This is a genomic window from Massilia pinisoli (genome assembly GCF_024753285.1).
GTDB lineage: Bacteria > Pseudomonadota > Gammaproteobacteria > Burkholderiales > Burkholderiaceae_D > Telluria > Telluria pinisoli.
On the sequence record NZ_JANUGW010000010.1, the window covers coordinates 1 to 57,671 of the forward strand.

50 protein-coding genes, 1 tRNA gene and 1 pseudogene (1 of these 52 running past the window's edge) are annotated in these 57,671 nt (G+C 63.5%); 26 read left to right on the forward strand and 26 right to left on the reverse strand.

Annotation, left to right across the window (positions count from 1 at the left end; all coding sequences use genetic code 11):
• On the forward strand, positions 1-822 hold an 822-nt coding region (locus NX784_RS14850; protein WP_258817466.1), incomplete at its 5' end, for a hypothetical protein.
• Here NX784_RS14850 and NX784_RS14855 read toward each other — a convergent pair.
• Positions 819-1,283, reverse strand: coding sequence for a hypothetical protein (locus tag NX784_RS14855; protein ID WP_258817467.1), 465 nt, complete (start codon positions 1,281-1,283; stop codon positions 819-821). The two genes, NX784_RS14850 and NX784_RS14855, sit on opposite strands and share 4 nt — an antisense overlap.
• A 619-nt stretch (positions 1,284-1,902) precedes the next feature.
• Positions 1,903-2,670 carry a hypothetical protein gene (locus NX784_RS14860; protein WP_258817468.1) on the reverse strand — a complete coding sequence of 256 codons (768 nt, stop codon included), beginning with the start codon at positions 2,668-2,670 and terminating at the stop codon, positions 1,903-1,905.
• Between the two features lie 270 nt (positions 2,671-2,940).
• On the opposite strand from NX784_RS14860, the gene NX784_RS14865 reads away from it, so the two are divergent.
• Positions 2,941-3,534: a PEP-CTERM sorting domain-containing protein gene (locus NX784_RS14865; protein WP_258817469.1), complete on the forward strand. Its 594-nt coding sequence runs from the start codon at positions 2,941-2,943 to the stop codon at positions 3,532-3,534.
• A 16-nt stretch (positions 3,535-3,550) separates the two neighbouring features.
• On the opposite strand, the gene NX784_RS14870 is transcribed toward NX784_RS14865, so the two are convergent.
• From NX784_RS14870 to NX784_RS14880, 3 genes are all read right to left on the reverse strand, one after another.
• A complete protein-coding gene (locus NX784_RS14870; protein WP_258817470.1) occupies positions 3,551-4,084 on the reverse strand; it encodes a hypothetical protein in 534 nt (177 codons plus the stop codon).
• Positions 4,085-4,316: 232 nt separating this feature from the next.
• A complete protein-coding gene (locus NX784_RS14875) occupies positions 4,317-5,579 on the reverse strand; it encodes a primase-helicase family protein (RefSeq protein ID WP_258817471.1) in 1,263 nt (420 codons plus the stop codon).
• A gap of 1,239 nt (positions 5,580-6,818) precedes the next feature.
• Positions 6,819-6,894 (reverse strand) — tRNA-Arg (locus tag NX784_RS14880).
• Positions 6,895-7,075: 181 nt separating this feature from the next.
• Here NX784_RS14880 and NX784_RS14885 point away from each other — a divergent pair.
• The 3 genes from NX784_RS14885 (at position 7,076) to NX784_RS14895 (ending at position 11,303) form a co-directional block, all read left to right on the forward strand.
• Positions 7,076-7,975, forward strand: a complete 900-nt coding sequence (locus NX784_RS14885) for a c-type cytochrome (RefSeq protein WP_258817472.1) — start codon at positions 7,076-7,078, stop codon at positions 7,973-7,975.
• A gap of 53 nt (positions 7,976-8,028) precedes the next feature.
• Positions 8,029-9,195: a right-handed parallel beta-helix repeat-containing protein gene (locus NX784_RS14890; protein WP_258817473.1), complete on the forward strand. Its 1,167-nt coding sequence runs from the start codon at positions 8,029-8,031 to the stop codon at positions 9,193-9,195.
• Positions 9,196-9,854: 659 nt separating this feature from the next.
• Positions 9,855-11,303, forward strand: a complete 1,449-nt coding sequence (locus NX784_RS14895; RefSeq protein ID WP_258817474.1) for a right-handed parallel beta-helix repeat-containing protein — start codon at positions 9,855-9,857, stop codon at positions 11,301-11,303.
• A 91-nt stretch (positions 11,304-11,394) separates the two neighbouring features.
• Here the strand turns inward: NX784_RS14895 and NX784_RS14900 are convergent, their stop codons facing one another.
• The 9 genes from NX784_RS14900 to NX784_RS14940 all read right to left on the reverse strand — a co-directional run bounded on the left by NX784_RS14900 (position 11,395) and on the right by NX784_RS14940 (position 24,064).
• Complete coding sequence (locus tag NX784_RS14900) at positions 11,395-13,464, reverse strand: M13 family metallopeptidase (RefSeq protein WP_258817475.1); 2,070 nt, start codon at positions 13,462-13,464, stop codon at positions 11,395-11,397.
• Between the two features lie 100 nt (positions 13,465-13,564).
• Entirely contained in the window at positions 13,565-15,610 is a 2,046-nt protein-coding gene (locus tag NX784_RS14905; RefSeq protein WP_370662942.1) for a M13 family metallopeptidase, read from the reverse strand.
• Between the two features lie 102 nt (positions 15,611-15,712).
• On the reverse strand, positions 15,713-17,935 hold the full coding sequence (locus NX784_RS14910) for a TonB-dependent receptor plug domain-containing protein (protein ID WP_258817476.1): 2,223 nt from the start codon (positions 17,933-17,935) through the stop codon (positions 15,713-15,715).
• A gap of 115 nt (positions 17,936-18,050) precedes the next feature.
• A complete protein-coding gene (locus NX784_RS14915; protein ID WP_258817477.1) occupies positions 18,051-18,632 on the reverse strand; it encodes a Spy/CpxP family protein refolding chaperone in 582 nt (193 codons plus the stop codon).
• 162 nt (positions 18,633-18,794) lie between these two features.
• The gene (locus tag NX784_RS14920) at positions 18,795-19,289 is read right to left on the reverse strand and encodes a GNAT family N-acetyltransferase (RefSeq protein WP_258817478.1); all 495 of its coding nucleotides are present in this window, start codon (positions 19,287-19,289) and stop codon (positions 18,795-18,797) included.
• On the reverse strand, positions 19,289-20,467 hold the full coding sequence (locus NX784_RS14925; protein ID WP_258817479.1) for an FAD-dependent monooxygenase: 1,179 nt from the start codon (positions 20,465-20,467) through the stop codon (positions 19,289-19,291). Before NX784_RS14925 ends, NX784_RS14920 begins: the two co-directional genes overlap by 1 nt.
• A 185-nt stretch (positions 20,468-20,652) precedes the next feature.
• Positions 20,653-21,693, reverse strand: a complete 1,041-nt coding sequence (locus tag NX784_RS14930) for a bifunctional UDP-4-keto-pentose/UDP-xylose synthase (RefSeq protein WP_258817480.1) — start codon at positions 21,691-21,693, stop codon at positions 20,653-20,655.
• Positions 21,690-22,700, reverse strand: a complete 1,011-nt coding sequence (locus NX784_RS14935) for an NAD-dependent epimerase/dehydratase family protein (RefSeq protein WP_258817481.1) — start codon at positions 22,698-22,700, stop codon at positions 21,690-21,692. Before NX784_RS14935 ends, NX784_RS14930 begins: the two co-directional genes overlap by 4 nt.
• Positions 22,697-24,064, reverse strand: a complete 1,368-nt coding sequence (locus tag NX784_RS14940) for a UDP-glucose dehydrogenase family protein (protein ID WP_258817482.1) — start codon at positions 24,062-24,064, stop codon at positions 22,697-22,699. The genes NX784_RS14935 and NX784_RS14940 overlap by 4 nt, the downstream gene beginning before the upstream one ends.
• A gap of 253 nt (positions 24,065-24,317) precedes the next feature.
• On the opposite strand from NX784_RS14940, the gene NX784_RS14945 reads away from it, so the two are divergent.
• The 4 genes from NX784_RS14945 (at position 24,318) to NX784_RS14960 (ending at position 29,063) form a co-directional block, all read left to right on the forward strand.
• The gene (locus tag NX784_RS14945; protein ID WP_258817483.1) at positions 24,318-25,523 is read left to right on the forward strand and encodes a glycosyltransferase family 4 protein; all 1,206 of its coding nucleotides are present in this window, start codon (positions 24,318-24,320) and stop codon (positions 25,521-25,523) included.
• Between the two features lie 82 nt (positions 25,524-25,605).
• Entirely contained in the window at positions 25,606-27,033 is a 1,428-nt protein-coding gene (locus NX784_RS14950) for a S41 family peptidase (RefSeq protein WP_258817484.1), read from the forward strand.
• A gap of 132 nt (positions 27,034-27,165) precedes the next feature.
• Positions 27,166-28,287 (forward strand): beta-ketoacyl-ACP synthase III, encoded by a 1,122-nt coding sequence (locus NX784_RS14955; RefSeq protein ID WP_258817485.1) that lies wholly within the window; start codon positions 27,166-27,168, stop codon positions 28,285-28,287.
• 284 nt (positions 28,288-28,571) lie between these two features.
• Complete coding sequence (locus NX784_RS14960) at positions 28,572-29,063, forward strand: hypothetical protein (protein WP_258817486.1); 492 nt, start codon at positions 28,572-28,574, stop codon at positions 29,061-29,063.
• 42 nt (positions 29,064-29,105) lie between these two features.
• Here NX784_RS14960 and NX784_RS14965 read toward each other — a convergent pair whose 3' ends face one another.
• The 9 genes from NX784_RS14965 to NX784_RS15005 form a co-directional block, all read right to left on the reverse strand.
• On the reverse strand, positions 29,106-31,151 hold the full coding sequence (locus tag NX784_RS14965) for an NADPH-dependent 2,4-dienoyl-CoA reductase (protein ID WP_258817487.1): 2,046 nt from the start codon (positions 31,149-31,151) through the stop codon (positions 29,106-29,108).
• Positions 31,152-31,231: 80 nt separating this feature from the next.
• Positions 31,232-31,687, reverse strand: a complete 456-nt coding sequence (locus NX784_RS14970; RefSeq protein ID WP_258817488.1) for a hypothetical protein — start codon at positions 31,685-31,687, stop codon at positions 31,232-31,234.
• Between the two features lie 23 nt (positions 31,688-31,710).
• Positions 31,711-32,157 (reverse strand): DUF2721 domain-containing protein, encoded by a 447-nt coding sequence (locus NX784_RS14975; protein WP_258817489.1) that lies wholly within the window; start codon positions 32,155-32,157, stop codon positions 31,711-31,713.
• A 78-nt stretch (positions 32,158-32,235) separates the two neighbouring features.
• Positions 32,236-33,192 (reverse strand): prolyl aminopeptidase, encoded by a 957-nt coding sequence (gene pip / locus NX784_RS14980; RefSeq protein ID WP_258817490.1) that lies wholly within the window; start codon positions 33,190-33,192, stop codon positions 32,236-32,238.
• A gap of 56 nt (positions 33,193-33,248) precedes the next feature.
• Positions 33,249-34,568, reverse strand: a complete 1,320-nt coding sequence (locus tag NX784_RS14985; RefSeq protein ID WP_258817491.1) for an amino acid deaminase — start codon at positions 34,566-34,568, stop codon at positions 33,249-33,251.
• Between the two features lie 44 nt (positions 34,569-34,612).
• Positions 34,613-35,002, reverse strand: a complete 390-nt coding sequence (locus NX784_RS14990) for a DUF2750 domain-containing protein (RefSeq protein WP_258817492.1) — start codon at positions 35,000-35,002, stop codon at positions 34,613-34,615.
• A gap of 82 nt (positions 35,003-35,084) precedes the next feature.
• Positions 35,085-35,810 carry an AAA family ATPase gene (locus NX784_RS14995; protein WP_258817493.1) on the reverse strand — a complete coding sequence of 242 codons (726 nt, stop codon included), beginning with the start codon at positions 35,808-35,810 and terminating at the stop codon, positions 35,085-35,087.
• 62 nt (positions 35,811-35,872) lie between these two features.
• Positions 35,873-36,613: an acetoacetyl-CoA reductase gene (gene phbB, locus NX784_RS15000; protein ID WP_258817494.1), complete on the reverse strand. Its 741-nt coding sequence runs from the start codon at positions 36,611-36,613 to the stop codon at positions 35,873-35,875.
• Between the two features lie 98 nt (positions 36,614-36,711).
• A complete protein-coding gene (locus NX784_RS15005; protein ID WP_258817495.1) occupies positions 36,712-37,887 on the reverse strand; it encodes an acetyl-CoA C-acetyltransferase in 1,176 nt (391 codons plus the stop codon).
• 472 nt (positions 37,888-38,359) lie between these two features.
• Between NX784_RS15005 and minC the strand changes: the two genes are divergently transcribed.
• Genes minC through minE form a run of 3 tightly spaced genes read left to right on the forward strand, consistent with a single transcriptional unit; the run spans position 38,360 to position 40,262 of the window.
• Positions 38,360-39,139, forward strand: coding sequence for a septum site-determining protein MinC (gene minC, locus NX784_RS15010; RefSeq protein ID WP_258817496.1), 780 nt, complete (start codon positions 38,360-38,362; stop codon positions 39,137-39,139).
• 54 nt (positions 39,140-39,193) lie between these two features.
• Positions 39,194-40,009, forward strand: a complete 816-nt coding sequence (gene minD / locus NX784_RS15015; protein WP_258817497.1) for a septum site-determining protein MinD — start codon at positions 39,194-39,196, stop codon at positions 40,007-40,009.
• Between the two features lies 1 nt (position 40,010).
• Positions 40,011-40,262, forward strand: coding sequence for a cell division topological specificity factor MinE (gene minE / locus NX784_RS15020; RefSeq protein WP_036231293.1), 252 nt, complete (start codon positions 40,011-40,013; stop codon positions 40,260-40,262).
• A gap of 23 nt (positions 40,263-40,285) precedes the next feature.
• Here the strand turns inward: minE and NX784_RS15025 are convergent, their stop codons facing one another.
• Positions 40,286-40,792, reverse strand: a complete 507-nt coding sequence (locus NX784_RS15025; RefSeq protein ID WP_258817498.1) for a YcjF family protein — start codon at positions 40,790-40,792, stop codon at positions 40,286-40,288.
• A 209-nt stretch (positions 40,793-41,001) separates the two neighbouring features.
• Between NX784_RS15025 and NX784_RS15030 the strand changes: the two genes are divergently transcribed.
• From NX784_RS15030 to NX784_RS15095, 14 genes are all read left to right on the forward strand, one after another.
• Positions 41,002-41,691, forward strand: coding sequence for a response regulator transcription factor (locus tag NX784_RS15030; RefSeq protein ID WP_166857499.1), 690 nt, complete (start codon positions 41,002-41,004; stop codon positions 41,689-41,691).
• Positions 41,692-41,744: 53 nt separating this feature from the next.
• Positions 41,745-43,019, forward strand: a complete 1,275-nt coding sequence (gene hemA, locus NX784_RS15035; protein WP_258817499.1) for a glutamyl-tRNA reductase — start codon at positions 41,745-41,747, stop codon at positions 43,017-43,019.
• Between the two features lie 72 nt (positions 43,020-43,091).
• A complete protein-coding gene (gene prfA / locus NX784_RS15040; protein ID WP_258817500.1) occupies positions 43,092-44,168 on the forward strand; it encodes a peptide chain release factor 1 in 1,077 nt (358 codons plus the stop codon).
• A gap of 64 nt (positions 44,169-44,232) precedes the next feature.
• On the forward strand, positions 44,233-44,706 hold the full coding sequence (locus NX784_RS15045; RefSeq protein WP_258817501.1) for a disulfide bond formation protein B: 474 nt from the start codon (positions 44,233-44,235) through the stop codon (positions 44,704-44,706).
• Positions 44,703-45,533 carry a peptide chain release factor N(5)-glutamine methyltransferase gene (prmC, locus tag NX784_RS15050; RefSeq protein ID WP_258817502.1) on the forward strand — a complete coding sequence of 277 codons (831 nt, stop codon included), beginning with the start codon at positions 44,703-44,705 and terminating at the stop codon, positions 45,531-45,533. The genes NX784_RS15045 and prmC overlap by 4 nt, the downstream gene beginning before the upstream one ends.
• A 61-nt stretch (positions 45,534-45,594) precedes the next feature.
• Positions 45,595-47,409, forward strand: a complete 1,815-nt coding sequence (locus NX784_RS15055; protein WP_258817503.1) for a DUF885 domain-containing protein — start codon at positions 45,595-45,597, stop codon at positions 47,407-47,409.
• A 63-nt stretch (positions 47,410-47,472) separates the two neighbouring features.
• Entirely contained in the window at positions 47,473-49,092 is a 1,620-nt protein-coding gene (gene gshA, locus NX784_RS15060) for a glutamate--cysteine ligase (RefSeq protein ID WP_307735996.1), read from the forward strand.
• 81 nt (positions 49,093-49,173) lie between these two features.
• Positions 49,174-50,190 carry a histone deacetylase family protein gene (locus NX784_RS15065; RefSeq protein ID WP_258817505.1) on the forward strand — a complete coding sequence of 339 codons (1,017 nt, stop codon included), beginning with the start codon at positions 49,174-49,176 and terminating at the stop codon, positions 50,188-50,190.
• 32 nt (positions 50,191-50,222) lie between these two features.
• Complete coding sequence (locus NX784_RS15070) at positions 50,223-50,690, forward strand: GNAT family N-acetyltransferase (RefSeq protein WP_258817506.1); 468 nt, start codon at positions 50,223-50,225, stop codon at positions 50,688-50,690.
• Between the two features lie 261 nt (positions 50,691-50,951).
• Positions 50,952-51,344 (forward strand): GntR family transcriptional regulator, encoded by a 393-nt coding sequence (locus NX784_RS15075; protein ID WP_258817507.1) that lies wholly within the window; start codon positions 50,952-50,954, stop codon positions 51,342-51,344.
• Positions 51,341-52,258, forward strand: a complete 918-nt coding sequence (locus NX784_RS15080) for an ABC transporter ATP-binding protein (RefSeq protein ID WP_258817508.1) — start codon at positions 51,341-51,343, stop codon at positions 52,256-52,258. The genes NX784_RS15075 and NX784_RS15080 overlap by 4 nt, the downstream gene beginning before the upstream one ends.
• 10 nt (positions 52,259-52,268) lie before the next feature.
• Positions 52,269-54,101: a hypothetical protein gene (locus NX784_RS15085; RefSeq protein ID WP_258817509.1), complete on the forward strand. Its 1,833-nt coding sequence runs from the start codon at positions 52,269-52,271 to the stop codon at positions 54,099-54,101.
• A gap of 10 nt (positions 54,102-54,111) precedes the next feature.
• The gene (locus NX784_RS15090; protein WP_258817510.1) at positions 54,112-54,702 is read left to right on the forward strand and encodes a hypothetical protein; all 591 of its coding nucleotides are present in this window, start codon (positions 54,112-54,114) and stop codon (positions 54,700-54,702) included.
• A 249-nt stretch (positions 54,703-54,951) separates the two neighbouring features.
• Positions 54,952-55,605 carry a hypothetical protein gene (locus NX784_RS15095; RefSeq protein ID WP_258817511.1) on the forward strand — a complete coding sequence of 218 codons (654 nt, stop codon included), beginning with the start codon at positions 54,952-54,954 and terminating at the stop codon, positions 55,603-55,605.
• Positions 55,606-56,002: 397 nt separating this feature from the next.
• Here the strand turns inward: NX784_RS15095 and NX784_RS15100 are convergent, their stop codons facing one another.
• Positions 56,003-57,307, reverse strand: coding sequence for an MFS family transporter (locus NX784_RS15100; protein ID WP_258817648.1), 1,305 nt, complete (start codon positions 57,305-57,307; stop codon positions 56,003-56,005).
• Positions 57,308-57,628: 321 nt separating this feature from the next.
• Positions 57,629-57,671 (reverse strand): annotated as a pseudogene (locus NX784_RS28830) (hypothetical protein) (its annotated part continues 818 nt past the right edge of the window); the annotation flags it as partial.

Consider the following 57,671-nt stretch of genomic DNA (forward strand, 5'->3'; position numbering starts at 1 on the left):
AAGGTAGACCTGTTTGAGCTAGGTTCGCCGGAGGTTGGTGCTTGTGCCCCGCGCATGTTTTTCCGAACTCAGGTGCAGGTTGCAACTGATGTTTCCGCTAATCTAGTAGTGGCAGAATGGCACATCGAAACTACTGGAGAAATCATGCGGAAAGCCCGAACTATCGCAGCAGAGATTGTGCGTGTAGCGTTCTTCTTAACGATACTGCTGGCCCCTGTTTTGCTGTACAGGCACACGTTCGGCTCGCACATAAGTACGAAGACTGAGGACTGGACTGCCATGGGTACTGCAATGGCGGGCATCTATGGCCCATTGCTTGCTGTGCTTACCTTGGTCGTTCTGGTATTTCAAGTAAGGTTGCAGGCGGAAAGCGGGAAGCACACATTTGATCAATCACATGTGCAGCAAGCGAACTCTGACATCGCGTTTTACCTTGAGCAATTAGAGACTGCATTAGCGATGAACCATCCGCTTAGCGGTCGGTCGATAGGTAAGTACCTTAGAGATACATACGCCCCTCGTACAACGCTTGATCAACTACGTGACTTGCACCGTGTCGCCGCTGTCGTGAATGAAGACTACTCAAAACTGTTTGCCGCATGGTCCGCATATCAGTCGGTTGTCGCCGGGCTGCAAAAAGTAGAGGCGCAGCCTTACATCAAAACGCTGGCCTCTGCGCGACAGCGAGCGACAACGGTGTTGACGCTCGAGATGTGCGTGTCACTTGATAACTTTGTTTGGTCTCTATCCGAAGGGAGTTTGAAAGGGCCGTACCTCTTCTCGCCACTCTTGAGGGAGTGCAGTACCGATGGGGGGCACTAATTGTCGGTGTCGATCAGGCAGAGCCAGGATTGTTTGTAGCAGACTGTCTTGCCTTGTTCGTTCAGTATGCGCTCATCGCCTGTAAGGGTCATACGGCTATCGTTCAGCCATACCAACATCACATCGTACAGTTCACACGTTGAATCGTAGTCGCCTACGAGTCGGGCCACCTTGGACGGCCTATGACGTCCTTGGTGCGTGACATCGGAAATAGTTAAGCGTCCACGGTAGACGCGCGTGTATCTGTCGTGCAGCTTGCGCTTTTCTAGCTCGACACCGCCCTCAAACATTTTTACCATTCTGATCCGCATTGTTGCGCCAATGAAATACTGTATGCAAATACAGTATAGCAAATCATCAAGTGCCAGAGCGTAGGCTTTGCCTCCGGACCACCCGGTACATCGCTGACGACGAGAATTCGCTGGCGACAGCCCCATCCGAACGTACGTCATCTGCAACATCGATGACATCCACGCCATGTGCGGCCCTACCAGATTTCCGTCGAGATTTTCCAAATGGGGAGCGGTATTTTCCCTATGACGATCGGCCATCCCAGAGGAGCGGTAGTCGCTTCAACGTGATGCTTTGCTCGCTCCATCATAGAGGGGAACCAAACAGGCCTGAGGAACAACCTCCGTTTCACGCACCGCAAACACTGCAATAATTCTGCCGACGGGCAGCGTTGTGCTACCCCAGTATGAGAGGCCAGGAATGGGAAAAATTGATTTATCGACTTGTTTGACGGCCCTGGCGGCTTTGCCTGAGGCCTTCGAGAAGTACCCGCACGGTGCGATGTGGGTAGGTAGTTTAGTCGCGTTAGGGATAGTCTGCTATACCGTCGCCAGCATCGGAAGCAAACGAAGCTAAGGGCAATTAGTAACGTTAGGGAGAAGTCTCCCACCTTTGCCGCAGCAATGTGAATTCTGCCCTCTAGCCCGCGAACGCGGGCTTCTTTCACCATAGACCGCTTCTTCGCAGTTTATGGAGTTCAAAAATTGCGTTCGATGAAACGATTGCAGCCCAGATTCACGATTGCAGATAATTGAGATTCAATAAAAATACTACAACCACGCGGAGATTTTAGGTCGTGGGTCGCGGTGGAATGTGGCCTTCTAATGCTTTGTTAATCGCATCGTAGATAGCAATACCTGATTGAATGTCCGCTACGAAATATTTTAGTGGATTGTAGCCTTTTGAATCGACGTTAGTATATCCCTTAGTACCTGTCAAACGAACTGCTACTTTGGAGGTGTTCGTAATCTTTCTCAGTCCTGCAATTTCTTCATCGCTGAGTATAAAGTCGCACTGCTCCTTGACCCCAACCCCTTCAGTGTCTCGATCAGGTTTCGGGCACGTATGTTCCATCACCAATTCGCCATCAACCAAAACTGCAACCTTATCCATGAACAGCCACGAGTCACCCCAGTAGTAAGGTTGGAGGAAAAGCACGGGTTTCCCATTGTCCTTCAACGAGATGTAAGCCTTCACGCCCGTAGCGATCTGCATAGGCATGCCCATCTTGTAGAAGCGGAGTTTCCTGAAGGCATCCCGCTCGCCAAAGGCTAGACCAACAACGTCCTTTTGAGGCAATTTAAACATCGCCATGAACGTGGTCACCCCATCCCCTTTGTCCTCGACCTGACTTTCGTTGTAGCTGCTCATGAGTGCAGATTTCCACTCTTGCGGAGTCGGTGGCGCTTTGGCTTGAGAGGCCGCCGCGATGACATTCGCAGGCCGCTGTGTAGTTGTGGAGTTACTTTTTGAGCACGCAGTTAGCGTAAGGGCTACTGTAAGAGCAGCAAGCATGGTAACAAAATAGTCGAAGCGTCGCTTTGTGAAATTTCTCATTTATTATCTCCCTGTTTTGACACAACCGGACTCAAGTAGTTGCCTAAGAAATAATATCACGAGAATCATAATGTTTGGATAAAGCCAGGACGTGCCCAGAAAGGCTCGCCAAGCGTGGTCGAGAACGCACTTGTCGGGATTCTTTACACTATGCTCCCCAAATTTTTCTAAGTAATTGCTTTTATTAAGTTTTTCCACGAGGCATAAGTATTGCTTTAAACTATCGTACTTAGAAGCGTAGTCTCATTTCAACCACAACCGAAACAGCTAATGAAAACAAAAGCCCTATCAGCGGCACTTGGCGTAGTCCTCTCTCTTGCATCTGCAGTTGCGGCGGCGGGATCAAATCTTGTGACTAACGGCGACTTCGAAAATTGGTCTGCAGGATGGACAACGAACGGTATGGAGTTCTACAGTTCGCCAGGGATCGGTCACGCTGGGGATTTGGTTATTCTCACGGGTTGTCGTGGCGAGAACTGCACCAGCACACTCGGCAGTGGCGCGTACTTCCGTCAAGAAATTGACACGGAGGTTGGTTCGTCGTACGACCTAAGCTTGTGGTTAAGCGAGAACGCAACGGGGACCAGCGAACTTTCTGTATTCTGGAACGGTGCATTGGTTAGGGATATTGTTAACCCGGCAAATGACACGACCAGAACAGGAATGGTTCAGTTCACATTTTCTGGCTTGGTTGCCGCTTCTTCGAGGACAGCGCTCGAAATCCATGGTCGGCAGGACCCCAGATTTATGTTCTTTGATGACATTTCAGTAACCAAGACTGAATCTGTACCTGAGCCCTCGTCAGTCACTATCGTCGGCTTAGGATTCTTTGCCATGCTTATGTTCCGTCGCCGAATTCGCTGAGGGTGGTTTCAATCTATCACAGACTAGCGATGAAGTCCGCAACGCCTGACATAGGCAGACAGAAAAGGCTCTTCTTAGCGTAGCCAGCAAACTCTTTAATGGTCTTTTCGTCTTCTTTGTGGAAAATTTCGTCGATAAATATGAGAACATATTTACCGTCTGGCAAGGCGTTTGCAATTAGTTGATGCTTATAGGCAGAGTGGTTCCATGCGTGATTTAGGCAATCTTTATAATGACCTGCTCGCCACAGTGCGCTGCTTAGCTCCGAATGGCTAAGGTGTGAGCCGTCGCGCTGGAAACGGTATTTGTATTGACTAGCCAAGCTATTTCGAGCGGCTTCTTTAAAAGTCTTTGAGTTAAGTAGAGCAGACTTAAACTCAAACATGACAGGCTCTAAGTCGTCAGCTATGTGAAAGATTGCGTCAGGCTTCGCCACCGACGTTTCTCCTTTTTTATCTGTGAACTCAGCCTGATAATAGGGCAAAAAGCTCTGGCATGAAACAATACCGAGCGGGAGTAAAGCGGCAAGCATTTTCTGTTCATTTGTCATATTAATTTCTTTCGGCAATAGGAATCCTTTGCAACGATTGTGCTCAAGATATAGATAGTTTGAGGAAGGGAAGAACTTCAGTAGCGAAAAGATGCTACTTCGTAATAGAAGATAACCTTACCAAAGGTCAAGGCACCCAAGGCATCTCGATAAATTCTTTAGAATCAACAAGTTACCCATCATTTAGACCGAGGCAAACCCCAAGTCAAGGGCAAGGCAAGGGCGAGGCAAGTTAGAAAGGTTGCCCCATCGGCGGAGCGCGTTTTTCGAGGTGTCGTTTGTAATCGGATTGAGTAGCCGTCTTTTTACACCATACGTAAGATTTTGAGCCGTCCTCGTTCCTAAATTGCTTTTTCAGAACTTCGAGACTACCAAGGGCGCGCGCAATATAGGCGTCGCTGGGAATGCTCATGCCTTCAAGCTCAAAAGCCGACCTTATCTCTTGCTGCGTGAAGAACTCATGATCCTCTACAAAATCCACAAATACATAGTCTGAGGAATTTTCACTCAAGCCGATCATGTCTACCAACGCTTGTGACTGCCTCACATGCTTGTGATTAAATTCTGATATATCGAATTCCATAAAAAAGTGGAAAATCGAATCTAAATATCCGGGAGTTTCGAGGGCAGCAGCAAGGCGCACGATAAACTCTTGGGTTTCTTCCTTACTGGATTTATGGCTAAGGCGTTTAGGAACGTACCAGCGGCGCTCGTCGCCATCTAAACGCAAAGGCCTATTCTCATTTGATGCAAGGATAAAACGCGTGTATGTAGGAACCATGCTTCCGGTCACCCCTTTTTCTTCGATGTAAGCTCGCTCTTCGGATAACAGGCTTTTCAATTGAGTTGCCGTGCTGTCACTCTTCGATTTTGGGTCATCGAGGAGAACTAACATGTTGTTGGATAAGACAGTGCTGAACTTGCCCGTCACATTACCAAAAGTATTTACTACTGAAGATTGATTTGATAGCAGAGGGTTGAGGATCGACTCTACTAAGAATCCTTTGCCGGTCCCGACGTCCGAGGACAACATTAAGTGCCAAGATGGTCGCTCTTCTGGTCTTTGAAACATATGGGAAAGCCAAGAAACGCAAATTGCATAATCGTCAGGGTCAGGGAATAGCCGATCAAGATATTCCTTGAACAAGTCAATCTCGGTCGACTCTGCCGAGGGTTTGTAGCGACGATATGTGTTAATCCATTTTGAACCATGTTTATGCACAATGTCTGGCCCATTTGGCATAAAAACGATTCCGGTCACTAACTCAAGAGATGCTTTAATGTAGGCAGAAATTTTATCTTCACTAGGAATCATTTCGAGTTTACAAAATCTCGCGTACTCCATAGGAATATAGTCATTCGCTGGGTAACTACCTGAATTTTTATTGTAAAGACGAGTAATCGGAAACTTCTCGTTGGACATCCATACAAATCCATCCTTCTTAAGACGATCAGCAAATTCTTTTTTTGAGTTAAGGGCTGGGTGTTCGGTCATTGGCGATTTCCTTGCTGGCGAGAGCGTCGTTGATAAGGGTATCGAGCAGAGTGCTCTTGTTCAAATTAGTTTTTTGCACTAGTTCGTGCAGAGCATCCCAAGTCGAGCGCGGTAGATAGAGGTAGGCTCGCTCAAGAACCACTCCATCTTTGCCAACTACTGTTTGTCGGCCTGAGCCATTTGTGCAGGGGTTCATGGCGTGCTCCTAATGAAGTTTGCAAGCCGCACCTTGTTCCAAACAAGTCCACTTGGAGTTGTCAGTCCTGCTGTGTTTAGGGCGGCGCAGATGGCGCGGAGGGTTAGCGTTTCACGGAGAGGCATAATGAAAGCCAGGATTTGATCGTAGTAATCGGGCGCGCGAACACGGCCGCCGAACGTAGGTCGAACAGACATAGGGAGTCCTTTACGGAAATATAAAGAGGGGGAATTTTTGGAGAAAACTACACTTGGAAGCATTGCACTCCCAACAATTGAATTATAACATCAGGGTACGATTGTGTCAAATATCAACCACATCATCCACTCGGCGTCAAGAGGTAAATTTTAAAATTTTGAGGGGAAATCAGTAAGACAGTTGATTAAGCAGGCCGCATGAAATATGCGCTCATCAATAGTGTGTGCTGTTGCTAGATGAGCAACCCTTAGTGCATGGGGTCTCCGTAACTTTGCGGACACCTAACTCACTCGACTTTGGACGTGCTCTCTAAGCGAAGGTATCGAGCGATTTGAGCCGTTTGTCGCTTGAGGCCATCCGCCAGCTATACGGTCCAAACAAATCGATTCGGAAGCTTATACGCGTGCTGAAAACGAGTTTTGACCCATGTTTGCCAGTGACGCGACCTTTGTTAGACGCAGGGCAATAGCAGAAAGATGGCCATTGTTGCAACATGGAAATATCTGGTGAGTACAGCGCCAGCATTAGCCTTGAGGGTGGCTCGCTGTGTGCCGCGCGGTAGGCCGTTAGAAGCGTTGGCTATCCTCTGGGTCTAGGAAATTTTTGCTACACCTTGCTCGGCGTTGAACATAAGTGCAGGTATCGAGCGATACAGAGGATGAGGAGAATAGCGGCAGGTTCTGGGCGTCTTTAACTTGGAAGACACCTAAAACTGAGGAGGCACAAGCAGGTAGGGACAAAATACAGAGCACGAACTCTGCAATTTGGTTACACCAAAGGTTACACAGCAATGTCGGCAGCTAAACAGCAACGCCCGACATAACCTCTAAGTGTTTGATTTTACATGGCGCGGCTGGCGGGGATCGAACCCACGACCCTTGGCTTCGGAGGCCAATACTCTATCCACTGAGCTACAGCCGCGCTGGTCGAAGTGATGCGAAGGATACAGTCTTTCCCGACCGACGTCTATGGGGAACCCTGCGCTTCGGCCGGAATTGCGTTTCCACCAAGTGTCTTTGGGTCTATAATCGCCCCGCGGCATTGCATTCAGATAAGCATCCGTAGGGCAGAAGCAGGTTTTTTTAATTGTATTAAGGAAATCATGAGCGACGCACAACACGAACACCACTCCTTCATTCGGACTCCCAAGCAACTGGTCATCGCAGTCGCTGGCTTCTTCCTCGTCATCGTCATCGGCATCATCCTCCTCGTGATCTTTGCCACCAATAAACCGCTCGGCGGCGCCGGCTCCGAAAGCCAGAGCGCGCAGGCCATCGCCGCGCGCGTGCGCCCCGTGGCCGAGGAAGGGTTTGCGTTCAAGGATGTGAATGCGCCGAAGGTCCTGCAATCGGGCCAGGCCGTGTATAACGCCGTGTGCGTCGCCTGCCACGGCACGGGCGCCGCCGGCGCACCGAAGGTCGGCGACGCCGGCGCCTGGGCCGCACGCATCGCCCAGGGTTACGACACCCTCGTCCAGCACGCCGTGCAAGGCATCCGTGCGATGCCGCCCAAGGGCGGCAATGCCGATCTCGACAATATCGAAGTCGCCCGCGCCGTCGCCTATATGGCGAACCAGGCGGGCGCCAAGTTCAAGGAGCCGGAAGCACCGGCACCGGCGCAAGCCAATGCAGCTGCTCAGCCCGCAGCCGCGGCATCTCCCGCCGCCGCACCGGCGCCTGCCACGCCGGCCGCCACGCCGGGCGCGCCGCCTACCGCGGGCGCGCTCGCGACCCCGGCCATCGCGGGTAACAGCGAAGCCGGCAAGACATTGTTCAATCAGACTTGCGCGGCCTGCCATGGCGCCGGCATCGCCGGTGCGCCCAAGTTCGGCGACAAGGCGGCCTGGGCACCCCGTATCGCCCAGGGTGCGAGCACACTGTACGAACATGCGCTCAAGGGTTTCCAGGGCAAAGCCGGTATGATGCCTCCGAAAGGTGGTTCCACGGCACCGGATGCCGACGTGAAGGCTGCAGTCGACTACATGGTGGCGGCAGCCAAATAAACGCCGACAAAACCGTCCCGCGGGACGGTTTTTTTTATAGATGAGGAATTGACGTGGCACAGACGTACACCCCCGCAACGCGCAAGCCGACCCCGGCGCTCGCTTCCCTGTCCCTCGCATCGATGCTGCTTGCCGCGGCCGGCAGCGCCGGGGCCGCCACGCTGTCCGTCGGACCGGGCAAGACCTACGTCGCGCCCTGCGCCGCGATCGCCGCGGCCAAGGATGGCGACACCATCGAGATCGTCGGCGACTGGACATACAGCGGCGACGTCTGCGCCATCACCCACAACAACCTGACCATCCGCGGCGTGCACGGCCGCCCCATCATCGACGCGGCCGGGCAGCAGCACGGCGGCAAGGGCATCTGGGTCGTCATCGGCAACAACATCACGGTCGAGAACGTCGAGATGCTGGGCGCCAAGGTTCGGGACGGCAACGGCGCCGCGCTGCGTCTCGAGGGCACGAATTTCACGTTGCGCCGGGCGTTCATCCACGATAACGAGAACGGTATCCTGGCCAACCCCAACAAGAACAGCGACATCCTGATCGAGTACAGCGAGTTCGGCCACAACGGCGGCGGCACGGGCCAGACGCACAACCTGTACATCGGCCAGGCGAAAAGCCTGACGTTCCGCTACAGCTACTCGCACGACGCCGTCATCGGCCATGACCTGAAGTCGCGTGCGACGACGAACATGATCGCGTACAACCGCTTCTCGAGCACGCCGCCCGGCAAGCCCGGCAGCACGGCCAGCGGCAAACCGTCGTACGAGATCGACCTGCCGAACGGCGGCACCTCGTACATCATCGGCAACGTGATCGAGCAGCCGGCGATCAACGACAATTCGAACATCGTCGCGTACGCCGAGGAAGGGCCGTCGAATCCGGGCCAGGATCTCTACGTGATCAATAACGTCTTCCTGAACGATTTTACGAGCGGCATGTTCCTGATGATCAGCAACAAGGTCACGACACCAGCGCTGATCCAAAACAATACGTTCGCGGGCCCCGGCACCGTGACGTCGCAGAGCAGCGCCATCCAGAAAGACAACCATCGCATGGAAAAGGCGAGCTTCGTCGATCGCATGGGCATGTCGCTGCGGCCCCTCGTCAACGACGTGGTCCTGAAAGCGGGACCGGCAGCCGATCCATGGTCGAGCGGCGTCGACATGAAGGCGCCCGATTCCAAGGGCCACGCGGCAGGCTCGCACAGCCGCTGAGCGGGCCGCGTCACCGCCTTATCGCGAACACAGCTTTTTTACCATTCCTGTCGAAGGCCGCGCGTGCGCGGCCTTTCTTATGTGTTGCGCGTACTGATTTCCACGCGTTCGCATGCCCGGTCAGTATCCATTTATGCGAGTTAATTGCCCGTAATTACCCTGAAAACAACGTTTTCTCCGAAAATAGTTTCCAAGCCTGAACTTTTTCGGTAAATTGACCGAACGTGTTGGATGCGAGCAAAACTTTTTTTCAAAAAAAGTGCAGCGTTCGCGCAACACCGGCTTGATTTCGGAAAAAATTTTTTGTGGATAACTCGTTAATTACCGCAAATTCAATATTGTCGGATCAGACACGTCTGTTGTCGTTCTTGCCTTCCCGTCGAATTTACCCATGGAAATTAAGTTCCATAGGGAAAAATCGAAAAAAAGCGCGTCTGTGACATTTCCCCTTGTCACGAAGGCTAGAAAGCCTGCTCATCAAATGTACTTTAGTGCTACTCAATTGCGCTAAAAAGAACATTAATTAGCGTCTAACTACGCTTATTGTTCTATTATTTCCTGTTACACTTCGTTACAAGCGGTCGATCTTAAACCTCGTATTCTGCAACTTTCCAGCAGGCACAACTGCTGACAAGCAACCCGATTACGAGGACATCGACATGCAACAACTGCGTAACATCGCTTCGAGCAACACCCAACTCTCCGCATCGCGTCTGGCTGCTGCCGTTCTGCTGGCATTCGCAGGTGTGGCCTCGGCTTCCGCAGCCACGCTGTCGGTCGGCCCCGGCAAGACCTTCGCCAAGCCGTGCGCGGCGATTGCTGCCGCCGCCGACGGCGACACGATCGAAATCACCGGCAACACCACGTATAGCGGCGACGTCTGCTATATCTACCGCAACAACCTGACCATCCGCGGCGTCAACGGCCGTCCGAAGATCGACGCCGCAGGCAAGAACGCTGCAGGCAAGGGTATCTGGGTCGTCGCCGGTAGCAACCTCGTCGTCGACAACGTCGAAATGTACGGCGCCAAAGTCGCCGATCGTAACGGTGCCGCGTTCCGCCTCGAAGGCACGAACTTCACGCTGCGTAATTCGTTCATCCACGACAACGAAGACGGTATCCTGGCCAACGCCAACACGAACAGCGACATCCTGATCGAGTACACGGAATTCGGCCACAACGGTTACGGCGACGGCCAGTCGCACAACCTGTACATCGGTCACGTGAAGAGCCTGACGTTCCGCTACAGCTTCTCGCACGACGCCAACGTCGGCCACAACCTGAAGTCGCGCGCCGACACCAACATGATCGCGTACAGCCGCTTCTCGAGCCTGCGCCCGGGCGAAGTGGGCAGCACCGCCGCCGGCAAGCCGTCGTACGAGATCGACCTGCCGAACGCCGGTACCTCGTACCTGATCGGTAACGTGATCCAGCAACCGGCTTCGAACTCGAACTCGAACATGGTGGCTTACGGCGAAGAAGGTGCCGTCAACGTCGGTAGTGATCTGTACGTCGTCAACAACACGTTCCTGAATGACATGGGCAGCGGCGGTGCGTTCCTGTACATCAGCGGCAAGGTCACGACCCCGGCCCTGATGCAGAACAATATCTTCGGCGGCCCGGGCACCGTCAGCACGCAATCGACGACGATCGACAAGACCAACTACCGTTCCGCGGCCCCGGCCTTCGTGAACCGCGCCACGTACGACCTGCACCCGACCGGCGCGCTGATGATCGACACCGGTTCGGCACCGGGCACGTCCGCCAAGGGCGTGTCGCTGGCTCCGGTCGCACAGTACAAGGCGGTCGCTTCGGGCGAAGCACGTCCGGTGACCGGCCAGTTCGACATCGGCGCGTACGAATCGAACGGCGCAAGCTCGACGACGACGACCACGACGACCACGACGACGACCGCGGCAACGTTCAAGTACTGCGCCGGCCAGGGCGGCACCTGCTCGTTCGACGGCAAGCGTGAAGTCCGCTTCGGCACCACCACCGTCTACACGACGAAGGTCGTGACCGGTCCGGTCGCCTGCACCACCGCGGTCTTTGGCGACCCGGCCCCCGGCCACGCCAAGTACTGCTACTACTCCAGCGTGACGCAGTAATCGTCCCGCCGACCCGGCGCCACGCGGTGCCGGGTCATGCAACAAAAAAAGGCCGCGAATCCGCGGCCTTTTGCTTTTTATACCGGCACGATCACCAGATGATCACGCGCTCCTGCGGTGCCAGGTACATCTTGTCGCCCTGCTTGACCTTGAACGCGTCGTAGAAGCCCGGCTGGTTGCGCAGCGTGCCGTTGGCGCGGAACTGGCCCGGCGAGTGCGGGTCGGTCTTCACCTGCTGGATCTGCTGCTGCTCGCGCATCTTCATGCGCCACACCTGGGCCCACCCCATATACAGGCGCTGGTCGCCCGTGAGGCCGTCGATCACCGGCGGCTTCTTGCCCTTCAGCGAGATCTTGTAGGCCTTGTAGGCGATGGCGAGACCCGAGTTGTCGGCGATGTTCTCGCCCAAGGTCAGTTCGCCGTTCACGTGGTAGCCCGGGACGGGTTCGAACTGGTTGTACTGATTAACCAGCATCTTGGTCTTGTCCGCGAAGTTCTTGTGGTCGGCCTCGGTCCACCAGTCGCGCAGGTTGCCGTCGCCGTCGTACTGCGAGCCCTGGTCGTCGAAGCCGTGGCTGATCTCGTGGCCGATCACGGCGCCGATGCCGCCGTAGTTGACCGCGTCATCCGCGTTGGCGTCGAAGAACGGCGGCTGCAGGATCGCGGCCGGGAACACGATCTCGTTCATCTCCGGGTTGTAGTACGCGTTGATGGTCTGCGGCGTCATGCCCCATTCGTCGCGGTCGATCGGCTTGCCGAGTTTATTCAGCTCGCGGTTGTACTCGACTTCGCGCGAACGCATCACGTTGCCCACCAGGTCGTCACGCGCGACGACGAGCGCCGAGTAGTCCTTCCACTTGTTCGGATAGCCGATCTTCGGCGTGAACTTGGCCAGCTTGGCCTGCGCTTCCTTCTTGGTGGCCGGCGACATCCAGTCCAGCTTGTCGATGCTCTGCTTGTAGGCGGCCAGCAGGTTCTTCACCAGCGCTTCCATGCGCGCCTTGCGCGCCGGCGGGAAGTACTCGGCCACGTACAGCTTGCCCAGCGACTCGCCCTGCGAGCGCTCGATCGCGCCCACGCCACGCTTCCAGCGCGGCTCGAGCTCCTTCACGCCCGACAGCGTCTTGCCATAGAAGTCGAAGCGCTCGTCGACGAACGCCTTGTTCAGGTAGCTGGCGTAGGCGTCGACCAGGTGCATCGACAGGTAGGCTTTCCACACGTCGATCGGCGTGTTGTTCGCGACCTGCATGAAGCTCTTCAGGTAGGTCGGCTGGCCGACGATCACGTACGTGACCTTGCCCGACAGGTTGGCCGCATCGAGCCAGGGCTTCCATTCGAAGCCCGGCGCCAGCGTGCTCAGGTCGGCCAGGTTGACCTTGTTGTAGGCCTTGATCGGGTCGCGCAGCTCGACCTTCGTCCACTGCACTTTGGCGATCTCGGTCTCGAAGTCGACGATGGCCTTGGCGTTGGCGGCGGCGTTCTTGTCGCCCGCCATCGACAGCGTGTGCTCGACGTATTTCTGGTACTTGGCTTTCGCGTCGGCCAGCTTGGCGTCGTCCGTCTTCAGGTAGTAGTCGCGGTCGGGCATGCCGAGGCCGCCCTGGCCGATGTCGGCGACGTACTTGGTCGAATCCTTGTTGTCCTGGTGGATGCCGAAATCGAACGGCACGTTCACGCCGATCTTGCCCAGGTGCGCCAGCAGCGCGGGCAGCTCGGCCTTGTCCTTGACGGCCGCGATCTTCGCCAGCTCGCCGTCCAGCGGCGCGATGCCCAGCTGCTCCAGCTTAGCCTCGTCCATGAAGCTGGCGTAGTAGTCGCCGATGCGCTGGGCGTCGGTGCCCTTGGCCGCGTTGCTGGCCGCGGCCTTCTCGATGATGCCGCGCAGCTGCGGCAGTGTGTCGTCACGCAGCTTGGCGAACGAGCCCCAGCTCGACTTGTCGGCCGGGATCTCGACCGTTTTGAGCCACTTGCCGTTCAGGTGCTCGTAGAAATCGTCCTGCGGGCGCACGGCCGGATCGATGTATTCGGTGGCGATGCCGGCGGCCAGCGTCTGGCCCTTCTTGATGGCCGAGTTTTTCGCGGCCGCGGCGCCTTCCGCCGCATGGCCGGCATTGACGAGCAACGCCATGGTCAGGGCGCTCAACAAATAGTGCTTCTTCATCTCTTCATCTCCCTCGGGTTGTTATGGGTAGGATGGGGCCGGCGGGGATACCGCCGTCCGGGATTATCGCTGATGGCGATGCTTTTTTGTTACGAAATCGTTACCAGATCGTGACGCGTTGCGCCGGCGGCAAATACATCCTGTCGCCTTCCTTCACGCCGAACGCCTCGTAGAACGCGGCCTGGTTGCGCAGCGTGCCGTTCGCGCGGAACTGGCCCGGCGAATGCGGGTCGGTCTTCACCTGCACGATCTGCTGGGCCTCGCGCATCTTCGAGCGCCAGACCTGGCCGAAGCCCATGAAGAAGCGCTGGTCACCCGTCAGGCCGTCGATGACGGGAGCTGGCTGGCCGTGCAGCGAGATCTTGTAAGCCTTGTACGCGATCGCGAGGCCGGCGTTGTCGCCGATGTTCTCGCCCAGCGTGAGCGCGCCGTTCACGTGGTAGCCGGGGATCGGTTCGAAGGCGTCGTACTGCTTCACGAGCATGTCGGTCTTGGCCTTGAAGCGGGCCTGGTCGTCGGCCGTCCACCAGTTGCGCAGGTTGCCGTCGCCGTCCGACTGGCTGCCCTTGTCGTCGAAACCGTGGCCGATCTCGTGGCCGATCACGGCACCGATCGCGCCGTAGTTCGCGGCGTCGTCGGCGTTCGCGTCGAAGAATGGCGGCTGCAGGATCGCGGCGGGGAACACGATCTCGTTCATCCGGGCGTTGTAGTAGGCGTTCACCGTCTGCGGCGTCATGCTCCACTCGTCGCGGTCGATCGGTTTGCCCAGCTTGTCGATGTTGCGGTTGTATGCGAAGACGGCCGCGCGTTCCACGTTGCCGACCAGGTCGTCCCGCTTGATCGCCAAACGCGCATAGTCGCGCCATTTGACCGGGTAGCCGATCTTCGGCGTGAACTTGGCCAGCTTGGCCTGCGCTTCCTTCTTCGTCTCCGCGCCCATCCAGTCGAGTTGATCGATCGATTCGCGGTAGGCAGCCAGCACGTTCTTGACCAGTTCCTCCATGCGCGCCTTGCGATCAGGCGGGAAGTACTTCGCCACGTATTCGCGGCCCAGCGCCTCGCCCAGCGCGCCTTCGACGACGGACACGCCGATCTTCCAGCGCGGGCGGTTCACGTCCACGCCGGTCAGCGTCCTGCCGTAGAAATCGAAGTTCTCGTCGACGAACGCCTTCGACAGGTACGGCGCGTATTCGCGCAGAAGCTGCCACTGGAAGTAGGCCTTGACGGTGTCCAGGTCGGTGTCGGCGAGGATGCGGTCCAGGCCCTGCAGATAGCTCGGCTGGCCCACGATCACGTAATCGATCTTGTTGGCCACGCCAGCGGCGGCCAGCGCCGCCTTCCAGTCGTAGCCCGGCGTCAGCGCGGCCAGCTGCGCGACGTCCATCTTGTTGTAGTTCCGGACCGGGTCGCGCAGTTCGACCTTCGTCCACTGCACCTTCGCCAGTTCCGTCTCGAACGCGACGATCGCCCGCGCCTTCGCGTCGGCATCCTTGTCGCCCGCGAGCGCCAGGATGCGCGCGACGTGTTGTTCGTACTTCGCCTTCGTGGCGGCCAGCCGCGCGTCGTCCAGCTTCAGGTAGTAGTCGCGGTCGGGCATGCCGAGGCCGCCCTGGCGGATGTAGGTGGCGTACTTCGTCGATTCTTTCGCGTCCTGCGCGACGCCGATGCCGTACGGCGTCGCGACGCCGATCTTCGCCAGGTGCGCGACGAGGTCGGGCACACCCTTTTTATCCTTCAGCGTGCGGATGCGGGCCAACTCGCCCGCCAGCGGCTTGTAGCCCAGCGTCTCGAGCTTCTTCTCGTCCATGAAGCTCGTGTACAGGTCGGCGATCTTCTGCGTGTCGGTGCCGGCCTTCTTGTGCGGGTCCTTCTGGTCCGCTTCGATGATGCCGAGGAGTTGCGGCTGCGTGTCCTCGCGCAGCTGCATGAACGTGCCCCAGCTCGCGCGGTCGGACGGGATCTCCGTCGTCTTGAGCCACTTGCCGTTCAGGTAGGTGAAGAAATCGTCCTGCGCGCGCACGTCCGCGTCGATGTAGTGCGTGTCGATGCCGGAACGGTTGGTGGTGACGGTGATGTCCGCGGCGCCCGCGGATACGCAGGCGGCCAGCAGGGACAAGGTCAAGGTGCTGAGAAGATAACGGTTCACGAAAGTCCTCGGTCGTACGGTCAAGCGGCTTGTGGCCAGCGGCGAATGTAACACAGGGGTCACGCGGTCCCGGCGCCGTCCGGGACGCGTGTGATCTATCTGCTACATCTTCATTTCGTAACGGATGCCGATCGTCGTATAGGTGCGGGTCGCCGTCGCCGCGCTTTGCACGAGCGTGCCCGTGTCGACACTGCGCGCGCTGTCGTAGACACGCGGGTCGACGTTGTTGGCGGACAGGCGCAGCTGCGCGCCCGCATTCAGCTTGTACAGGCCATAGACGTCGAACTGGCGCTTCATGCCCGTGTACGCGGTCTCGTTGACGGTGGTCTGCACGAGCGTCGCGGGGGTCCAGTTCAAGCCGCCGCCCACCGTCAGCGGTACGCCCTTCAGGCGCCAGTCCGCGCCCAGGTTGGCCGTCTGCTTCGGCTGCTGGTCGAGGCGGTTGTTCGGGCCGGGGATGCCGTCGACGCTCGACCAGTAGCGGCTGTAGTTCGAACGCACGTCGACGTTTGGCGCGCCGGGATAGACGTCGGTGAGCGGGAACTTCGCTTCCAGTTCGATGCCCGCCGTTTTGGCCTTCCCGATGTTGATGGGGGTGGATACCCAGCGCGGCCCGGACGCCGTCTGCGCCAGCATCGTCGTGCGGCGCTGCAGGTCGTCGATGTTGCGCGCGAACGCGCTCGCGGACAGGATGCCGCTCTTGCCGACGTAATGCTCGAACGCGACGTCGATACCGGTCGCCAGTTCCGGCTTCAGGTGCGGATTGCCGGTGCGGTCGGGGCGCGTGGCGTCGTTGTACGTGGAGATCGACGGCACCGCGATCAGGTCGTTCAGCGCCGGCGCCTTGTAGCTGCGCGTGACGCTTGCACGCACTTGGTCCTTGTCGTGTTCGGGGATGCGCCACACGCCGTGCAGCACGGGGCTCCAGACCTTCGACAAATTCCGGATCTCGCCGCGGCCCGCGGCCGTCTGGTCGCTCGTGATGCGGATGCCTTCCCAGCGCAGGCCGAGGTACGTGGAAAACTGCGGCGTGACGTCCCACTCGTCCTGCGCGAACGCGGCGATGCGGCGCGAATCGGCCGTGAGCGACGCGCCGCCTTCGTCGAACAGCGCGGCGGAATCGCCGGCGGCCACGTGTTCCTGGCTGCGGTGGCCGCCCTCGATCTCCCAGCCCGCCGCGAACAGATGGCCTTTATCCATGGGGCGCGTGTACTTGCCGCCCGTGTTCAGGCTGCCGTCGCGCGTGCTGTCGGCATCGACGTAGCGCTTCAGTGGCGCGGCCGCGGCGTCGTACGTGTTGCGCACGACGTCGCTGCTGCTCCGGCCGCCGGCGAAACCGAACTTCACTTCCAGCCGCGCGCCGCCATCCATGCGGTGCAGCCAGTTGCCGAAGCCGCGCAGGAACGTGGAGTGCGACGTCGAGTCGGAACGCTGGTGCGCGTACTCCGGCGCGACCGTGCCGATGGGCTGGTCGAGCAGGCTGTCACCGCCGCTGCGGTTGCGGTTCGCGATCAGGAACGGCTGAAACGTCAGCGTGTCGCCGTTCGCGAATTTGTAGGCGAAGCGCGGCGTGAGGAACAGCGAGTCGTTGACGCCGCCGCCCTCGTCGTGGATGTGCTGCTCGCGCTGGATCGATCCGTCGCGCAGCGTGTTCAAGTTGATCGTATCGCTGTCGTTGTGCTGACGCGCCTGGTTGACGGCGCCCGTCAGGTTCCACGTCAGGGCGCCCTTCTGCCCCGGCACGACGACGCCCACGTTCACGCCGTGGCGGCCCTCTTCGATGCTGTCCGCGACGCGCAGCTGCACGTCCTTCTGGCGATAGCCCTCGCGCAGCACGATGTTGATGGTACCGGCGATCGCCTGCGTGCTGTGCTCCGCCACGGGTCCGCGCATCACCTCGATGCGCTCGACCTGGTCGGGCGCCAGCGCCTCCAGCGAAAAGCCCGGCGGCGGACGCTCGCCGTTGACGAGCATCTGCGTATAGCCATTGCCCAGGCCACGCATGCGCACCCCGCCGCCGCCCCGTCCCGGCGGCCCGCCGAGCGTCACGCCCGGCAGGCGTTTGAGGACTTCGCTGATGCTCGTGTCGCCGTTGCGGTCGAGCTCCTCGCGCCCGAACACCATCTTGGCCGCGGTCGACAGGCGGCGCGTCTCGGTGTCGTCGGCGCGCGTGCCGTTCACGTTCACTTGCTGGATCTTGTCCACTGCGCCCGTGTGCGGCGCGGCGGATTCGGTGGCTGGTGGGAGATTTTGGCCGGACTCGGCCGATGCGTGTCCCGCCGTGCCCAGCAGAGCCAGGCAGGCGATCGGGATCAATTTGCTCATGACTATCGTTGGCGTTGCTGCTTAGATAAAACCAATTCTAGCGGGGAAGGATAGCCAAAATACAGTTCGATGACGGTTTTTACTTTACGATACATCGTATGTATGCCGGCGGTGCTCAACCGCCGATGTTGAGCGAGGCGCCGCCGGGACTGCCCATGCCGCCACCGCCGCCCATGCCGCCGCGGCCGTGACCGCCCATGTGGCTGCCGCGTTCGCGCTGGCCGCCATGCTCGCCGCCGCGTTCGCCGCCCGGATGCCCGTCCGGCACGACGCGCATCAGCTGCTCGCCGACGAACGTCGCGACCTGCGCACGCTGCTTGTCGTCCAGCGCATCGTTCACTTCCAGCCACGCTTCGCGCAACTGCTTGTCTTCCGCCGCCGTCGTCGTGGCTTCCGCCTCGACGGCCTTGTTCAGGTCGCGCAATTCGACGTCCGGCTTCGCCACCATCGCCTTCGCCTGTTCCTGCAGCGCCTCGCGGCGGCGCTGGCGTTCGCGCAGCGTAGAACGCGAGCGGCCTTCCATCTGGTTCCACAGCGTCTGCTGGTTCGGTGTCAGGTTCAGGGATTTTTTCACGTCGGCGGACATGAACAGCAAATCTTCCGCGCGCATGTCCATCAGCGGCACGGCAAATGCGGGCACGGTGGCGCCGACGGCGAATGCGAACAGGCAGGCGCGGGCGAAACGGGTGGTCATCATCAAGGCTCCGGGCATAAAAAAGCCCACGGTGGGGGACCGTGGGCAAAGACCACTTCAAGAGTGGAGAGAGAGAAAAACTGATAAGAACTATAGGCGGCGGCCCGCGCGCTGTCCGGGCACTTTACAAATACTTACCTGCCGTTTGATGGGGGATACACCGATTTACAGGAACCCCGACATCGTATTTACACTCCGCGTGGGACGCGCCATGATGGCGACCGGCGTGCCGCCCAGCTGCGCCGTCCCGATCGTCGTCCAGCCCAGCCGCCGGTACAACGATTCGTTATGCGGCGTGAACAGGTGGATCGTCGGGAACCCGAGCCTCGCCGCCGCGTCGGCGACGTGCAGCGACAGCGCGGACGCGATGCCCCGTCCCCGGTACGCGGGCGGCACGACGACCGTCGACAGCCACGGCGTCAGGTGCGGATGTGTGATCGTCCTGGCCGCCAGCGTCGCCGCGCCGACGGCACGACCGTCGTCGTCCAGGGCGACCAAGGTCAGCGGCAGCCCCGCGCCATGGAGCGACTCGCGCAGGCGCGCTTCCCGTTGCTCGACGGTGATCGAAGGTGTCAGGTAGCCGAACTCAGTCTGCTGCCATGCGGCGATGACAGGCAGGTGCCGCTCGCAATCGGCCAAGTGCGCGAACGTGAACGCCATCAGCCGGGCACGCCCGCGCGCAGCGGCAAGTGCCGGCTCCAGCCATCGGCCATCGCCATGGCAAGCTGCGTGAAATCCGCGCGCCGGCTGTTCTCGTCGCGCGCGCGGCATGCCGCCTCGTCGCGGTCGAACAGCGAGGACGCGAGGCTGCGGCCCGCCATCGTGATGCCCGCCGTCTTCTGGAAGCGCAACGCGGTGAACGCCTGCAGCGCCTGGCCCAGGTCGTCCGGATGCGATGCGACACATCGCGCGAGATGCCACGCGTCTTCCAGCGCCTGGCACGCGCCCTGGCCGGAGGTCGGCAAGGCCGCGTGCGCGGCGTCGCCGATCATGACGAGGTTGTGCCGGTGCCACGTGGCGACCGGATCGTGGTCGTGTACGTGGATCTTGTTGATCCGCGCCGCCGGCGTGCCGGCGATGATCTGCCGCATGGGTGCCGGCCAGTCCGCGAACACGCGCAGCAACTCGTCGTGGCAAGCAGCCGGATCGCGCGCGCCGACGGCATCCTGCGCGGCGCCACCGGCCCAATACGCCGTGTGCGGGCCGACCGGAACGATGCCGAAGCGTTCGCCCGTGCCCCAGTAATCGGAGATCGCGTCCATGTCGAACGTGATGTCCGGGCCTTCGTAGACACCGATCCAGTTGACGAAGCCCTGGTAAATCGGCGTGTTCGCGCCCGTCACGTAGCGGCGCGCGCACGAGGCCATGCGGCCGTCGGCACCGACGATCAGGTCGGCCGTCAGCATCGATCCGTCGCCGAAATGCACCCGCGCCTCGTCGTCGCCCGTGTCGATGTGCACGACCCGGCGGCCGTATTGGACGTCGACACCCAGCGACCGCAACCGCGACGTCAGGATGCGCTGGAAATCCGTCCTCAATACCGACAGGCTCGGATAGCCCATGCGCGCATCGATCAGGCCGATGTCCAGTGCGCCGAGGTCGTCGCCATGGCGCGAGAGGCGGCGCATCGCGCGCGGGCGGGCCGCCACGGCCGCCATCTCGTCCAGCACACCGAATTGCGCGAGGACGAACGCGGCATTCGGCCACACGACGATGCCGGCGCCAATGTTCTCGTCGGCTGCGCGCCGTTCGTGGACAGTGACGTCGAACCCTTGTTGCCGGAACGCGATCGCGCTGGCGATGCCCGCCACGCCGCCGCCGAGGATGGCTATCTTCATCGGCCTGCCTTTGTTAGTGATGCAGGTAGGGTGGACAGCTTCGCTGTCCACGCGTCCAGCAATCGAAAATGTCGCCGCAATGCATCCGTGAGTTGAACGCGTGGACGGGAAACCCGTCCACCCTACATCCCAATGCAAATAAAAAGGCTGCCGCAGCAGCCTTTCGGAATCGTCAGGTCCGAGAATCAGGTATTGAGCTGTTCCGCGTCGCCCAGCTTGTCCTTGTACGAATCGAAGATCTTGACCAGCGCGTCGCGCATGGACACCTGCGGCTTCCAGCCCAGTTCCGACACGGTGTTCTCGATCTTCGGCACGCGGTTCTGCACGTCCTGGTAGCCGGTGCCGTAGTAGGCGCCCGAGCTCGTCTCGACCAGTTTCACCTGCTTCGCCGTGTCGCGGTATTCCGGGTACTCGGCGGCCAGGTCCAGCATCATGCCGGCCAGTTCGCGGATCGAGTAGTTGTTGGTCGGGTTGCCCACGTTGAAGATCTTGCCCGTGGCCTTGCCGTCCTTGTTCTCGATGATGCGCATCAGCGCGTCGATGCCGTCGTCGACGTAGGTGAACGAACGCTTCTGCTGGCCGCCGTCGACCAGCTGGATCGGTTCGCCGCGCACGATGTGGCCCAGGAACTGCGTGAGCACGCGCGAGGAGCCTTCCTTCGGCGTATGGATCGAATCCAGGCCGGCGCCGATCCAGTTGAACGGACGGAACAAGGTGAAGTTCAGGCCTTCCATGCCGTAGCCCCAGATCACGCGGTCCATCAGCTGCTTGGCGCAGGCATAGATCCAGCGCGGCTTGTTGATGGGGCCGTAGACCAGTTCCGAGTTCTCCGGATCGAATTCCGCGTCCGGGCTCATGCCGTAGACTTCCGACGTCGACGGGAAGATCAGGTGCTTCTTGTACTTGGCGGCCGAGCGGACGATCGGCAGGTTCGCCTCGAAGTCCAGTTCGAAGACGCGCAGCGGCTCCTTCACATAGGTCGACGGCGTCGCGATCGCCACCAGCGGGAGGATCACGTCGCACTTCTTGACGTGGTACTCGACCCATTCCTTGTTGATGGTGATGTCGCCTTCAAAGAAGTGCATGCGCGGATTCGACAGCAGATCGGTGATCCGCTCCGAATTCATGTCCATGCCATACACTTCCCAGTCGGTCGTCTCCAGGATGCGCTTGGAGAGATGGTGACCGATAAAACCGTTGACGCCGAGGATGAGGACTTTTTTCATTTCAGGTAGGAAACATTTTCACGTATCGCCCGATTATACCACCCCGCAAATTCGCGCAAGCCCGCCTCCAGTGACGTCGTGGGCTTGTAGCCGACCCAGGCCTGCAGCTTGGTCGTGTCGGCGTGCGTGGCCGGCACGTCGCCCGGCTGCATCGGCTGGAAGTCCAGCTTGGCCTTGACGTCGAGCGCGCCTTCCAGCGTGCGGATGAAGTCCAGCACCTGCACCGGCGTCTGGTTGCCGATGTTGAAGACGGCGTGCGGCACCTTGCCCTCGGGGGTCGTCGGCTTGAACAGCAGCCGGACGACGCCTTCGACGATGTCGTCGATATAGGTGAAGTCGCGGTACAGCTTGCCTTCGGCGAACACGGGGATCGGCTCGCCCGCGAGCATCTTGCGCGCGAAGCTGAAGTAGGCCATGTCCGGCCGGCCCCACGGACCGTACACCGTGAAGAAGCGCAGGCCCGTCGCCGGGAAGCCGTACAGGTGGCTGTACGAGTGGGCCATCAGCTCGTTCGACTTCTTCGTCGCCGCGTACAGCGACACGGGCGCGTCGGTGACGTCGTCCTCGCTGAACGGCGTCTTCGCGTTGGCGCCGTAGACGCTGCTGCTGCTCGCGTACAGCAGGTGCTGCACCTTGTGGTTGCGGCACGCTTCCAGCATGTGGCCGAACCCGACGAGGTTCGCCTGGACGTACGCGGCCGGATTCTGCAGCGAATAGCGCACGCCGGCCTGGGCGGCCAGGTGCACGACCAGCGCCGGTTTCACGCGGTCGAACAGCGCGGCGACCTGCTCGCCGTCGCTCAGCTCCACGGTCTCGCACGGCACGCCGGCCGGCTTCAGGAGCGCTTCGACGCGGTGGTGCTTCAGCGCCGGGTCGTAATAATCGTTGAAATTGTCGCAGCCGACCACGGTATGTCCCATGGCGGCCAGGCGCACGGCCACGGCGCTGCCGACGAAGCCGGCGGCGCCGGTGACGAGGATCGTGCCGGTCTTGTTAGCTTCGGTCATTGGGCAACCTTCCCGGAACGGCGGCCGATGCCTTCGTAGACGAGGCCGGCGGCGGCGAACGCTTCCGGATCATAGATATTGCGGCCATCGAACACGGCCTTCTGTTTCAGGTTCTGGGCCAGGAACGGCAGGTCCGGCGCGCGGAATTCCTTCCATTCCGTGACCAGCACGAGCACGTCCGCGCCTTCCACGGCCTGGCGGGCCGATTCGACGATGCGCAAACGCGTGTTGCACAGGTCGTCGCCGTGCTCGGCCACCAGGACGCGCTTCGCTTCTTCGCTGGCGACCGGGTCGTACGCGATCACGTTGGCGCCCGCGTCGAACAGGGCCTTGATCAGGATGCGGCTCGGCGCTTCGCGCATGTCGTCCGTGTTCGGCTTGAACGACAGGCCCCACAGCGCGATCGTCTTGCCCTTCAGGCCGGCTTCGCCGCCGAAGAAGCGCACCAGCTTCGTGAACAGCACGTTCTTTTGCGCGTCGTTGACCTTCTCGGTCGCGGTCAGCAGGTGCAGTTGCTGCTTGTGGTCGGACGCCGTCTTGATCAGCGCCTTGACGTCTTTCGGGAAGCAGGAACCGCCATAGCCCATGCCGGCATACAGGAAGTCCGGGCCGATGCGCGGGTCCATGCCGATGCCCAGGCGCACGGCTTCGATGTCGGCGCCCAGCAGTTCGGACAGGTTCGCCAGCTCGTTCATGAAGCTGATGCGGGTGGCCAGCATTGCGTTCGCCGCGTACTTGGTCAGCTCGGCGCTGCGGATGTCCATCTCGACGAATTTCTCGTGGTTGCGGCTGAACGGCGCGTACAGCTGGCGCATCACCTTGCCCGCTTCCGCGTCGTCGGCGCCGACCACGATGCGGTCAGGCTTCATGAAATCGTCGATCGCGGCGCCTTCCTTCAGGAATTCCGGGTTGCTGACGACGTGGAACGCGACATTCACACCGCGTTTCTCCAGCTCGCCCGCGATGGCGCGCTTGACCTTTTCCGCGGTGCCGACGGGCACGGTCGACTTGTCGACGATCACGGCCGGCTTCGTCAGGCGCTCGCCGATGCTGCGCGCGGCCGACAGGATGTGGGTCAAGTCGGCGCTGCCGTCTTCGTCAGGCGGCGTACCGACGGCCAGGAAGATGATGTCGGCGTGGCTGACGGCATCGTCGTAGTTCGACGAGAACAGCAGGCGGCCGGCGGCGGCGTTGCGCTGGACGAGGTTGTCGAGGCCCGGTTCGTGGATGGGGATGATCCCGTCCTTCAACATCGTGATCTTGCGCGTATCGACGTCCAGGCACAGCACGGTGTTGCCGACGTCGGCGAAGCATGCGCCAGACACCAGTCCGACGTAACCAGTCCCGATAACTGAAATTTTCATGATTTCTACAGATTGAGTGTTAGGCCATGGGACGCCCGCGCTGCATGCCGGTTCGTCTCATGTGGGTGTGGGCCGGAAGAAATGCGGCCGAGCTAAAAACTGGACGAATTTATCATAGATTTCTGACGAGCACGCGACACGAGTTACATTTTTGCTATTGAGCGACGGCGCGTCCCGCTAAAAACGGCAAGTTATTGCAATCTATTACATAATAGCGGCTGCGCTCTGCCCTCCCCCTCTGCGAACGTCGTCGATGAAGCTCCTCACATTCAGTTCCCTGTTCCCGAACACGGTCAAACCCAGCCACGGCATCTTTGTCGAAACCCGCCTGCGCTACCTGCTCGCCAGCGGCCAGGTCGAATCGAAGGTCGTTGCGCCCGTGCCCTGGTTCCCGTCGCAGCACCCGCGCTTCGGCGACTATGCGGCGTTTTCGAAGGTGCCGGCCGCCGAAACCCGCTACGGCATCGACGTCACCCACCCGCGCTACCTCGTCATTCCCAAGGTCGGGATGACGGCCGCGCCGTGGCTGATGGCCCAGGCCTGCAAGAAGGAGATCGGCCGCATCATCGACGAGGGTTACGACTTCGACGTCATCGACGCGCACTATTTTTATCCAGACGGCGTCGCCGCAGTGATGCTGGGCAAGTATTTCAACAAGCCCGTCGTCATCACGGCCCGCGGTACCGACATTAACCTGATTCCGCAGTTCGCGCTGCCGAGAAAGCAACTGATGTGGGCCGCCAACAACGCGGCAGGCATGATCACCGTGTGCCAGGCGTTGCGCGAAGAAATGATCGGCCTCGGCGTTCCCGGCGACCGCATCGTGGCGCTGCGCAACGGCGTCGACCTGCAGCGCTTCGTCCCGCTGGACCGCGCCGCCGCGCGCGCCCAGCTGGGCATGGACGGCTTCACCGTCATCTCCGTCGGCGTGCTCGACCCGCGCAAGGCGCACGATCTGACCATCGGCGCGCTGCCGCTGCTGCCGGACGTGAAACTCTTGATCGCGGGCATCGGGCCGGAACGCAAGAAGCTGGAAGCGCAGGCCGCCAGCCTGGGCGTGGCCGACCGCGTCACGTTCCTGGGCGCCGTCGCGCAGACCGAGCTCAAGAATTACTACAACGCGGCCGACGCGATGGTGCTCGCCTCCAGCCGCGAGGGCTGGGCGAACGTGCTGCTGGAATCGATGGCGTGCGGCACCCCGGTCGTCGCCAGCAACGTCTGGGGCACGCCGGAAGTCGTGGCGGCGCCGGAGGCGGGCGTGCTCATGAAAGAGCGCACGTCGCAAGGCATCGCCGACGCGCTGACCGAACTGCGCCGCAACTACCCGGACCATGCGGCCACGCGCCGCTACGCCGAGGGCTTCAGCTGGGACGACACCACCAACGGCCAGTTGACGTTGTTTTCGCGCATCATCAACAGCCGCGGTTCATTGCCAGCCGAACAACGCGTCGTCGCCTGAGCGCGCGCCCCCGCGCGAAGGGCATCACGCCCGGGCGCGGGACGGTTATACTGGACCGCAGTCACCATTCGTTCCATCGCCCATGCGCTCCAGCTTCAAGAACGCCGCCCTGGTCACGCTCGGCGTGATCCTCGGGATCGGCGTCACGATGCAATACTCGGTCCTGGCCCACAAGCCGGTCGACGGCATGCCCATCGAGGGCCTGCACGAGCTGGCGCATGCCTACAGCACGATCAAGGCCGATTACGTCGAGCCCGTGCCCGACCGCAAGCTGCTCACGCAAGCCATCTCCGGCATGGTGGGCGCGCTCGACCCGCACTCGGCCTACCTCGACCGCAAGGCCTACCGCGAGCTGCGCGAGGGCACGGAAGGCAAGTTCGTCGGCCTGGGCATCGAGATCAACCAGAGCGACGAAGGCTATATCCGCATCGTCACCCCCATCGAGGACGCACCGGCCGCGCGCGCCGGCATCCACGCGGGCGACCTGATCACGCACGTGGACGGCGCCGCCGTGAAAGGGATGGACCTGGACGAGGCCATCCGGCGCATGCGCGGCGAGCCGCACACGAAGGTCGTGCTCACCGTGCTGCGCAAGGACGCGCCTTCTCCGCTGTCGTTCACGATCGTGCGCGACGAGATCGTGCAAAAAAGCGTCAAGGGCAAGATCGTCGCGCCCGGCTACGCCTGGGTGCGCGTCTCGCAGTTCCAGGAGCCGACCGTCGACGACCTGGCGAACAAGCTGGCCGCGCTGGCGCGCGAAGAGCCGCATCTGAAAGGCGTCGTGCTCGACCTGCGCAACGACCCGGGCGGCCTGCTGCAGGGTGCCATCGGCGTCGCGGCCGCGTTCCTGCCGAAGAATGCCGAGATCGTGTCCACGAACGGCCAGCTGGAAGACTCGAAGGCCAAGTTCTACGGCAGCCCCGAGTACTACCTGCTCAGCCGCGGCAACGATCCGCTCGAGAAGGTGCCCGACCTGTTCAAGACGATTCCCATGGTCGTGCTCGTGAACACGGGTTCCGCGTCCGCGTCGGAAATCGTCGCGGGCGCCCTGCAGGACCACAAGCGCGCCGCCATCGTCGGCACGCAGACGTTCGGCAAGGGCTCCGTGCAGACGATCCGCCCGCTCGCCGGCGACACCGCTGTGAAGCTGACGACGGCGCGCTACTACACGCCCAGCGGCCGCTCGATCCAGGCGCGCGGCATCGTGCCGGACATCCACGTCGACGAGAATGCGGACGGCGACGGCCTGAACGCCCTGCGCATGCGCGAGGCCGACCTGCAGCACCACCTCAAGAACGACACGTCGCGCACCCCCGAGGACACGACGAACCACGACGACATCGAGGAGCAGATGCGCATCCTGGCCGCCGGACGCGCGCACAAGCCGCTCGACTTCGGCGGCGCCGACGATTTTCAATTGACCCAGGCCCTGCACCACCTGCAAGGGTTGCCGGTCCAGCTGTCGAAGCGCGCGACGCCTCCGACGCCCCTCGCCCAGCAATCGCACTGATCCCGCACAACGCCCGTACTGACGGGCTTCCTGTGGAATCCCCCCTCGGTTCCCAGCGTCGGTACGATTGTGTAGAATCGGCGGATTCCCGGGAAGTTTCCTCCCGTTATCGTCTATGAAAGCTAGCCTGTTATGAAACCTGTCGTCATCAGCGGCACCGGCCTGTTCACGCCACCGAATTCGATTTCCAACGATGAGCTGGTGACGGCCTTCAATGCCTACGTCGAGCTGTTCAACGCGGAGCACGCAGATAAAATCGCGGCCGGCGAAGTGACCGCGCTGGAGCCGTCCAGCAGCGCGTTCATCGAAAAGGCGTCGGGCATCAAGTCGCGCTACGTGATGGAAAAGGCCGGCATCCTCGATCCGACCCGCATGACGCCCCGCATCAAGGAGCGCGCCGACGAGGAATTGTCGCTGCAGGCCGAGATCTGCATCGCCGCCGCCCGCCAGGCCCTCGCGCGCGCGGGCCGCACGCCGGCCGACATCGACATGGTCCTCGTCGCCGCCAGCAACATGCAGCGCGCCTACCCCGCGATGGCCGTCGAAGTGCAGGAAGCGCTCGGCATCGAAGGCTACGGCTTCGACATGAACGTGGCCTGCTCGTCCGCGACGTTCGCGATCCAGACCGCCGCGGCCGCCGTGCAGACGGGCCAGGCGCGCGCCGTGCTCGTGCTCGACCCGGAAATCACGAGCGCCCACCTGAACTTCCGCGACCGCGACAGCCACTTCATCTTCGGCGACGCGTGCACAGCGATGGTCATCGAGGCGGCCGACACGGCGACGAGCGAACACCAGTTCGAGATCCTCGATTCGAAGCTCAAGACGAAGTTCTCGAACAATATCCGCAACAACTTCGGCTTCATGAACCGCTTCGACGAAGACGGTGTCGGCCAGCCGGATAAGCTGTTCCGCCAGCAGGGCCGCAAGGTGTTCAAGGAAGTGTGCCCGATGGCCGCCGCGATGATCCGCGACACGGTCGAGCACGCGGGCCTGAAGATCGAGGACATCTCGCGCTTCTGGCTGCACCAGGCGAACCTGAGCATGAACCAGCTGATCGTGCGCACCTTGCTGGGCCGCGACGCGACGCCGGAAGAAGCGCCCGTGATCCTCGACCGCTACGCGAACACGTCGTCGGCCGGCTCCATCATCGCGTTCCACTCGCACCAGGACGACCTGACGAGCGGCGCCAATGGCGTCATCTGCTCGTTCGGTGCCGGGTATTCGATCGGCTGCGTCGTCGTGCGTAAAAAATAACGCCAACGCATCGCGTACGTCACGCGTGGGCGAGGGTCGCCCACCCTACGGCCGTGGTCAATCGTAGGTCGTAGGGTGGGCATTTGAGCCTGGGGGGCTCACATGAAACGTGCCCACGCGAACGTCGAGGGTCGCCAACGCCCGTTGCGGTAGCCGTTACGGCTGGAAAGTTGGTAGTTCCAGTCCTACAAAGGTGCGCTCCCTCTTCCTCTGGAATACCGCGTGCCCCGCGCGCATGATCGTTCTGTCAGCGCATCAGCACGCGCAGCTCACAGGAGGACACCATGACGAAACAAAAAGGACCGGACAGCACGCGCTCGCGCGGCATCGCCAAGGAAAAGATCGTGCCCGTGGCGGAAGGCAGCCAGCAGCCGCGTGCACCGGGCTGGGTGGCGCCGGGCAGCGCCAACGTCCAGTCGGCCAACATCGAACAACTGGGCGCGGCTCTGCGCTCGCGCGGTTCGCTGCAGGGCGGCATCGACAATCCGAACGTGGGCACGCAGCGCGGCGGCGCCGGTGCGCAGCAGGCCGGCTGGAGTGCCCGCCAGAGCGCGCAACGCATGCAGGCGCGCGGCGAAGAGGACCGCCTGAACGCGTCGCGCCAGTCCGGCTACGGCGGCATGGAACAGCAGCAGAAAGGCGGCTCGCTGGAATCGTCGACGGGCTCCATGCAAAGCGATGCGAACATGCCGCGCCAGGGCGACCATACGGCGCAGCCGGCGTCGGATAACCGCAGCAAGAAGAGCAAGAAGCGCAGCATCGGGGCGAAAAAATAAGCCGTGACAGGCCGGGTATTCCCGGCCTTTTTTATCGGTCCGTCACAAGCGCGCCGCCAGCTCCGCCCCTTCGCGGATCGCCCGCTTCGCATCCAGCTCCGCCGCGAGCGCCGCGCCGCCGATCTTGTGGAACGCGGGCCCGCCGCGCGTGCCTTCCGGCGGCATCAGCTCCGCCAGGCTGTCCTGCCCCGCGCAGATCACCACGTTGTCCACTTCCAGCAGCTTCTGCTCTCCGCCGATCGTGATGTGCAGGCCCGCGTCGTCGATGCGGTCGTACTGCACGCCGGCCAGCATGACGACGCCGTTGCGGGCGAGCGTGGCGCGATGCACCCAGCCCGACGTCTTGCCCAGGCCCGCGCCGGGACGCGTCGTCTTGCGCTGCAGGAGCCAGATGCTGCGCGCGGGCGCCGTGCCGTGCGGCTTCGTCAGGCCGCCCGGCGTTGCCACCTGCAGGTCGACGCCCCATTCGCCGGCCCAGTCCGCGACGGGCTGCGGACGCGGCGCTTTAGCGTCGTGGATCAGGTATTCCGCCGTGTCGAAGCCGATGCCGCCCGCGCCGATGATCGCCACGCGCCGCCCCACGGGCGCGCCATCGCGCAGCACGTCCAGGTACGACAGCACCTTCGGATGCGTGATGCCGTCGATGCGCGGCCGGCGCATCGTGACGCCCGTCGCCACGATCACGTCGTCGTAGCCCGCGGCCACGAGTTCCTCGCGCGTGACGCGCGCACCCAGCCGCACCTCGACACCTGCCAGTTCCAGCTGGCGCCCGAAGTAGCGGACAGTCTCCGTGAATTCCTCCTTGCCGGGGATGCGCATGGCCACGTTGAACTGGCCGCCGATGCGATCGAGCCCGTCGAACAAGGTGACGGCGTGGCCGCGCTGCGCCGCCACCGTCGCGGCGGACAGGCCGGCCGGGCCGGCGCCCACGACGGCGATGCGCTTGCGCCGCGCTGTAGGCCGGTACACGAGTTCCGTCTCGTGGCAGGCGCGCGGATTCACGAGGCAGCTCGCGCGCTCGTTCGAGAACGTGTGGTCGAGGCATGCCTGGTTGCAGGCGATGCACGTGTTGATGCGGTCCGCCTGCCCCGCCGCAGCCTTGTTCACCCAGTCGGGATCGGCGAGGAACGGACGCGCCATCGACACCATGTCCGCGCTGCCCTCGGCCAGCAGGCGCTCGGCATCCTGCGGCATGTTGATGCGGTTCGACGCGACGACGGGAATCTTGACCGCATCGCGCAACCGCGCGGCGACGGATGCGAACGCGGCGCGCGGCACCGACGTGACGATGGTCGGGATTCGCGCCTCGTGCCAGCCGTAGCCCGTGTTGAGGATCGTCGCGCCGGCGCCTTCCAGTGCCTGCGCCACGTGCACGACCTCGTCCCACGTGTTGCCGCCGTCGACGAGGTCCAGCACGGAGTGGCGGACCATCACGATGAAGTCGCGTCCGACGGCCGCGCGGATGCGGCGCACGATCTCCACCGGCAGCCGCATGCGGTTCTCGATGGAGCCGCCCCACGCGTCGGTGCGGCGGTTCGTGCGCGCGCACAGGAACTGGTTGATCAGGTAGCCCTCGCTGCCCATCACCTCGACGCCGTCGTAGCCGGCCTTCTGTGCGAGCTTCGCGCAGCGGACGTACGAGGCGATGGTCGATTCGATGCCGCGTGCCGTCAGCGCGCGCGGGCGGAACGGAGAGATCGGCGACTTGACGTTCGACGCGGAGACGACGAACGGCTGGTAGCCGTAGCGGCCCGCGTGCAGGATCTGCAGCACGATCTTGCCCCCCTCCTCGTGCACGGCGCGCGTGACGCGGCGGTGATTCAGGACGTCGGCGCGGAAGTTCAGCGTGCCGCCGAACGGCAGCAGCCAGCCCTGGCGGTTCGGCGAGATGCCGCCCGTGACGATCAGGCCCGCGCCGCCGCGGGCGCGTTCGCGGTAGAACGCGGCCAGTTTGCCGTAGTTCCAGAAGCGGTCTTCGAGGCCCGTGTGCATCGAGCCCATGATGACGCGGTTCTTCAGCGTCGTGAAGCCGAGGTCGAGGGGAGACAGGAGGTGCGGATACGCGGTAGCGGGAAGCGAAGCAGTCATGGGCGCGACGAAAGTGTGAATCCCGGCATTACACCGGGATTTCGTCGAGCCGTGGTTCTAATCGCAATGCCGCGACGAGGTCACGCCGGATAGCTCTCCGGCGTGCGCAGTTCGGCGAACTGCTCGATGCTGCCGATGCGCACCGTGACGGGATTCAGGCTCGTATGCGGCGCCATGGAGCGCCAGGCGAACTTCCATTCCTTTTCGCGGGCATTGGCGATCGGTTGCGAGAACGCCTGGCCGAGGCGAGAGCGCACGCCGTATTCGACGGGGCCGTCGATGCCGGCCCAGTTGGGCAGGGTGCGCTGCACGGCGCGGTGCAGGCGCTCGCCGAATTCTTCCGTGTTGTGGATGACGAGGCAGCTGTCGGCGGGGCCGAGCACGTCGAACAGATGCTTGTTCCACGCGGTGGAGAACGACAAGGTCAGGAAGCCGTTCTCGGGTTGCAGTTTGAACTGGCCGCTGGACAGCGCCAGTTCCAGTTCGGCGCGCAGGCCGTAGCGGTGCAGGGTCGGGGGGCGTTGGTAGTCGTGCATGATGGATCTCGATTCGTGGGGGTCTAGTTCGGGCGCGCCGGGGCGTCGTGACGGTGGATACGCATGTAGCGGAACGAGACGGTGACTTCGCGCAGCAGGAAAATGAAACTGGCAATCAGGGCGACCATCGCCACGACGAACATGCCGGCGATGTAGCGGTCCAGCGGGAGGTTCGTCGTATCGCCGAGGAACAGGCAGGCGATGATCAGGCAGATGAGCAAGCCGCAGCCGGTGCTGAACGTGATCGCGTAGTTGATCAGGCGCCAGCGCTGGTACAGCACGTCGAGCTCTTCGCTGCATTCGGGGTCGGGGCCTTTGCGCAGCTCGATCTTGAGGTCGCGGGTACGGTCGATGATGCGCGCGAGGCGGTTCATCAATACCGTCAGCTTGGTCGCCACGCCGGTCAGCAGGAAGACGGGCGCGATCGCCAACTGGATGACATGGCCGATGTCGTTGGTCTGGATATTCATGCGCGGTAGCTTGTCGTTATTGTAAGAAGCTGGGAACAGTGTAGCAGGCGGCGGCCTCCGTCCCCGTGACTGTGGTGTTCAATCGAAGCGGCCGTAACGCTTGAACTGTTCCGTCGCGGCGACGAGGGCGCGCGAGATGCCCACTTCGAGCGCACCGTGGCCGGCGTCCGGAATCATGCGCAGGCGCGACCCGGCCCAGGCCTGGTGCAGGCGGTAGGCGGACAGCGGCGGGCAGATCACGTCGTAGCGGCCCTGCACGATCACGGCCGGCAGGTGCGTGATGCGGTCCAGGTCGCGCAGCAGCTGGTCGGGCTCGAGGAAGCCGCCCTGCGCCATGTAGTGCGATTCGAGCCGGCCCACGCCCAGGTCGAGCGTGTCGGACGTATGCTCTTCCTCCTGCGGCAGCAGAAACACGCGGCGGCCCTCGAAGCGGCTCCACGCGCGCGCGGCGGGCCAGTACTGCTGCGGGTCGTCGGACAGCAGGCGCCGCGCGTACGCTTTCAACAGGTCGCCGCGCTCCTCGACGGGGATGGTCGCGATGAATTCGTCGTACAGCTCCGGGTAGAACCACTGCACGCCGTACAGGAAGAATTCGATCTCGGCCGGCGTGCACAGGAAGATCCCGCGCAGCACGAAGCCCAGGCAGCGCTCCGGGTGCGCCTGTCCATACGCGAGCGCCAAGGTGGAGCCCCAGGAGCCGCCGAACACGAGCCAGCGCTCGATGCCGAACATGGCGCGCAGGCGTTCGATGTCCTGGATGAGCAGCTGCGTCGTGTTGTTGCGCCATTCGCCCAGCGGCGTCGACTTGCCGGCGCCGCGCTGGTCGAACAGGATCACGCGATAGGCGCCCGGATCGAAGAAGCGGCGGTGCTGCGGCGACAGGCCGGCGCCAGGGCCGCCGTGCAGGAACACGACGGGAATGCCGTTCGGGTTGCCCACTTCTTCCCAGTAGATCGTGTGCAGGTCGTCCACGGCCAGCATGCCATGGCGGTTCGGGAGAATCGGGGGGAACAACGACGGCGGGGTGGCAGGCATGGCGGACCGGTGTACGAATGAAACGACAACCGATTGTAGCCTACCGCCCGTCCGTTCTAGAAGAAAGTGTTGAGTGCGAAGCGCACGGCGTAGTCGTCGTCCACGGCGAGCAGCAGCGGCCAGCGGTCGAACGTCGTGCACGGGTGCGAGATGCCGCAGCCGACCAGGTCACCGACGGCGAGCATGTCGCGCACGGGGCCCTCCGGCAGTTGCAGGTACGCGTGCTGGTCGTTCATCTTGACGATCGCGCAGCCGTCCGGCAGCGTATGCGCGGCGCCGGGCCCGGGCCGGTGATGCCACAGCGGCACCGGCAGGCCGGCGTCGTGCGACGCGTCGCGCTTGCCCATCGTGAGGATTGCGAGGCCAGGCTCCGGGCGCGATTGCACGACGCTCCAGATCTCCAGCGCGGGCCGCAAGCCGTCGCCGGGCGCCACGCCTTCGCGCGCGTCGAGCGCCTCGATGTGGCGGTGGTACATGCCATGGTCGCTCGTCAGGTAGCAGCCGCTGCGCAGCACGGGGACCAGAGGCAGCGACAATCCGTGCAATTCCTGGAAGCCGCGCGCGACGAGGTCGAAGTACGACGAGCCGCCGGCCGTCACGAGGATCTCGCGCGTGCCGAACAAGCCTTCGTCGTCGGCCTCGCGCACGAGCGCGCACAGGCGCGCGACGAAGCTGGACACGGCGCGCAGGTCGGCCTCGTGGTCGTCGGATACGAGCAGCCCTTCGTAGCCTTCGAAGCCGGCCAGAACGAGGCCCGGCGCGCGCTCGATGGCGCGCGCCACCGTCAGCGCTTCCTCCGGCGTGCGGCAGCCGGCGCGCTTGCCCGACAGCCCCAGTTCGACCAGCACAGGCAAAGGACGCGTCAGGGGATGCGCCTCGACTTCTTCGGACAGGCGCGCCACGCCCGCGAGCGAATCGGCCAGCACGACGCATTCGAAGCCGGGGTCCTCGTGCAGCAGTTGCAGCACCATGCGCACGTCGCTGCGCGCGACGAGCTGGTTCGCGACGAGCACGCGGCGCACGCCGAAGCGGTGCGCCACCCGCACCTGCACGGCGTTCGCGAGCGTGATGCCCCACGCGCCGTTCGCGAGCTGGGCGCCGAACAGCTGCGGCGACATCGTCGTCTTGCCGTGCGGGGCGATGCGCACGCCGTGGCGTTCGCAGAAGTCGCGCATCCAATCGAGGTTATGGCGCAGCGCCGACGTCTTCAGCACGGCGACGGGAAAGCTCGTGTCGCCGTGCAACACGTTCCAGCCCTGCACGCCGACCGCGCCCTGGCGCAGCGGCGCCGTCAGCGGCAAGCCCTTCACGCCGGGCTGCAGCATCTGTTCCTCCAGGCTGGACAAGGCGAGTGCGCCGTGCGGCAAAGCGTTCATGGTGGGCTCCTTCGTGGTCATCGGCGCCGATGGTAGCAGACGGTTCAGACGTCGAGGCTGCGCAGCTCGTCCTCGAGGTCGACGCGCAGGAGGCCCGGCGTGGGCATCACGCCTTTCGACCCCGGCGTGCGGAAGATGCCGGGTATGAGGCCGTCCTGCTGCAATTGCGGCAGCAATTCGCCGAGCAGGTCGTCCAGCGCGAACGCCTGCGGCGCATAGCCTTCCCACTCGAATTCCGCGCACAACTGGGCGAATTCGCGGTCAGGCCACATGGCGAACACGAGCGTGCCATCGTCCTTCTCCGCCAGCGCCCAGCCGTTGCGGTACAGCCCCCACACGATGCCCGTGGCGGCCACCCGCTTGACGAAGTATTCGTAGCGCTGCGGCGCGGGCAGCGTGACCACGGCCTTGAGCTGGCTGGCGTCGATCGGCATCGGTTCGTCCTCGGTTCGTCCTCGGTTGTCGGTAGCGTCAGGATACGCCAAGCGGCGCCGCGCGTGGCGCATGCGTCGCCGGTCAGTCATCCTCGCCCAGCAATTGTTCCAGCCGGCGCGGATAGTGGTTCAGGAAGTCGCGCGTGACGGCGTAGTGTTCCGTGTCCTCGTAGCTGATCTCGGCGATGCCCGTGCCGTCGAAGCTTAAAATTTTCGCGCGCGGGTACGCGAGCAGGATCGGTGAATGCGTCGCAATGATGAACTGGGCGCCCTGCTTCACGAGACCGTCGATGACGGTCAGCGCGGCCAGCTGGCGGTTCGGCGACAGCGCGGCTTCCGGTTCGTCCAGAAGATAGAAGCCGTCGCCGCGGAAGCGGAGCATCACGTCCATGAACGCTTCCCCGTGGGAGCGCAGGTGCAGTGACGGGCCGCCACCGGGCAGCTCATCGAGGTAAGTGAACACGTTGAACAGGCTTTCCGCGCGCAGGAAATAACTGTCGCGCGGCCAGCGCCAGCCTTTGGTTACCTTCAGCACATGCTGCAGCGGCGACACCTCCTGCTGCTGCGGCCGATAGACGTTCTTCGTGCCGCCTTCGGCCGGCAACCCCAGCGCCACCGCGATCGCTTCCAGCACCGTCGACTTGCCGGCACCGTTCTCGCCGACGAAGAACGTGACGTCCGGATGGGGCTCCAGCACGCCCAGGTCGCGCACGGCGGGAATCGTGAACGGATAGCGCTGCGGGTCGATATCGGCGTGCGGGTCGATCTGGACGGACCGCAGATACGGCTTGGCAGTGAGTGGCGGCATGGTTGCTCCGGAAATAAAAACACCGCCCGGAGGCGGTGTCGATGCATGACGGCGCGCCGTCCTTACTGCATGTGCTGGCCGCCGTTGATGGCGATGTTGGCGCCGGTGACGAATGCGGCTTCGTCCGACGACAGGTAAGCCACGAGGCCAGCCACTTCTTCCGGCTTGCCCAGGCGGCCCATCGGGATCTGCGGCAGGATCTTCGATTCCAGCACTTCGGCCGGGATGTCGGTGACCATCTTGGTGCCGATATAGCCCGGCGAGATGGTGTTCACGGTGACGCCCTTGCGCGCCACTTCCAGCGCCAGGGCTTTCGTGAAGCCGTGGATGCCGGCCTTGGCCGCCGAATAGTTGGTCTGGCCGAACGCGCCCTTCTGGCCGTTGACGGACGAGATGTTGATGATGCGGCCCCAGCCGCGCTCGACCATGCCGTCGGTGACGGGCTTGGTCATGTTGAACACGGAGTCGAGGTTGGTCTTCATGACCGCATCCCAATTGACCTTGTCCATCTTCTTGAACGTCATGTCGCGCGTGATACCGGCGTTGTTGACCAGCACATCGACGGGGCCGACTTCCTGCACGACCTTGGCCACGCAGGCCTGCGCCGAATCGTAGTCGGACACATCGCATTCATAGGCCTTGAAGTCGTGACCCTGATCGCGCATCGAGGCCAGCCAGCCTTCGGCCTTCTTGCTGCCCGGCGAATACGTCGTCACGACCTTGTAGCCGAGCGCAGCCAGCTTGATGCAGATCGCTTCACCCAGGCCGCCCATGCCGCCAGTCACTAATGCCACTCTAGCCATTGTCTTCTCCTAGTTTTGATTTGCGCACAATTCGTTGATTACCAATTCCGCTCATACGGCGACGGCGCCCCGGCAGCGGGAGCGCCGTGCCGTCCGTGTCAGCGCTCGACCGCCAGGGCCACGCCCATGCCGCCGCCGATGCACAGGGCGGCGAGGCCCTTCTTGGCGTCGCGGCGAACCATTTCGTGCAGCAGGCTCACGAGCACGCGCGCGCCCGAGGCACCGATCGGGTGGCCCAGAGCGATCGCGCCGCCGTTCACGTTGATCTTCGACGTGTCCCAGCCCATCTCCTTGTTGACGGCGACGGCCTGGGCAGCGAACGCTTCATTGATCTCCATGAGGTCGACTTCCTCGTGCTTCCAGCCGGCCCGTTCCAGGCACTGGCGGGCAGCATCGACGGGGCCCATGCCCATGATCGACGGGTCGAGGCCGGCCGACGAATACGCCTTGATGCGGGCGATCGGGGTCAGGCCCAGTTCCTTGGCCTTCGACGCCGACATCATGATGACGGCGGCGGCGCCGTCGTTCAAGCCGGACGCGTTACCTGCGGTCACGGTGCCTTCCTTGTTGAACGCGGGACGCAGGCTGGACAGGCCTTCCAGCGTGGCGCCGTGCTTCGGATACTCGTCGGTATCGAACACGGTCGGGCCCTTCTTGGACGGGATCTCGATGGGGATGATCTCGTCCTTGAACTTGCCGGCCTTCATGGCGGCCTCGGCCTTCAGCTGCGACTGCAGCGCGAATTCGTCCTGTTCCTGGCGCGAGATCTCGTACTTGCGTGCGACGTTCTCGGCCGTCACGCCCATGTGGTACTGGTTGTAGACGTCCCACAGGCCGTCGACGATCATCGTGTCGGTCAACTTGGCGTCGCCCATGCGGAAGCCGTCGCGCGAACCGTTCAGCACGTGCGGCGACGCGCTCATGTTTTCCTGGCCGCCGGCGATGACGATCGATGCGTCGCCGCACTTGATGGCCTGGGCCGCCAGATGGGTGGCGCGCAGGCCGGAGCCGCACACCATGTTGAGGGTGAAGGCCGGAACCTTGTCCGGCAGGCCGCTCTTGATGACGGCCTGGCGGGCCGGGTTCTGGCCGGTACCGGCCGTCAGGACCTGACCCATGATGACTTCGCTGACGGCGGCCGGATCGATGCCCGTTTTCGTCAGCAGGTGCTTGATGACCTGGGCGCCTAGCTCGGCAGCCGGAATTTTTGCGAGCGTGCCACCGAACTTGCCGATTGCAGTACGGCCTGCGGCCACGATTACGACATCTTCCATATCAATCTCCGGTATCCCGGCCACCTCGGCCGGGGTTCAATGAGTGGACAGCCCTGCTGTCGGCCATTTCTGGCCAGGCCTGGAAGAATCCGAAAAACCAGCACAACGATTGCGTTAAGCCGGCGGCAACTCCGCATGCATGGATTACATCGAATGCGGCAGACACCGGTGGGCGCGGCAGGTCGTCCACGTTGTGCGCTTGATGAATCACAATCTCCGCTCAGGCTTGGACAGAAAGCCAACAATATTAGTGACCTCGCTTAAAGTTTGTTTAAGCAAAATCAATCTTATCAGCTTATTCAACGGAAAAAACAGTCTCGGGCTTGATTTCGCTTAAGGCTGAGTATCTTTATCAGACATTATTTTTGTTCCGGAAACATCGATTGCCGCCCGTCTAAACTTGGCCAAAACCCTTTTCCTTTGGGCTAAATTTCAAAGTAGAATGCACGGGCTAAGCCAACCACATTGATTTATGCCCAAAAGCCCGAGCTCCCTGCCCATCGAAATCAAGATCTCCACGGTCGTGGCCATTTCGACCATCCTGCATTCGGCCGATCCGATCGCGATCGATGCCGCGCTGAAGCAGATGACCGGGGGCGTCTCCGATTTCTTCGAGGATGAATTCGCCGTCATCGACGTCGCCGGCATCGCCGAGGAGGCCGGGCGCATCGATTGGGAGGCGCTGGTCGCGCTGCTGAAAAAATACCGCCTGAACGCCGTCGCCGTACGCGGCGCGCCGGCCGCGCTGCACCACGTGATCCGTGCCCACGACCTGTTCCTGGACGACGGCACCAGCGGCCTGCAGACGAACGGCGGACGCGAACGCGAGGTGCCCGCGCCGGCACCGGTGGAAGCGGCCGAGCCCGCGCCGGCACCGGTCCCCGCAGCGGCACCGGCCGCACCGACCCTGGCGATGATCGTCGACACGCCGGTGCGCGCCGGCCAGCGCATCTACGCGCGCGGCACCGACCTGATCGTGACGGCCGTCGTGAACAATGGCGCCGAGCTCATTGCCGACGGCAGCATCCACGTGTACGCGCCGCTGCACGGCCGCGCGCTCGCGGGCGCGTCCGGCAATGCGGACGCCCGCATCTTCGCGCTGCAGCTGCAGCCGGAACTGGTGTCGATCGCGGGCGTGTACCGCACGTTCGACGACGGTTTTCCCGCCGACGTGGCACGCCAGCCGGCACAAATCCGTTTGGTCGGCGATCGAATCGATATATCATCGCTGGGTTCGGCGATCCGCAGTTAAAGCGCGCGCCCCTGTACAGCACTGACCAGATATTGAAAAGGACACAAATTTTTCATGGCAAGAATTATCGTTGTAACGTCCGGTAAGGGCGGTGTGGGCAAGACCACTTCGAGCGCCAGCTTCTCGAGCGGCCTCGCATTGCGCGGCCACAAGACGGCCGTCATCGACTTCGACGTCGGCCTGCGCAACCTCGACCTGATCATGGGTTGCGAACGTCGCGTCGTGTACGACTTGATCAACGTCATCAACGGCGAAGCGAGCCTGACCCAGGCCATGATCAAGGACAAGCACTGCGACAACCTGTTCATCCTCCCGGCTTCGCAGACCCGCGACAAGGACGCGCTGACGGAAGAAGGCGTCGAGCAGGTGTTGAACGAGCTGGTCAAGATGGACTTCGAATACATCATCTGCGACTCGCCGGCCGGCATCGAGCACGGCGCGCTGATGGCGCTGACGTTCGCCGACGAGGCGCTGATCGTCACCAATCCGGAAGTGTCGTCCGTGCGCGACTCCGACCGCATCCTGGGTATCCTGCAGGCCAAGTCGCGCCGCGCCCAGAGCGGCGGCGAGCCCGTCAAGGAACACCTCCTGATCACCCGTTATTCGCCGCGCCGCGTCGAAAACGACGAGATGCTGTCATACGAGGACGTGCAGGAAATCCTGCGCATCCCCCTGCTGGGCATCATTCCGGAATCGGAAGCCGTGCTGCACGCGTCGAACCAGGGCAACCCGGCCATCCATTTCAAGGATACGGACGTGGCCCAGGCCTACCAGGACGTCGTGTCGCGCTTCCTCGGCGAAGAAATCCCGCTGCGCTTCACCAACTACGAGAAGCCGGGCTTCCTGCAGCGACTGTTCGGAGCGAAGTGACATGCCTCTGCTCTCATTCCTGTTCCCCAAGAACCAGAAAAGCGCGACTGCGGCCAAGGAAAGGCTGCAGATCATCATCGCCCGCGAACGCAGCGGCCGCGGCGGTCCGGACTTCCTGCCGGCGCTGCACCGCGAGCTGATCGAAGTGATCTCGAAGTACACGAAGGTCAACGCCGAGGACATCAAGATCTCCCTCGACCGCCAGGGCAACCTGGAAGTGCTCGACGTCAACGTCGTCCTGCCGGACGCCTGACCGTCCCGCGCCGCGCCGGCTACCTATGCCGGCGTGGCCGCCACCTCGCGCGCGACGCGCGTGCAGGCTTCAATATGCTGGTATCCCATCTGCCTGAATAAGGCAAAACCGATCACCGCCGACGCGAGTTGTCCCGCCAGCGGCACGATCTTCGCCGCCGACTTGGCCGCCAGCTTGGCGCCTGATTTCCGTAACAGTTTCAGCACCAGTTCCTTCGTCACGATCTTGCCCACCAGCGTACCGCCCAGCGCCGCCACGGCCTGGTAGGCGGCGATGCGCATGCGCGGCTGCAACTGGTCGATCTGGTCGGGCGACAGGCCGAACGCCTGGTTGATCTCTTCCACCATCAAGGCGAAGCTGGAGAGATCCGCGACGACGTCCACGCCCGGCAGCGGAATCGCGGACACACCCGCCGAAATGGCCGCGCGCTTGCGCACGAGGCCGCGGCAGCGCTCGCGTACGCGCTCGATGTCCGCACCGGAAACGGGCAGCAGAGCGAGCTCCTCGTCCTTGCTTTTTTTCCTGAACATAATCGCTCCTGACTAAAGGATTTCAGGACAGTGTAACCGCGAGTGTGTCGTCGAGCTGACACAACTATGACGCAATTACCCAACGAAAATGTGAATTTATCTGCGGCATCGGTAGCTTTCCTTTTTAAAAGTCTGATATATTTAGTGACATTGTAGGAATGTTCCTACAGAGAGGTCCTGAAGTCCCACACGCCGAGACAGCGAACATCATGAGAATATCCGTACTGGACAACGACACGACGCAGGCAGAACTCATCTGCCAGGTTCTGAACGGGGCTGGGCATAGCTGCCAAGCGTTCGACAGCGGCAAAGACCTGCTTGGTCAACTCCGCAAGGACAGCACCGATCTGCTGATCGTCGATTGGCAAGTGACCGACGTCCCGGCGGCGGAACTCCTGCGCCGCGCCAAGGAAAAACTGGCGCCGAACACACCCACGATGTTCCTCGCCGGCACCTCAGCCGAGGACGACATCGTGGCGGGCGTCACGGCCGGCGCGGACGACTACCTCGTCAAGCCGCTGCGCCGCGGCGAACTGGTCGCGCGTACGCAAGCCCTGCTGCGCCGGGCATATCCGTCGCAGAACGGCGCCGAACAGTTGCAATTCGGCCCGTACGTGTTCGAAACCCGCCCGGGTCGCCTGATGATGGACGGCGAGCAGATCGACGTCACGCACAAGGAGTTCAACCTGGCGCTGCTGTTCTTCCGCAACCTCGGCCGGCCGCTGTCGCGCGCCTACATCCACGAGTCGATCTGGGTGCGCGAAACGGCGATCCCGTCGCGTACGATGGATACCCACGTCTCGCGCGTGCGCAACAAGCTGCGCCTGCGTCCGGAGAACGGTTTCCGTCTCGTGCCGGTGTACAGCTACGGCTATCGGCTGGAAAAACTGGGCGCGTGAATCCCTGCCGCGGTAGGGGTATAATGGGCGTGCTGCCCAATTTTTGATCACCCATGCAACTGCTCGCCGTCGGCCTCAATCACACCACCGCACCGGTCTCGCTGCGCGAGCAACTGGCGCTGGCGCCTGAGCAGCTCGGCGATGCGGTGCAGGCGGCACGCGGGTGGTTCTCCAAGCTCAATACACGGGGCGAGGACGAGGCGGCGCTCCTCTCGACGTGCAACCGCACCGAGATGTACGCGGCCAGTTGCGCGCCCGATCCGCTCGACGCCTCGGCACGCTTCCTCGCCGACTACCACGACCTGAATTTCTCCGAGCTGCGCCCGCATTTGTACATGCTGCCGCAGCACGACGCCGTGCGCCATGCGTTCCGCGTCGCCTCCGGCCTCGATTCGATGGTGCTGGGCGAGGCCCAGATCCTCGGCCAGCTGAAAGACGCCGTGCGCGTCGCCGACGAAGCGGGCGGCCTCGGCACGTATCTGCACCAGCTGTTCCAGCGCAGCTTCGCCGTCGCGAAGGAAGTGCGCACGACCACCGAGATCGGCGCGCACAGCGTGTCGATGGCCGCCGCCGCCGTGCGCCTGTCGGAGCGCATCTTCGACCGCGTCAGCGAGCAGAACGTGCTGTTCATCGGCGCCGGCGACATGATCGAGTTGTGCGTCACGCACTTCGCCGCCCACAATCCGAAGTCGATCACGATCGCCAACCGCACGCTGGCGCGCGGCGAGGCGCTGGCCGCGCGCTTCAACGGCCAGGCCTTGAGCCTCGCCGACCTGTCCGACCGGCTGCCGCAGTTCGACATCGTCATCTCGTCGACCGGCTCCACGTTGCCCCTGATCGGCAAGGGCCTCGTCGAGCGCGCCATCAAGGCGCGCCGGCACCGTCCGATGTTCATGGTCGACCTCGCGGTCCCGCGCGACATCGAACCGGAAGTGGGCCGCCTGAACGACGTCTTCCTGTACACGGTCGACGACCTCGCCGACGTGGTCAAGAGCGGCGTCGAGAGCCGCCAGGCCGCCGTCGCCCAGGCCGAGGCGATCATCGAGACGCGCGTGCAATCGTTCATGCACTGGGTCGGCGATCGCGCCGTCGTGCCCGTGATCCGCGACCTGCACGAATCGAGCGAAGCGATGCGCCTCGCCGAATTGGAACGGGCGCGCAAACTGCTCGCCAAGGGTGAAGACATCGACACGGTGCTCGACGCGCTGTCGAAAGGCCTCACCGCGAAATTCCTGCACGGCCCGCAACAGGCCCTGCACCGCGCCCAGGGCGACGAGCGCGCCCGCCTCGCGAGCCTGCTGCCCCAGCTGTTCCGCGGCCGCCGTTAGCGGCCTGCTATCCTTCGTTGTCCCGCGTGCCGCTTCCTGCGGCTTGTCTGCTGTCATTCCGATAAAAATACTATGAAACCATCCATGCTGGCCAAGCTGGACCAACTGGCCAACCGCCTCGTCGAACTGGACGAACTCCTGATGTCCGAAGGCGCCACCGCGAACATGGACAGCTTCCGCAAACTGAACCGCGAACACGCCGAACTGAGCCCGCTCGTGGCCGTCTATCGCCACTACCAGACGGCGCAAGGCGACATCGCCGCCGCGCAGGAGATGCTGGCCGATCCGGACATGAAGGAATTCGCCCAGGACGAGATCGACGCAGCGAAGGCGCGCATCGCGGAGCTGGACATCGAGCTGCAGAAGATGCTGCTGCCGAAGGACGAGAACGACGAGCGCAACATCTTCCTCGAGATCCGCGCGGGCACGGGCGGCGACGAATCCGCGCTGTTCGCCGGCGACCTGCTGCGCATGTACACGCGCTACGCGGAGCGCAACCGCTGGCAGGTGGAGATGGTGTCGGAATCGCCGTCCGACCTGGGCGGCTACCGCGAAGTCATCGTGCGCATCGTCGGCCAGGGCGCGTATTCGAAGCTGAAGTTCGAATCGGGCGGCCACCGCGTGCAGCGCGTGCCGGCGACGGAAACGCAGGGCCGCATCCACACGTCCGCATGCACTGTCGCCGTGATGCCGGAAGCGGACGAAGTCGAAGACGTGCAGATCAACCCGGCCGACTTGCGCATCGACACGTACCGCGCGTCGGGCGCCGGCGGCCAGCACATCAACAAGACGGATTCCGCCGTGCGTCTGACGCACCTGCCGACCGGTATCGTCGTCGAATGCCAGGACGACCGCAGCCAGCACAAGAACAAGGCGCAGGCGATGAAGGTGCTGGCCGCGCGCATCAAGGACGTGCAGTTGCGCGAGCAGCAGAGCAAGGAAGCGGCGACGCGCAAGAGCCTGATCGGCTCGGGCGACCGCAGCGAACGCATCCGCACGTACAATTTCCCGCAGGGCCGCCTGACCGACCACCGCATCAACCTGACCTTGTACAAGCTGGACATGATCATGGACGGCGACCTGGCCGAACTGACGAATGCCCTGTCGGCCGAGCACCAGGCGGAACAGTTGGCCGCGCTGGGCGATTAGAATTAAGACCGTTATAAGTTGCTAGACTGAAAATAACTTTTTTCGATAACGTCCACAGGAACCCATGTCCTCGTCCCGCAATCTCCTGCTCGCCATCGCCGCCGTCAGCATCGCCCTGGTCGGCGCCGCCCTCTACCTGCAGCACGCGAAGGACATGCTGCCCTGCCCGCTGTGCGTGATCCAGCGCTACCTGTTCCTCGGCATCGCGCTCTCCAGCCTCATCGGCGCCTTCGCCAACAAGATCAAGGCCGGCGCCGGACTCGCGTTGCTGTGCGCGCTGGGCGGCCTCGGCGTCGTCGGCAAGCATTTGTACGTGCTCGCGCACCCCGGCTTTTCGTGCGGCATCGATCCGATGGAGACCACGTTGAACAAGATCCCCACCGCGACCATGCTGCCATGGCTGTTCCGCGCGGACGGCCTGTGCGAAGCCGCGCAAGAGACCGTGTTCGGCCTGAACGTGCCGCAGTGGTCGGCCGTGTGGTTCGTGATCCTCACGCTGGCTCTCGTCTGGGTGCTGGTGCGGCGCGCGCGTCGATGACCATCGAGCCAGGCGCCACGGTCGCCGCGGTACAGGCCGCCCTGCCCCTCGATCCGCTGGAAAACCGCATCCTGCTGTGCCACGCGACGGGCCTGTCGCGCGTGCAGCTGATCACGCAGGGCGACCGGCCCCTCGGCGCCGACGAAGCGGCACGCCTCGCCGACCTCGTGGCGCGCCGGCTGCAGGGCGAGCCGATCGCCTACATCGTCGGCAAGCGCGAATTCTTCGGCCTCGATTTTCAAGTCGGCCCCGCCGTGCTGATTCCCCGTCCGGACACGGAACTGATCGTGGAACTGGCGCTCGAACGCCTGCCGGCACAGGCCCCCCGCCTGCTCGACATGGGCACGGGCAGCGGCGCGATCGCCGTCGCCGTGGCACACACGCGGCCCGACGCCGACGTCACGGCGCTGGACGTCAGCCCCGACGCGCTGGCCGTCGCGCAAGCGAATGCGGCGGCCAACGGCGCACGCGTGCGCTTCCTGGCAAGCAGCTGGTTCGACGCGCTCGCGCCCGACGTGACGTTCGACGTCATCGCCTCGAACCCGCCGTACATCGCGGCCGGCGACGACCACCTGGCGCAGGGCGACCTGCGTTTCGAACCGGTGGGTGCGCTGACCGACCATGCGGACGGCCTGTCCGCGCTGCGCACCATCGTCGCGGGCAGCCCGCGCCACCTCGTGCCGGGCGGCTGGCTGCTGCTGGAGCACGGGTACGACCAGGCGGCGGCCGTGCGTGCGCTGCTCGCGGATGCCGGTTTCACGGACGTCCAGAGCTGGCAGGACCTGGCCGGCATCGAGCGCGTGAGCGGCGGACGTTTCCGGGTTTGACGCCGGCGCGGCGTGCCTGCCGCCTTTGCTACAATGCCCGGTCCACCACCGGAGCCACGTGATGCGTCGACTGTTCGCGACCCTCATCCTGCTGGGCCCCCTGGCCGCGCTCGCGGCGGACGTCGCCGCGCCCGCACCGCCCGGTGCCGCCGACCAGGCGCACGCACTGTTCGAGCGCGACTGGCAATGGCGCCTCAAGCACCAGCCCGAATTCGCCACGAGCGTGGGCGAGCACCGCTACGACGCCCTGCTGGCCGACACGTCGCTCGCCGCGCAAACGGCGGCAGCCGACCACGCGCGCCGCATGCTCGACGCCGCGCACCAGATCGACCGCGCCCAGCTGGCCGGCCAGGACCGCCTGTCGTGGGACCTGTTCACCGGGGACCAGGAACGCATCCTCGCGCGCGCCGCGTTCGTCCCGTTCGATCCGGCGCCCCTCAGCGCTCAGGACGGCCTGCAATTCCGCTTCCCGCAGCTCGTCGCGCAGATGCCCTTCGTCACGGAGGAGGACTACCGCAACTACATCGCGCGCTTGAATGCGCTGCCGCGCCACGTCGACGGCATCATCGAGCAAATGCGCGAAGGGATGAAGACCGGCTGGACGGCGCCAAAGGTCATCATGGCCGGCCTGCCCGCGCAGCTGCGCGCGCTGCGCGAGCACGCGCAGGACGGGCCGCTCGGCACGCCGTTCCAGCGCCTGCCCGCGACCATCGACGAGGCGGCGCGCACGCAGCTTGCGGCCGACGGCGCGGCCGCCCTGCGCACGGCGGCGGGCGCGCTGCAAAAGCTGGAAGACTTCGTGCGTAGCGAGTACCTGCCGGCCGCGCGCACGACGATCGGCACCGCGAGCCTGCCCGGCGGCGCCGCGTGGTATGCATACCTCGTCAAAACGGCGACGACGACGGCGCTGACGCCGGCCGAGATCCATGCGCTGGGCGTGAAGGAAGTGGCACGCATCCGCGCCGAGATGGAAGCGACGGCCGTCCGCACGGGATTCAAGGGCAGCTATCCGCAATTCGTCGCGTTCGTGCGCAGCGACCCGCGCCTGTTCCCGGCGAGCGCCGACGCGCTGCTGGAACGCTACCGGCGCACCATCGCACGGGTCGATGCCCAGCTCCCGCAGCTGTTCGGCGTCATCCCGCAGGAAGAGCTGGCGGTGAAGCCCGTGCAGCAGGAAGGCGCCGATGCGCAGGGCGGCGCCTACTACGAAGCGGGCACGCCTGAGCGCACGGCGGCCCTCGTCGTCAACACGAGCCGCCTCGCCACGCGGCCGCTGTGGGAAGTGGAGACGCTCGCGCTGCACGAGGGCGTCCCCGGCCACCACCTGCAGGTCGCGCGCGCGCGCACGTCCGACGGCCTGCCCCCGTTCCGCCGGCATGCGTGGTATCCGGCGTTCGGCGAGGGCTGGGCGCTGTATGCCGAGGGGCTCGGTCCGGCGCTGGGGCTGATGCGCGATCCGTTCTCGCAATTCGGCCGGCTGGCCGACGAGCAGCTGCGGGCGGCGCGGCTCGTCGTCGACACGGGCATCCATGCGCTGGGGTGGTCACGCCAGCAGGCCGTCGGCTACCTGAACGCGAACACGGCCAATCCGGCGGCCGACAACGAGGTCGAAGTCGACCGCATGATCGACCATCCGGGCCAGGCGCTCGCCTATAAAATCGGCCAGCTGCGCATCGTCGCGCTGCTGGCGCGGGCGCAGGCGGCTCTGGGTGCGCGCTTCGACGTACGTGCCTTCCACGACGCCGTGCTGGAGAACGGCGCCCTGCCGCTGGACCTGCTGGAACGGCATATCGACCACTGGATCGCCACGCAAGCCGCCCCGCCCGCGCCCGCCGCCGCGGCGCCCGCAGCGGCTGAGCCGGCAGCGTCCCGTTAATGAAAATGTCATATTGAGGGGCACCCGGCGCGCTCGACGGATTTCGGTTAATCTCTGCGTCTCATGCAGTATAAGAAAGGAAACCTCGTGTCGAACCAACTGACCCGCCGCTTGGCCCTGCTGGACGACGATGCCCACCGCGGCCTGCTCCAGCAAGGCCTGCGCGGCATCGAGCGCGAGACGTTACGCGTCGACGGCCGGGGCCACCTGGCCCGCACGCCGCATCCGGTGCGACTGGGCTCGGCCCTCACGCATCCGCAGATCACGACGGATTACGCGGAAGCCCTGCTCGAATTCATCACGCCGGCCGAACACGACATCGGCCTGGCCCTGCACCGCCTGGACGCAGTCCACCGCTACGCCTATTCGAAGCTGGGCGACGAACTGCTGTGGAGCCAGTCGATGCCGTGCGAGCTGCCGGGCGAGGAAGACATCGAGATCGCGTGGTACGGCAAGTCGAACCTCGGCATGCTCAAGCACGTGTACCGCCGCGGCCTGGCCCTCCGCTACGGCAAGGCCATGCAATGCATCGCGGGCATCCACTACAACTATTCGCTGCCGGAAGGCCTGTGGCAGCTGCTGGCGCAGCACGAGGGCATCACGGAAGAACGCCGCAACGCCCTGCGCGACTTCCAGTCCGAAAGCTATATCGCCACGATCCGCAACTTCCGCCGCTACAGCTGGCTGCTGATGTATTTGTTCGGCGCATCGCCCACGCTGTCGAAGGGCTTCCTGCGCGGCCGCGACCACAACCTCGAGACGCTGTCGGACGACACCCTGTTCCTGCCGTATGCGACGAGCCTGCGCATGAGCGACCTCGGTTACCAGAACGACGCCCAGTCCGGACTGCGCCCGCACGAGAACAGCCTGGAAAGCTATGTCACGTCGCTGATGGACGCCGTCAAGCGCCCATACCCGCCGTATGCGGAAATCGGCACGAAGAAGGACGGCGAGTGGATCCAGCTGTCGACCAACATCCTGCAGATCGAGAACGAATACTATTCGACGATCCGGCCCAAGCGCGTCATCCGCACGGGCGAGCGTCCCGTGCAGGCGCTGTGTGCGCGCGGCGTGCAGTACATCGAGGTGCGCTGCCTGGACGTCGATCCGTTCGAACCGATCGGCATCGCGCTCGAGACGGGCCGCTTCCTCGACGCCTTCCTGCTGTTCTGCGCCCTCGAGGACAGCCCCATCATCAACGCGATGGAAGGGCAAATCCACGCGCGCAACTTCGCGCGCACCGTGAAGGAGGGCCGCCGTCCGGGCCTCACGCTCACCCGCAACGACCACGAAGTGCTGCTCAAGGATTGGGCGGAAGAGCTGCTGGAACGCATCCGCCCCGTCGCCGAACTGCTGGACCACGAGCACAATTACCAGGGCGCCCACGTCGACGCCCTCGACGCGCAGAAGGCCAAGGTCCTCGATCCGGACAAGACGCCGTCCGCGCGCGTGCTGCAGGAAGTGCGCACCTTGGGCTCCTTCGCGCAATTCGGCCTGCGCCAGAGCGAGCTGCACGCGGCCGCGTTCCGCGCCGATCCGCTGATGCCGGCCGAGACGGCGCTGTTCGACGAGATGGCGCAGGCATCGCTGGCCGAGCAGGCGCAGATCGAGGCGACGGACACGGGTTCCTTCGACGACTTCGTCGCCGCGTACAACAGTAGTACACTGTGCCGTAACAGCTAACCCACGCTTCGACGGCACCGGCCGGGCGGTGCACGCCGCCCGCCCCGGCCCTGCGGCATCGAGGCGCCGCCCGAGACGCCCTTGCTCACCTTCTTCAACGAACACCACGCCCAGCACGCGCCGCGCGTCGACACCGCCGGCGGCGCGCGCATCGACGTCGTCGCGAACGAATTCGCACGGCGCGGCCTGGGCCGCATCGTCACGCCGCACGGCGTGCCGCTGACGTCGCTGGAACGGACGCATACGCCGCGCTACCTGCACTTCCTGCGCGGCGCGTGGAGCGAGTGGCTCGCCCTCGACGCGCGCAACGCCGAACGCGATCCGCTGCCGTCCGCGTGGCCCCTGGCGGGCATGCGCCGCGACGTCGAGCCGGACAGCTTCGCGGGCCGCCTCGGCCTGTACGCGTGCGACGCCGCGACGCCGCTGACGGCCGGCACGTGGACGGCGGCGAAGACGGGCGCCGCCTGCGCGATCAACGCGGCGCACGCGCTGCGCCTGGGCGAGCGCGCCACGTTCGCCCTCACCCACCCCGCCGGCCACCACGCGGGCGCCGATTACTTCGGCGGCGGCTGCTTCCTGAACAACGCGGCGCTCGCGGCCCAGCACTTGCTCGACGACGGCCTGCAGCGCGTGGCCATCCTCGACATCGACTACCACCACGGCCACGGCACGCAAGACATCTTTTATCGGCGCCGCGATGTACTGTTCGCATCGATCCACGCCGACCCGCGCTCGGACTACCCGTTCTATGCGGGCCACGCGGACGAGACGGGCGCCGACGCGGGTGTCGGCTTCAACCTGAACGTGCCGCTGCCGCGCGGCGTCAACGCGGCGCAGTGGTTCGCGGCGCTGGAGACGGCGTGCATCAAGCTGGCGGGGTTTTCTCCGCAGGCGCTCGTCGTGTCGCTCGGCGCCGCAGGTATCGATGGCGATCCGCGCGCGCACTTCGACCTCGCGGGCGGCGACTTCCTGCGCATCGGCGAACGCATCGGCTTTCTCGGCGTGCCGACCGTCTTCGTGTTCGAAGGCGGCGCAGTCGTGCCCGAACGCGGTATCAACGTGGTCAACGTGCTCGAAGGTTTCGAGACGGCGGCCTGATTCTTCAGCATGGTTCAACGACTGGAACGACAATGATCGAATGGCAGTGGAGCCGCTTCGCCGACCTCACGGCGGCGGAACTGTACGAGATGCTGGCCCTGCGCCAGCAAGTGTTCGTGCTCGAACAGGCGTGCCTGTACCCGGACATCGATGGCCTCGACGTCGATGCGCACCACCTGCTCGGCTGGAAAACCGTGGCCGGCAAGCGGGAGCTGGCCGCCACATTGCGCTGCCTGGCGCCGGGCGCGAAATACGACGAGATGTCGCTGGGCCGCGTCGCCACGAGCGCGTCCGCGCGCGGCACGGGACTCGGCCGCGAACTGGTCGCGCAAGGCATCGCCTGCGCGGACCGGCTGCACCCCGGGCACGCGATCCGCATCGGTGCGCAGGCGCACCTGGAAGCGTTCTACGGCAGCTTCGGCTTCCGCACGGTCTCCGCACCGTACGATGAGGACGGCATTCTGCACATCGACATGCTGCGGCAGGCTGCCGGGGTTTAGGGCACCGCGAAGAATCGTCGCGCGCCGCAGCAGGTGTGACGGGCCCGCCGCCCAGGTGGACGGCCTTCCGCTTCTCCAGAGGGAAACAAAACCGTAGACCGAGCCTGGCTGGCCGTCCGCTATCGGGCCATAACATAAGCGGGCGTTGCCTGTCAGGATAAGAAGAGCCGCACGCTCCGAGGGCTTGACGCCGTTGATTTTTTGGTGCTACTGTACTATCCGTTATAGTACAGTTAATTTCTTATGAGCCGACGACCTACCGTGGTTCTCCAGATCGTGACCGGCGATCCGCGACCCATCGTGCGCCAGATTACAGATGGTGTGAAACGCCTTATTGCTGCCGGCGAACTGCTGCCGGGCGACGTGCTGCCCAGCGTGCGCGGTATGGCGCAGCAACTTTCGATAAATCCGAACACGGTCGCCAAGGCGTACACGGAGCTGACGGCCGAAGGCTGGCTTCATGCCCGGGCGGGCTTGGGCCTGTTCGTGGCTGAGCAGCGGCAGCGCCTGTCCAATACCGAGCGCGAACGCCGCCTTGGAGAGGCGGTGGACCGCTTCGTCAGCGACGTGATCGGGCTCGATTATCCGCCGCAGACAGTCCTCGACCATGTTGCGACCGAACTTGCTCACTATGCCGCGAGGAAGACCGCATGAGCGACTATGCCATCGACACCGAGGCGCTGTGCCTGTCCTACGGGAACAAGCTCGCCCTCGACCACTTGACGCTCAAGCTGCCGCGCGGTGTCGTCCACACCTTCATTGGCGCCAACGGAGCGGGGAAATCGTCGCTGTTTCGGGTGCTGCTCGGCTTCGAGCAGGCCAGCGCCGGCAGCGCACGCGTGCTCGGTCACGACCACACGTGCCTGACACCGGCGCAGCGCGAGCGCATCGGTTACGTGAACGAGGAGCACGCGCTGCCAGGCTGGATGCGGGTGCGCGAGCTGAAACGCATGCACGAGCGCCAGTACGCACGCTGGAACGAGGCGCGCTACCACGAAGTGATCCACCACTTCGACGTGATGCCGGAGCAGCGCGTGTGTGAATTGTCGCGCGGCGAGCGGGCGGGCCTGAGCCTGGCACTTGCCCTGTCGCAGTGCCCGGAATTGCTGATCCTCGACGAGCCGACCCTGGGCCTGGACGTGGTTGCGAAGCGCGTGTTCCTGGACACGTTGCTCGAGACGACGGTGTTCGATAACGACGGTGCCACCATCGCGTTCTGCTCGCACCAGATGGACGAAATCGAGCGTGTCGCCGACAACCTCGTCATTCTCGAACACGGCAGGCTGCGCTACATGAACGGTCCCGCAGACTTCTGTGAGCGCATCCGTCTGTGGGTTGCCGCGTTCCCATTCAAGACGCCGGACATATGGCAGCTGCCAGGCGTGCTGCAGGCGCAGACGATCGAAGGTCACACGCACCTTGTCGTGTTCGACCAGGACGACAGCTTCGGCGCACGCCTCAAGCTGCTGGGCGCGCAATCGGTTCAGACGATACCGCTCGGCCTGGAGCGCGCCGTGAATGCGTTCCTGACCCATGGCCACGCCGGCACGTCGCGCCGCGCCGCATAAGGACACTCTCATGCTTGAGCTGTATGTTTCCGAACTGCGCCGCTTCCGCATGGCGGCTGCAATCCATGGCATCGCCTCTTTGTTGATCCTGGTGGCGCTGGAGCAGGTGGCCGACCTGCCCAGCGAATCGAGCTGGACCCACGTGGTCATGCTGATGCTGTACATGCTATCCGGCCTCGGTCTGGCGCTCTACCAATTCGGCACCTACCGCCAGCCGAACCGCTGGATCTGGTTGCTGCACCGACCGATCCACCGAGCGCGCGTACTGGCTGCGCTGGTACTGGCCGCCCTGACGCTTGTGTTGCTGGCCGTCGCGCTGCCGTTGTTCATCGTGCTGGCCTCGCAGGCGCACTTCACGAGCCGCGTCATCGACGGCCGCCATTACGCAGGCGCCGCCTTTCTGGCGCTGTCCACGCTGTCGGCCTGGCTTGCGGGCGGCTACATGATGCTGCACCGCAGCCGCTGGGCATTCGCGATCATGGTGCTGCCGCTCGTGCTCACTCTGCGCATGGCCACGGCTGTCACCGTACTCGGGCTTGGCGTGGTTTGCTCCGCGCTGCTGTTGTTCCTGCTGTACACCGTGTTTCGCCCGAGCCGGCACATCGGCGACCGGGTGGGTGCCGTCGTCACCAATGCGCTGCCCCTGCAGGTTTGTTTCTACCTGGCCCTGGTCTGGGGCGGTTCGATGCTGTTCCAGCTCGGGCAGATGCTCGCCGGCGTGTACCCGCTGTCCAGCGACCACGTGCCGCGCGGCGGACTTACGGAGGCCGTCCGCTCATACCCGGACGAAGCCATCCAGCTCGGACTGGCCGCCAGCACCGACCCGCGCGCCGCCACCTGGCGCGCGGTCCTCGAGCACGATAACAGCGTGTCCGTCGGCCCGAACGTGCGCCAGTATGCGGTGCACGACCTGATCACGAACCAAGGCCGCGTCATGTTCAGCGACGACGCGAATCTCTGGACATTCAGCCACGACCGCATGATGTACCGCGGCGTGAATCGCCGCACCCGCGTCGACAAGGGCTGGTTGGGCGCCGGCGACCATGGGGCCGCACCGTTCGCCGCGCAGCCGACAGTCGTGCGCGACAACCGCAAGACGACCTACCTCGTGAATCCCCGCGACCTGCACGTGCTGGACGCCGCGCACGGCACACTGCACCGCGTGCTGCGCGCTGACGGCGCCGAACAACTCGCGGGCGGTGTCGCAGTGCTCGGCGACCGGATCTTCGTGCTCACGAACCGCCGGCTCATCTTGCTGGCGCCCGGCGCTGGCCGGGACGAGATCGTGGCACAGGTCCGGCTGCCACAGCCTTTCGGCGACCTGGAGCGCGTCGATGCGGCAGGCGTGACGGACGGGACCTTGGTGTCATTCGTGTACGGCTACCGCCAGACGGGCGGCGTGGCGAGCGCGCCGCAAGTCGTCTACCTGATCGACCGCGCGGGCCATGTCCAGCAAGTGGCGCGGCGCGAACTGTCGCATGATTTTCCGCTGCTGTTCGAGCACAAGGACTGGTGGGCGTCGCCGGCGCTGTACACGCTGGTCAGCCTGCCCGACGCGCTGATCGACAACGGCAGCATTCCCGACGACGGGGCATCGCGCTTCGCGCAATTGCTGCGTCCGCGACCCGTGGAGGCGTGGACCGCCGCGCTGGCAGCCTGCCTGCTTTCAGCGGCGGGGGCGGCCTGGTGGACGCGCCGCCTCCATGCTGCCCCGCGCACGCGGCTCGCATGGTGTTTGGCCTGCATAGTGCTGGGGGTGCCGGGACTACTGTCGCTAATGGTGTTGCGGCCACGCGAATATGCGGCGGTGCGCCCGACATCGGCTGTCGCCGCTCATGGGTGAAGGTACGCGGATGGCGCCACGCGTCGGCGCAAGCCGCGCGACGGGATTGCTGTGCGTGGCCGTCCTGCATGTTGGCGCCTGGTACCTGGCGGGCCACAGCGCTCCGGCGCGCAATCAGGCCGGTCCCGCGGCCACCACCTCCGCCAACGTCATCACGCTCCGGATCGTCCATACGCCGGCTCCGCGCACCAGCGCGGGAGAAAGCATCACGGTGACGCCTGCCGTCAAGCCGAAGCGCCGGAACGAATGGCACCTCGCGGTTCCACAGCCCGATGCCGCGTCCCTCGAAACGGCGCCAACGGCATCGCCCGCGAACTCGGACGAGACGGGCGTCTCCGCGTCCGGGGCGCTACTGCCGGACAGCGCAACGGTGAAACACGTCATCGCGGACTTCGTGGCCGAAGACCGGGCGCAACCCGGGCACGCCGAGCCCGCGTTGACGAGCCGTCGCAGCCCCGCGGAGAAGGCGATCGGCGCGGCCTTCCGTCCCCGATGCAATAGCGATGATGCCGCGAGGTTGGGCAATATTCGCCTGACGGGAATACTCAGGCTGGCCGCCCTGGTGCACGGCGCGGTGAGCGACACGGGATGCAAATGGTAGCCGTGTCGTCCTCCGACTTGAAGGTCATCACCGAGCTGCCGCCTGCACAATACAACCGCAACATCTTTTAGGCCTGACATGATAGCTAAACAACGCCACCCCGCATGCGTCGTCTTGGTACTTTTGTGCGGCTTGGTTGCCAACGCGAGTACAGCTCAAGACACTATGTCGGAGCCCAAGCCGGCTGAACCGGGTGATGCGGCGCCTGAAGTGCAATCCGTCTCCGTCAGTGCGGTGAAGGATCCGGAAATGAAGTCCTATCGCGCCATGCTTGCCGGGCTCGACGCCTTCGAGAAGCATCACGCGCTTGCCCCCCGAGCGCCGCAGCTGAGATTCGTGTTGTCATCGCTATCCGACGGGTCGCGTGTGGACTTCGCCCACACCAAACTCAGTATCCGCGGCGACAACGTGACGATTCCTTTGCTGCTTGATGCGGGCAATGGCTTCGTCCTTCCAAAAAACAAACAAGCGGAAAACGACAACGCGGACCTGATCCTTGATATCCGCAAAGGCAAGATAAGGGGGCGTCCGGACGTGCGAACGCCTGGCATACCCTCCGACGCGCGCCGCTTGGGTGACTTGCGGCTTGAATGCGAAGTAAGGAGTGCTATAGCAAAAGCGGAGATGAATTTCGTCTTCCGTGGCGCGCTGGCTGCCGTCACGCTGGGACATGGGCTCTGCGGCTCTCAGAGCATGCACTTAGGCTTTTTCGCCGGGAAAAATATTAGAGAAATCACACTCGTGTCAGCTACCCGACGCGCGCCACTGACGACGTTCTTTGGCCCAAACTATTTTCCGCCAATAAGCGATCAAAGTTGGCCGGACGATACGCTCGTCAAATTTCAGTTTGACCATGCTGCGTCATCACAAGAATCCACAGGTCCCGAGAGCCGGTCTAACTGAACAATGGTCCGGCTACAATGTCCAGCGAAAGGCAGTCGAGCAAGGCAAACGTTGGCGAATTCCTGCACCTCACCGTCTGTAATGGGGTCGGTTGCGGCCGGTCATGATAGTCCGCGCATTTTCCGGCTGGGCAACCTGCCATCCTGGGCTGAACGGCCGAGGTCGGCCCAGGCTGTGTAAAAACGCAAGATCCGCGCGTTTTCAGGGAGCGCTTTACCATTCCCGACCTCGAGAAAATGCCGTAGCGGCCGTTTTACGAGGTCGTGGTTTGGTGCCGCGCCTCTCGGTTTGCGTTTTTACACAGCCTCGGCCGAAACCGGACGAACGCGACGCTTCGTGCCCTACAGGCTGTGGCGAACTGTATTGTTCGTTCACAGCAGGTTATTCGACGTGCCCGTTATTTGAGCAGGCCGGATTTCGTCGGATCGGGCATGCGGATCGCAACGACGCAGGCCACCGCACACATGACGCTCACGTACCAGTAGAAATACGGTTCGTGGCCGGCCTGCTTGAACCACAAGGCCACGTATTCCGCCGAGCCGCCGAAGATCGCGTTCGCGACCGCATACGACAAACCCACGCCCAGCGCGCGCACTTCGACGGGGAACATTTCCGCCTTGATCAAGCCGCCGATCGACGTGTACAGGCTGATCATCGCCAGCGCACACACGATCAGCGCGCCGGCCGTCACTGGGCTGGACACGTTGCGCAGCGCCATCATGATCGGCGTCGTGAACACGGCCGTGAGCGCGCCAAACGCGATCATCGACGTGCGCCGGCCGATGCGGTCGGACAGCGCACCGAACGCGGGCTGCATCAGCATGTAGAGCAGCAGGCACACCGTCATCACGCGGCTCGCCGTCTCCGTGCTCATGCCGGCCGTGTTGACGAGGTATTTCTGCATGTAGGTGGTGAACGCGTAGAAGATCAGCGAACCGCCGGCCGTGAACCCCAGCACGGTGACGAACGCGCGCCGATGATGCTTCAGCAGCGACGCGACGCTGCCCGCGGCCTCGCTCTTGCGCTCGGTGGCGGTCGTCGTCTCGTGCAGCGAACGGCGCAGGTACAGCGACACGAGGGCGGCCAGCGCGCCCACGACGAACGGGATGCGCCAGCCCCACGCCTTCAGCTCGTCGTGCGTCAGCAGCAGTTGCAGGATGCCCAGCACGAGCAGGGCCGCGAGCTGGCCGCCGATCAGGGTGACGTACTGGAACGATGCGAAGAAGCCCTTGCGTCCGGGCTCCGCGACCTCGCTCATGTACGTGGCGCTGGTGCCGTATTCGCCGCCGACGGACAGGCCCTGGAACAGGCGCGCCACGAGCAGCAGGGTGGGCGCCGCCGTGCCGATGCTGGCATAGGTCGGCAGCGCCGCGATCATCAGGGAGCCGCCGCACATCATCAGGACGGAGATCATCATCGCGTTGCGCCGGCCGTAGCGGTCGGCCACGCGGCCGAACAGCCAGCCGCCGATGGGCCGCATCAGGAAGCCGGCCGCGAAGATGCCGGCCGTGTTCAGCAGCTGCGTCGTCGGATTCCCCTTCGGGAAGAAGGCCGACGAAAAATACAGCGCGCAGAACGAATAGATGTAGAAGTCGAACCACTCAACCAGGTTGCCGGACGAGGCGCCGACGATGGCGAAGATGCGCTGGCGCGGCGTCAGGTGCTCGATGGCGTGCGCGTCCGCCGTGTCCGTCGTGGTCATGGTTCCTCCGGGAGTCTGCAAGTCGGCAAGCCCATCCCGGGCCTGGCCGTGAACCGAAGATAGCAGTTCGCCGATATTGCCGGCGCCATCATGCATGGCGGCATCGGTTCTGCGTGCCGTGCGCCGGCGCCACCACAGCAGCGCCAGGCCGCCCATCGGCAACAGGAGGGCAGGCGCGGGTTCGGGCACCGGCGTCAACAGCACCGGCGCACAAAAGCCGATGTCGTTGCAGGCGTTGGCGGCGATCTGGCCGGCGTCGTTGATGCCGACCGCGTCCATCAACACCTCGCTGCCGAGGCCTGCCGTGACGGTGTTCAGGTCGACGAGGCCGGCGCCCGCATCCACGAACGCGTGCGAAAACCCG

Excerpts from the sequence above, each read along its gene's own strand:
- NX784_RS15100 (WP_258817648.1), bottom strand. The coding sequence starts at position 57,307 with ATGACCACGACGGACACGGCGGACGCGCACGCCATCGAGCACCTGACG.
- NX784_RS14985 (WP_258817491.1), bottom strand. The coding sequence starts at position 34,568 with ATGAACGCTTTGCCGCACGGCGCACTCGCCTTGTCCAGCCTGGAGGAA.
- NX784_RS14950 (WP_258817484.1), top strand. The coding sequence starts at position 25,606 with ATGCGCTCCAGCTTCAAGAACGCCGCCCTGGTCACGCTCGGCGTGATC.
- minD (WP_258817497.1), top strand. The coding sequence starts at position 39,194 with ATGGCAAGAATTATCGTTGTAACGTCCGGTAAGGGCGGTGTGGGCAAG.
- NX784_RS14990 (WP_258817492.1), bottom strand. The coding sequence starts at position 35,002 with ATGCCGATCGACGCCAGCCAGCTCAAGGCCGTGGTCACGCTGCCCGCG.
- NX784_RS14855 (WP_258817467.1), bottom strand. The coding sequence starts at position 1,283 with ATGTTGCAGATGACGTACGTTCGGATGGGGCTGTCGCCAGCGAATTCT.
- NX784_RS14945 (WP_258817483.1), top strand. The coding sequence starts at position 24,318 with ATGAAGCTCCTCACATTCAGTTCCCTGTTCCCGAACACGGTCAAACCC.
- NX784_RS14925 (WP_258817479.1), bottom strand. The coding sequence starts at position 20,467 with ATGAAGATAGCCATCCTCGGCGGCGGCGTGGCGGGCATCGCCAGCGCG.
- NX784_RS14900 (WP_258817475.1), bottom strand. The coding sequence starts at position 13,464 with ATGAAGAAGCACTATTTGTTGAGCGCCCTGACCATGGCGTTGCTCGTC.
- NX784_RS15070 (WP_258817506.1), top strand. The coding sequence starts at position 50,223 with ATGATCGAATGGCAGTGGAGCCGCTTCGCCGACCTCACGGCGGCGGAA.
- NX784_RS14920 (WP_258817478.1), bottom strand. The coding sequence starts at position 19,289 with ATGGCGTTCACGTTCGCGCACTTGGCCGATTGCGAGCGGCACCTGCCT.
- phbB (WP_258817494.1), bottom strand. The coding sequence starts at position 36,613 with ATGGCTAGAGTGGCATTAGTGACTGGCGGCATGGGCGGCCTGGGTGAA.
- pip (WP_258817490.1), bottom strand. The coding sequence starts at position 33,192 with ATGCCTGCCACCCCGCCGTCGTTGTTCCCCCCGATTCTCCCGAACCGC.
- minC (WP_258817496.1), top strand. The coding sequence starts at position 38,360 with ATGCCCAAAAGCCCGAGCTCCCTGCCCATCGAAATCAAGATCTCCACG.
- NX784_RS14955 (WP_258817485.1), top strand. The coding sequence starts at position 27,166 with ATGAAACCTGTCGTCATCAGCGGCACCGGCCTGTTCACGCCACCGAAT.
- NX784_RS15095 (WP_258817511.1), top strand. The coding sequence starts at position 54,952 with ATGAAGTCCTATCGCGCCATGCTTGCCGGGCTCGACGCCTTCGAGAAG.
- NX784_RS14910 (WP_258817476.1), bottom strand. The coding sequence starts at position 17,935 with ATGAGCAAATTGATCCCGATCGCCTGCCTGGCTCTGCTGGGCACGGCG.
- NX784_RS14895 (WP_258817474.1), top strand. The coding sequence starts at position 9,855 with ATGCAACAACTGCGTAACATCGCTTCGAGCAACACCCAACTCTCCGCA.
- NX784_RS15055 (WP_258817503.1), top strand. The coding sequence starts at position 45,595 with ATGCGTCGACTGTTCGCGACCCTCATCCTGCTGGGCCCCCTGGCCGCG.
- NX784_RS15030 (WP_166857499.1), top strand. The coding sequence starts at position 41,002 with ATGAGAATATCCGTACTGGACAACGACACGACGCAGGCAGAACTCATC.
- NX784_RS14960 (WP_258817486.1), top strand. The coding sequence starts at position 28,572 with ATGACGAAACAAAAAGGACCGGACAGCACGCGCTCGCGCGGCATCGCC.
- NX784_RS15025 (WP_258817498.1), bottom strand. The coding sequence starts at position 40,792 with ATGTTCAGGAAAAAAAGCAAGGACGAGGAGCTCGCTCTGCTGCCCGTT.
- NX784_RS14975 (WP_258817489.1), bottom strand. The coding sequence starts at position 32,157 with ATGAATATCCAGACCAACGACATCGGCCATGTCATCCAGTTGGCGATC.
- NX784_RS14860 (WP_258817468.1), bottom strand. The coding sequence starts at position 2,670 with ATGAGAAATTTCACAAAGCGACGCTTCGACTATTTTGTTACCATGCTT.
- prmC (WP_258817502.1), top strand. The coding sequence starts at position 44,703 with ATGACCATCGAGCCAGGCGCCACGGTCGCCGCGGTACAGGCCGCCCTG.
- minE (WP_036231293.1), top strand. The coding sequence starts at position 40,011 with ATGCCTCTGCTCTCATTCCTGTTCCCCAAGAACCAGAAAAGCGCGACT.
- gshA (WP_307735996.1), top strand. The coding sequence starts at position 47,473 with ATGCAGTATAAGAAAGGAAACCTCGTGTCGAACCAACTGACCCGCCGC.
- NX784_RS14875 (WP_258817471.1), bottom strand. The coding sequence starts at position 5,579 with ATGACCGAACACCCAGCCCTTAACTCAAAAAAAGAATTTGCTGATCGT.
- NX784_RS15085 (WP_258817509.1), top strand. The coding sequence starts at position 52,269 with ATGCTTGAGCTGTATGTTTCCGAACTGCGCCGCTTCCGCATGGCGGCT.
- NX784_RS14865 (WP_258817469.1), top strand. The coding sequence starts at position 2,941 with ATGAAAACAAAAGCCCTATCAGCGGCACTTGGCGTAGTCCTCTCTCTT.
- NX784_RS14870 (WP_258817470.1), bottom strand. The coding sequence starts at position 4,084 with ATGACAAATGAACAGAAAATGCTTGCCGCTTTACTCCCGCTCGGTATT.
- NX784_RS14995 (WP_258817493.1), bottom strand. The coding sequence starts at position 35,810 with ATGCCGCCACTCACTGCCAAGCCGTATCTGCGGTCCGTCCAGATCGAC.
- NX784_RS15045 (WP_258817501.1), top strand. The coding sequence starts at position 44,233 with ATGTCCTCGTCCCGCAATCTCCTGCTCGCCATCGCCGCCGTCAGCATC.
- prfA (WP_258817500.1), top strand. The coding sequence starts at position 43,092 with ATGAAACCATCCATGCTGGCCAAGCTGGACCAACTGGCCAACCGCCTC.
- hemA (WP_258817499.1), top strand. The coding sequence starts at position 41,745 with ATGCAACTGCTCGCCGTCGGCCTCAATCACACCACCGCACCGGTCTCG.
- NX784_RS15080 (WP_258817508.1), top strand. The coding sequence starts at position 51,341 with ATGAGCGACTATGCCATCGACACCGAGGCGCTGTGCCTGTCCTACGGG.
- NX784_RS14935 (WP_258817481.1), bottom strand. The coding sequence starts at position 22,700 with ATGACCGAAGCTAACAAGACCGGCACGATCCTCGTCACCGGCGCCGCC.
- NX784_RS14915 (WP_258817477.1), bottom strand. The coding sequence starts at position 18,632 with ATGATGACCACCCGTTTCGCCCGCGCCTGCCTGTTCGCATTCGCCGTC.
- NX784_RS14970 (WP_258817488.1), bottom strand. The coding sequence starts at position 31,687 with ATGCACGACTACCAACGCCCCCCGACCCTGCACCGCTACGGCCTGCGC.
- NX784_RS15090 (WP_258817510.1), top strand. The coding sequence starts at position 54,112 with ATGGCGCCACGCGTCGGCGCAAGCCGCGCGACGGGATTGCTGTGCGTG.
- NX784_RS15005 (WP_258817495.1), bottom strand. The coding sequence starts at position 37,887 with ATGGAAGATGTCGTAATCGTGGCCGCAGGCCGTACTGCAATCGGCAAG.
- NX784_RS14940 (WP_258817482.1), bottom strand. The coding sequence starts at position 24,064 with ATGAAAATTTCAGTTATCGGGACTGGTTACGTCGGACTGGTGTCTGGC.
- NX784_RS14930 (WP_258817480.1), bottom strand. The coding sequence starts at position 21,693 with ATGAAAAAAGTCCTCATCCTCGGCGTCAACGGTTTTATCGGTCACCAT.
- NX784_RS14965 (WP_258817487.1), bottom strand. The coding sequence starts at position 31,151 with ATGACTGCTTCGCTTCCCGCTACCGCGTATCCGCACCTCCTGTCTCCC.
- NX784_RS14885 (WP_258817472.1), top strand. The coding sequence starts at position 7,076 with ATGAGCGACGCACAACACGAACACCACTCCTTCATTCGGACTCCCAAG.